This is a genomic window from Microvirga aerophila, assembly GCF_003332305.1.
GTDB lineage: Bacteria > Pseudomonadota > Alphaproteobacteria > Rhizobiales > Beijerinckiaceae > Microvirga > Microvirga aerophila.
Genome location: NZ_QOIO01000051.1, coordinates 1 through 41,322, shown reverse-complemented (window position 1 = coordinate 41,322; position 41,322 = coordinate 1). Strand labels below are relative to the sequence as shown.

General features: G+C 61.4%; 46 protein-coding genes, 1 tRNA gene and 2 pseudogenes. 19 read left to right on the top strand and 30 right to left on the bottom strand.

The features are described from left to right. On the top strand, nucleotides 1–391 hold a 391-nt coding region (locus DRB19_RS22740; RefSeq protein WP_114188313.1), incomplete at its 5' end, for an IS30 family transposase. A gap of 187 nt (nucleotides 392–578) precedes the next feature. Here the strand turns inward: DRB19_RS22740 and DRB19_RS22735 are convergent. From DRB19_RS22735 to DRB19_RS22705, 7 genes and pseudogenes are all read right to left on the bottom strand, one after another. Beyond that, nucleotides 579–1,256: pseudogene (locus tag DRB19_RS22735) on the bottom strand (EAL domain-containing protein); the annotation flags it as partial. 12 nt (nucleotides 1,257–1,268) lie between these two features. Beyond that, nucleotides 1,269–2,822: a diguanylate cyclase domain-containing protein gene (locus DRB19_RS22730; RefSeq protein WP_147021922.1), complete on the bottom strand. Its 1,554-nt coding sequence runs from the start codon at nucleotides 2,820–2,822 to the stop codon at nucleotides 1,269–1,271. A gap of 317 nt (nucleotides 2,823–3,139) precedes the next feature. Then, nucleotides 3,140–3,430, bottom strand: a complete 291-nt coding sequence (locus DRB19_RS22725; RefSeq protein ID WP_114188309.1) for a hypothetical protein — start codon at nucleotides 3,428–3,430, stop codon at nucleotides 3,140–3,142. A gap of 528 nt (nucleotides 3,431–3,958) precedes the next feature. Beyond that, the gene (locus tag DRB19_RS22720; protein ID WP_114188308.1) at nucleotides 3,959–4,249 is read right to left on the bottom strand and encodes a hypothetical protein; all 291 of its coding nucleotides are present in this window, start codon (nucleotides 4,247–4,249) and stop codon (nucleotides 3,959–3,961) included. 417 nt (nucleotides 4,250–4,666) lie between these two features. Further along, nucleotides 4,667–4,752: transfer RNA gene (locus DRB19_RS22715), tRNA-Leu, on the bottom strand. 70 nt (nucleotides 4,753–4,822) lie between these two features. After that, the gene (locus DRB19_RS22710; RefSeq protein ID WP_114188307.1) at nucleotides 4,823–6,010 is read right to left on the bottom strand and encodes an FAD-dependent monooxygenase; all 1,188 of its coding nucleotides are present in this window, start codon (nucleotides 6,008–6,010) and stop codon (nucleotides 4,823–4,825) included. 12 nt (nucleotides 6,011–6,022) lie between these two features. Next, nucleotides 6,023–6,277: a zinc-finger domain-containing protein gene (locus tag DRB19_RS22705; protein ID WP_114188306.1), complete on the bottom strand. Its 255-nt coding sequence runs from the start codon at nucleotides 6,275–6,277 to the stop codon at nucleotides 6,023–6,025. A gap of 248 nt (nucleotides 6,278–6,525) precedes the next feature. Here DRB19_RS22705 and DRB19_RS22700 point away from each other — a divergent pair, with 248 nt between their 5' ends. Both DRB19_RS22700 and DRB19_RS22695 read left to right on the top strand, forming a co-directional pair. Beyond that, on the top strand, nucleotides 6,526–7,290 hold the full coding sequence (locus tag DRB19_RS22700) for an alpha/beta fold hydrolase (protein WP_114188305.1): 765 nt from the start codon (nucleotides 6,526–6,528) through the stop codon (nucleotides 7,288–7,290). Between the two features lie 170 nt (nucleotides 7,291–7,460). Further along, nucleotides 7,461–7,994, top strand: coding sequence for a class I SAM-dependent methyltransferase (locus DRB19_RS22695; protein WP_114188304.1), 534 nt, complete (start codon nucleotides 7,461–7,463; stop codon nucleotides 7,992–7,994). On the opposite strand, the gene DRB19_RS22690 is transcribed toward DRB19_RS22695, so the two are convergent. Then, entirely contained in the window at nucleotides 7,981–8,778 is a 798-nt protein-coding gene (locus DRB19_RS22690; protein ID WP_114188303.1) for an enoyl-CoA hydratase-related protein, read from the bottom strand. The two genes, DRB19_RS22695 and DRB19_RS22690, sit on opposite strands and share 14 nt — an antisense overlap. Before the next feature lie 106 nt (nucleotides 8,779–8,884). On the opposite strand from DRB19_RS22690, the gene cysE reads away from it, so the two are divergent. From cysE to DRB19_RS22675, 3 genes are all read left to right on the top strand, one after another. Beyond that, nucleotides 8,885–9,721 (top strand): serine O-acetyltransferase, encoded by an 837-nt coding sequence (gene cysE / locus DRB19_RS22685; RefSeq protein ID WP_114188302.1) that lies wholly within the window; start codon nucleotides 8,885–8,887, stop codon nucleotides 9,719–9,721. 93 nt (nucleotides 9,722–9,814) lie between these two features. Next, nucleotides 9,815–10,027 (top strand): DUF3126 family protein, encoded by a 213-nt coding sequence (locus tag DRB19_RS22680; protein ID WP_027315475.1) that lies wholly within the window; start codon nucleotides 9,815–9,817, stop codon nucleotides 10,025–10,027. Between the two features lie 85 nt (nucleotides 10,028–10,112). Next, a complete protein-coding gene (locus DRB19_RS22675; RefSeq protein ID WP_114188301.1) occupies nucleotides 10,113–10,643 on the top strand; it encodes a gamma carbonic anhydrase family protein in 531 nt (176 codons plus the stop codon). A 33-nt stretch (nucleotides 10,644–10,676) separates the two neighbouring features. Here the strand turns inward: DRB19_RS22675 and DRB19_RS22670 are convergent, their stop codons facing one another. Further along, the gene (locus DRB19_RS22670; protein WP_114188300.1) at nucleotides 10,677–11,357 is read right to left on the bottom strand and encodes a transglutaminase-like cysteine peptidase; all 681 of its coding nucleotides are present in this window, start codon (nucleotides 11,355–11,357) and stop codon (nucleotides 10,677–10,679) included. A 301-nt stretch (nucleotides 11,358–11,658) separates the two neighbouring features. On the opposite strand from DRB19_RS22670, the gene DRB19_RS22665 reads away from it, so the two are divergent. Both DRB19_RS22665 and DRB19_RS22660 read left to right on the top strand, forming a co-directional pair. Continuing rightward, on the top strand, nucleotides 11,659–12,480 hold the full coding sequence (locus DRB19_RS22665) for a rhomboid family intramembrane serine protease (RefSeq protein WP_114188299.1): 822 nt from the start codon (nucleotides 11,659–11,661) through the stop codon (nucleotides 12,478–12,480). A gap of 135 nt (nucleotides 12,481–12,615) precedes the next feature. Next, nucleotides 12,616–13,047 (top strand): CBS domain-containing protein, encoded by a 432-nt coding sequence (locus tag DRB19_RS22660; protein ID WP_114188298.1) that lies wholly within the window; start codon nucleotides 12,616–12,618, stop codon nucleotides 13,045–13,047. Here DRB19_RS22660 and DRB19_RS22655 read toward each other — a convergent pair whose 3' ends face one another. From DRB19_RS22655 to folE, 4 genes are all read right to left on the bottom strand, one after another. After that, nucleotides 13,048–14,055 carry a patatin-like phospholipase family protein gene (locus DRB19_RS22655; RefSeq protein ID WP_114188297.1) on the bottom strand — a complete coding sequence of 336 codons (1,008 nt, stop codon included), beginning with the start codon at nucleotides 14,053–14,055 and terminating at the stop codon, nucleotides 13,048–13,050. It lies immediately after the preceding gene. A gap of 95 nt (nucleotides 14,056–14,150) precedes the next feature. Then, nucleotides 14,151–15,296, bottom strand: coding sequence for an MFS transporter (locus tag DRB19_RS22650; protein WP_114188296.1), 1,146 nt, complete (start codon nucleotides 15,294–15,296; stop codon nucleotides 14,151–14,153). A 123-nt stretch (nucleotides 15,297–15,419) separates the two neighbouring features. Then, complete coding sequence (gene hisI, locus DRB19_RS22645; RefSeq protein ID WP_114188295.1) at nucleotides 15,420–15,830, bottom strand: phosphoribosyl-AMP cyclohydrolase; 411 nt, start codon at nucleotides 15,828–15,830, stop codon at nucleotides 15,420–15,422. Nucleotides 15,831–15,895: 65 nt separating this feature from the next. Continuing rightward, nucleotides 15,896–16,531 (bottom strand): GTP cyclohydrolase I FolE, encoded by a 636-nt coding sequence (gene folE, locus DRB19_RS22640; RefSeq protein WP_114188294.1) that lies wholly within the window; start codon nucleotides 16,529–16,531, stop codon nucleotides 15,896–15,898. A 147-nt stretch (nucleotides 16,532–16,678) separates the two neighbouring features. Between folE and DRB19_RS22635 the strand changes: the two genes are divergently transcribed. From DRB19_RS22635 to thrS, 3 genes are all read left to right on the top strand, one after another. Then, nucleotides 16,679–17,125 carry an iron-sulfur cluster assembly scaffold protein gene (locus tag DRB19_RS22635; protein WP_114188293.1) on the top strand — a complete coding sequence of 149 codons (447 nt, stop codon included), beginning with the start codon at nucleotides 16,679–16,681 and terminating at the stop codon, nucleotides 17,123–17,125. A 1-nt stretch (nucleotide 17,126) separates the two neighbouring features. After that, nucleotides 17,127–17,468, top strand: a complete 342-nt coding sequence (gene yidD / locus DRB19_RS22630; RefSeq protein WP_114188292.1) for a membrane protein insertion efficiency factor YidD — start codon at nucleotides 17,127–17,129, stop codon at nucleotides 17,466–17,468. Nucleotides 17,469–17,542: 74 nt separating this feature from the next. After that, nucleotides 17,543–19,555 (top strand): threonine--tRNA ligase, encoded by a 2,013-nt coding sequence (thrS, locus tag DRB19_RS22625; RefSeq protein WP_114188291.1) that lies wholly within the window; start codon nucleotides 17,543–17,545, stop codon nucleotides 19,553–19,555. A gap of 387 nt (nucleotides 19,556–19,942) precedes the next feature. On the opposite strand, the gene DRB19_RS31265 is transcribed toward thrS, so the two are convergent. The 3 genes from DRB19_RS31265 to DRB19_RS22605 form a co-directional block, all read right to left on the bottom strand. Next, nucleotides 19,943–21,280, bottom strand: coding sequence for a CBS domain-containing protein (locus DRB19_RS31265; protein ID WP_245439748.1), 1,338 nt, complete (start codon nucleotides 21,278–21,280; stop codon nucleotides 19,943–19,945). Nucleotides 21,281–21,478: 198 nt separating this feature from the next. Then, the gene (locus DRB19_RS22610) at nucleotides 21,479–22,357 is read right to left on the bottom strand and encodes a hypothetical protein (protein WP_114188290.1); all 879 of its coding nucleotides are present in this window, start codon (nucleotides 22,355–22,357) and stop codon (nucleotides 21,479–21,481) included. Nucleotides 22,358–22,367: 10 nt separating this feature from the next. Beyond that, nucleotides 22,368–24,821 (bottom strand): glycosyltransferase family protein, encoded by a 2,454-nt coding sequence (locus DRB19_RS22605; protein ID WP_114188289.1) that lies wholly within the window; start codon nucleotides 24,819–24,821, stop codon nucleotides 22,368–22,370. A 315-nt stretch (nucleotides 24,822–25,136) separates the two neighbouring features. On the opposite strand from DRB19_RS22605, the gene DRB19_RS22595 reads away from it, so the two are divergent. Both DRB19_RS22595 and DRB19_RS22590 read left to right on the top strand, forming a co-directional pair. Then, a complete protein-coding gene (locus tag DRB19_RS22595; RefSeq protein WP_114188287.1) occupies nucleotides 25,137–25,700 on the top strand; it encodes a nitroreductase family protein in 564 nt (187 codons plus the stop codon). A gap of 8 nt (nucleotides 25,701–25,708) precedes the next feature. Further along, nucleotides 25,709–26,317, top strand: a complete 609-nt coding sequence (locus tag DRB19_RS22590; protein WP_114188286.1) for a flavin reductase family protein — start codon at nucleotides 25,709–25,711, stop codon at nucleotides 26,315–26,317. 12 nt (nucleotides 26,318–26,329) lie between these two features. Here DRB19_RS22590 and DRB19_RS22585 read toward each other — a convergent pair whose 3' ends face one another. The 3 genes from DRB19_RS22585 to DRB19_RS22575 are packed head-to-tail and all read right to left on the bottom strand — an operon-like array spanning nucleotide 26,330 to nucleotide 28,494. After that, the gene (locus DRB19_RS22585) at nucleotides 26,330–27,202 is read right to left on the bottom strand and encodes an HpcH/HpaI aldolase/citrate lyase family protein (RefSeq protein WP_114188285.1); all 873 of its coding nucleotides are present in this window, start codon (nucleotides 27,200–27,202) and stop codon (nucleotides 26,330–26,332) included. Further along, on the bottom strand, nucleotides 27,202–27,684 hold the full coding sequence (locus tag DRB19_RS22580) for a MaoC family dehydratase (RefSeq protein WP_114188284.1): 483 nt from the start codon (nucleotides 27,682–27,684) through the stop codon (nucleotides 27,202–27,204). The genes DRB19_RS22585 and DRB19_RS22580 overlap by 1 nt, the downstream gene beginning before the upstream one ends. Before the next feature lie 39 nt (nucleotides 27,685–27,723). Next, nucleotides 27,724–28,494 (bottom strand): NAD kinase, encoded by a 771-nt coding sequence (locus DRB19_RS22575; RefSeq protein ID WP_114188283.1) that lies wholly within the window; start codon nucleotides 28,492–28,494, stop codon nucleotides 27,724–27,726. A 50-nt stretch (nucleotides 28,495–28,544) separates the two neighbouring features. On the opposite strand from DRB19_RS22575, the gene cutA reads away from it, so the two are divergent. Beyond that, the gene (cutA, locus tag DRB19_RS22570; protein ID WP_114188282.1) at nucleotides 28,545–28,868 is read left to right on the top strand and encodes a divalent-cation tolerance protein CutA; all 324 of its coding nucleotides are present in this window, start codon (nucleotides 28,545–28,547) and stop codon (nucleotides 28,866–28,868) included. A 15-nt stretch (nucleotides 28,869–28,883) separates the two neighbouring features. Here the strand turns inward: cutA and DRB19_RS22565 are convergent, their stop codons facing one another. Together DRB19_RS22565 and DRB19_RS22560 are read right to left on the bottom strand one after the other, a co-directional pair. Further along, entirely contained in the window at nucleotides 28,884–29,867 is a 984-nt protein-coding gene (locus DRB19_RS22565) for an MBL fold metallo-hydrolase (protein WP_114188281.1), read from the bottom strand. A 99-nt stretch (nucleotides 29,868–29,966) separates the two neighbouring features. Then, on the bottom strand, nucleotides 29,967–30,773 hold the full coding sequence (locus tag DRB19_RS22560) for a TrmH family RNA methyltransferase (protein ID WP_114188280.1): 807 nt from the start codon (nucleotides 30,771–30,773) through the stop codon (nucleotides 29,967–29,969). 168 nt (nucleotides 30,774–30,941) lie between these two features. On the opposite strand from DRB19_RS22560, the gene DRB19_RS30135 reads away from it, so the two are divergent. Both DRB19_RS30135 and DRB19_RS22555 read left to right on the top strand, forming a co-directional pair. Then, the gene (locus tag DRB19_RS30135) at nucleotides 30,942–31,103 is read left to right on the top strand and encodes a hypothetical protein (protein ID WP_162815807.1); all 162 of its coding nucleotides are present in this window, start codon (nucleotides 30,942–30,944) and stop codon (nucleotides 31,101–31,103) included. A gap of 123 nt (nucleotides 31,104–31,226) precedes the next feature. Continuing rightward, on the top strand, nucleotides 31,227–31,487 hold the full coding sequence (locus DRB19_RS22555; RefSeq protein ID WP_114188279.1) for a hypothetical protein: 261 nt from the start codon (nucleotides 31,227–31,229) through the stop codon (nucleotides 31,485–31,487). A 70-nt stretch (nucleotides 31,488–31,557) separates the two neighbouring features. Here the strand turns inward: DRB19_RS22555 and DRB19_RS22550 are convergent, their stop codons facing one another. After that, complete coding sequence (locus DRB19_RS22550; RefSeq protein ID WP_114188278.1) at nucleotides 31,558–31,968, bottom strand: hypothetical protein; 411 nt, start codon at nucleotides 31,966–31,968, stop codon at nucleotides 31,558–31,560. Nucleotides 31,969–32,243: 275 nt separating this feature from the next. On the opposite strand from DRB19_RS22550, the gene DRB19_RS22545 reads away from it, so the two are divergent. Then, nucleotides 32,244–32,537: a hypothetical protein gene (locus DRB19_RS22545; protein WP_114188277.1), complete on the top strand. Its 294-nt coding sequence runs from the start codon at nucleotides 32,244–32,246 to the stop codon at nucleotides 32,535–32,537. Here the strand turns inward: DRB19_RS22545 and DRB19_RS22540 are convergent. The 3 genes from DRB19_RS22540 to DRB19_RS22530 form a co-directional block, all read right to left on the bottom strand. Then, on the bottom strand, nucleotides 32,534–32,764 hold the full coding sequence (locus tag DRB19_RS22540; RefSeq protein WP_114188276.1) for a hypothetical protein: 231 nt from the start codon (nucleotides 32,762–32,764) through the stop codon (nucleotides 32,534–32,536). The genes DRB19_RS22545 and DRB19_RS22540 overlap by 4 nt on opposite strands. A gap of 168 nt (nucleotides 32,765–32,932) precedes the next feature. Beyond that, nucleotides 32,933–33,694 carry a calcium-binding protein gene (locus tag DRB19_RS31570; RefSeq protein ID WP_114188275.1) on the bottom strand — a complete coding sequence of 254 codons (762 nt, stop codon included), beginning with the start codon at nucleotides 33,692–33,694 and terminating at the stop codon, nucleotides 32,933–32,935. Nucleotides 33,695–33,936: 242 nt separating this feature from the next. After that, nucleotides 33,937–34,239, bottom strand: coding sequence for a hypothetical protein (locus tag DRB19_RS22530; protein WP_114188274.1), 303 nt, complete (start codon nucleotides 34,237–34,239; stop codon nucleotides 33,937–33,939). A 194-nt stretch (nucleotides 34,240–34,433) separates the two neighbouring features. Here DRB19_RS22530 and DRB19_RS22525 point away from each other — a divergent pair, with 194 nt between their 5' ends. Both DRB19_RS22525 and DRB19_RS22520 read left to right on the top strand, forming a co-directional pair. Next, nucleotides 34,434–34,706 carry a DUF4242 domain-containing protein gene (locus DRB19_RS22525; protein ID WP_114188273.1) on the top strand — a complete coding sequence of 91 codons (273 nt, stop codon included), beginning with the start codon at nucleotides 34,434–34,436 and terminating at the stop codon, nucleotides 34,704–34,706. Between the two features lie 350 nt (nucleotides 34,707–35,056). Beyond that, a pseudogene (locus tag DRB19_RS22520) lies at nucleotides 35,057–35,227 on the top strand (tyrosine-type recombinase/integrase); the annotation flags it as partial. Nucleotides 35,228–35,493: 266 nt separating this feature from the next. On the opposite strand, the gene DRB19_RS30130 reads toward DRB19_RS22520, so the two are convergent. From DRB19_RS30130 to DRB19_RS22495, 5 genes are all read right to left on the bottom strand, one after another. Then, nucleotides 35,494–35,883 (bottom strand): hypothetical protein, encoded by a 390-nt coding sequence (locus DRB19_RS30130; protein ID WP_162815806.1) that lies wholly within the window; start codon nucleotides 35,881–35,883, stop codon nucleotides 35,494–35,496. 358 nt (nucleotides 35,884–36,241) lie between these two features. Next, entirely contained in the window at nucleotides 36,242–37,207 is a 966-nt protein-coding gene (locus DRB19_RS22510) for a phospholipase D family protein (RefSeq protein ID WP_114188271.1), read from the bottom strand. A 576-nt stretch (nucleotides 37,208–37,783) separates the two neighbouring features. Next, entirely contained in the window at nucleotides 37,784–38,425 is a 642-nt protein-coding gene (locus DRB19_RS22505; RefSeq protein WP_147021921.1) for a hypothetical protein, read from the bottom strand. Nucleotides 38,426–38,603: 178 nt separating this feature from the next. Next, entirely contained in the window at nucleotides 38,604–39,002 is a 399-nt protein-coding gene (locus DRB19_RS30125) for a hypothetical protein (protein WP_147021920.1), read from the bottom strand. A 116-nt stretch (nucleotides 39,003–39,118) separates the two neighbouring features. Next, on the bottom strand, nucleotides 39,119–40,465 hold the full coding sequence (locus DRB19_RS22495) for a hypothetical protein (RefSeq protein ID WP_114188268.1): 1,347 nt from the start codon (nucleotides 40,463–40,465) through the stop codon (nucleotides 39,119–39,121). Nucleotides 40,466–41,322 lie beyond the last annotated feature (857 nt).

The window sequence follows — 41,322 nt, the reverse complement described above, 5'->3', positions numbered from 1 at the left end:
ATCCCGGTTCGTGCTGCTCGTTCGAGTTGACGGCAAAGACAGCGAGAGCGTGGTGAAGGCTCTTGTGCGGCAGGTTCGACGTCTGCCTCAAGGATTGATGGCATCGCTGACCTGGGATCGTGGGATGGAGCTTGCTTATCACAAGCGCTTCAGCGTCGCGACTGACGTTGAGGTCTACTTCTGCGATCCCCAAAGCCCGTGGCAGCGGGGAAGCAACGAGAACACCAATGGCTTGCTGCGGCAGTACTTCCCGAAGGGTTCAGACCTGTCCGCCTATAGCCAAAGCGACTTGGATGCGGTTGCGCTCCGGCTTAATACCCGGCCAAGAAAAACCCTTGGCTTTCAAACCCCAGGAGCTACCCTGGCCAAAGCTGTTGCGCTCATCACTTGAACCCACCGCTTCTTCTTTTGCAAATAAACTCAAATAGGAATCCAGATTATCTTTCTTCGGCAAGACGTCCCCTCCGTGAAACGCGTGCGTTGAACGAAGGGATGCTTAGATGAAAAGCACACGGAATCTCATTCGTAGGGTTACTACGTCAGTTCCCGAAGCGTCGTGCTTGAGGCCGGCCTGGCGATCAGGAAAACGACGGCCGCTTTCCATTGCTTGTCGCTGGACCGGCCGTCATTCCCGAGCGCCGCTCGTCGGCGAGCAGGGCCGCGATTTTCTCCTCCGGCAAGGCGCGGGCAAACAGGTAGCCCTGTAACTCATCGCAGCCGGTCATCGCCAGGAAGTGCCGCTGGTCCTCCGTCTCCACGCCTTCAGCCACGACCGTCAGGCCGATGGTGCGGCCCAGGGTCGTGATCGCCCTGATAATGGCAGCGGAGTCCGCGTCGGCAGAATGTCCAAGATGCTGGACGAACGACCGGTCGATCTTGATCTTGTCCACCTCGTACTGGCGCAGATAGCTCAGGCTCGAATGCCCGCTTCCGAAATCGTCCAGGGCAATCTTGAAGCCCATGCCCCGCAGGGTCTTCAGGGCGTCGCGCGTAACGGTGTCTCCCAGGAGGACGCTCTCCGTCACCTCCAGTTCGATCTGGCTCGGGTCCGTGCCCGTTTCACGCACGATCTCCATGACCCGTTCTGCGAAGCCGCTCAGCCGGAACTGATTGGCCGACAGGTTGACGGCAATCGACAGGCCGGGCCAGCGTCGCGCGGTCATGCAGGCTTGCCGCAGGACCATCTCGCCGAGTGGACCGATAAGACCCGTCTCCTCGGCGACGGGCAGGAACTGATCCGGCGAAATCATCCCGCGCGAGGGATGGTCTCATCGGATCAGGGCCTCGAGCCCGATGATGGGATGCCCGGATGCCGCGACCTGGGGCTGATAGTACACCTTGAGCCCAGTCCCCGACGCCAGCGCCTCGCGCAACTCCTCCTCGATCGTCGCCCGGCGCTTGACGGTCTCGTCCATCGTCATCTCGAAATAACGGTGACAATCGCGGCCTTCGTGCTTGGCGTGGTAGAGGGCGATGTCCGCCTTGCGCATGAGGTCGACACGGTCGAGCCCCGCCTCGGGAACCATCACGGCGCCGATGCTGACGCCCACGAAGGCTTGGCCGCTGAGTAGATCAAAAGGTTGGTGAACGGCTTCAAGGATGCGCAGGCACAGGCTTTCTGCGTCCATCCGGCCGCTGATGTCCGTTTGCAGGATCGCGAATTCATCGCCGCCCAGCCGCGCAACGGTGTCGGTGGCACGAAGCAACCCCGATAGCCGTCCGCCAAAATCCCTGATCAGCTTGTCGCCTGCATGGTGGCCGAGGGTGTCGTTCACGTTCTTGAACCGGTCGAGATCCAGCGTCAGAACCGCGAGCTTTTCGCCGCGCCTTGTGCGGGCGAGGGCCTGTTCGAACCGGTCATCGAACAGGGCGCGGTTGGGAAGGCCGGTCAGCACATCGTGGAAGGCGAGGTGCTGGGCATGGGCCTCGCTGGCACGAAGTTCGACCACTGTCGCTTCCAGCCTCGACGTCGAAGTGTGGAGGGAGCGGACGAGCCACACCATCACGGCGACCATGAGGGCGGACACCACGGCGGCGCTTGGCCCGATCACGTACAGGATCCTGGTGCCCGGGAGCTCGGGCCGCCACAGAAAATAGCCGATCATGTCGCCGAAATCGGAGCGCAGCGGCACGGATACCTCGCCTTCGCGCGGTTCGTTGGATCGCGCGAAGCGCAATCCTTCGATGAGGTTTCTGTCCGACAGCTGCTTGAGAAAGCTGTCATCGAGGAAACGCACGCTGACGAGAACGTATTCGCTGCCCGGTTCCTGGACCATGTCATCCGTATCCGGCACGATCTGCATAGCGCTGGCGGCCGCCGGCCGGTTGAGCAGGTCGAGCAGGTGAGCTTCGTGAACCGCTCTCCCTGATGTCAGGTACGGGCTCCCGGTCAATTTTGCCTGGGCGTCCGCCTGAGGACGAGAGCCGGTTCGAAGCTCCTTGATCAGGCTATCGAGGCCGGGCCTAATAGCTTCGAAGGTGTCGACCGAAACGTGGTTTCCGTTGATCGTCGCGTCGATCGGTTCGTCGCTGGCGTTCAGGATAAAGACCTGATCCTGGCCGAACGTGCGATAAAGCCAAGGCCCCAGGTTGGCGTCGATCCAGTCCAGGTCGAGCTCCGGCTTTTTGACCTGCTCGACGGCGTCGTTCCAGACCGCCACCATCTCCTGCTGCTGGGCGAGTTCGCCCACGATGGCCCGGATCGTACGGTCGGTGGTCTTGAGCTGACGCTCGACGGAGACATCATTGCTTTCGCGCACAGCCCAAAAAATCGAAAAGGCGGCGAGGCTGAGGGCCGCGAGCGTAACCGCTGCGACAGGCAAGAGGATCCTGGTGGAAAACCTCCAGTTGGAGAAAGCAGTCGAATAGGATTGACGCAGCACCTTAATGCCCCAGGAAAGCGTGATGTTTTGTGCTTTCCTATCCTATTCCGGTTAATAATCAGCAGATTTACTTCTGATAAACGGAACGTATATTTCGATACTATATTTCAGTTCGTTGTTAAAGGCACTTTGATCCCACAGCCAACGGCCTCTAATAAGAGCCTGTGCGGCAATGCCAGGGCGCGACGTGGCGCCCTGGCAGTCGGTCTTTTCGCCGGATCTTATTGGATCTACCGGCCAAGCCGGACAGAACGGCCTCAGGCTACGAGAGACAGGTTGTGCTGGTGCTGCCGCAGCTCTGAGAGCAGGGCCACATAGGGCTCACGCCGTTCATGATGACGAGCCCGGATCTTGCTTTTTATATGTTGCTTGAGCTCGCTGTCGGTAGCGCTGCGATCAAGCCTGTCCAGTTCAGACACATGCTGCAGATCGATGTTGGAAAGCGTCCGTAGAAGTTCCTGCATCATCGACTTGAGATCATCCGCGTACATCCCGTTGAGGATGTTCTTCCCGGTGGTCGCAGATGCATTTTTCTGATGGCTGGGCATTCTTCCTCCACTCACAAATTATGCAGTCGCAGTGGAACTTTCTTGAACGATGCAGCGCCGCTGATCACTTCGTAAGACTACCAAGGGGTGTCCCTACTCCTTTAGAGGGGAAAGCCTGCCGTGTCTGGCTCTGCGAAATGGCGCCGCAGAGTTTGCATCATGGGGCGGAGCATTAGCTCATCTTGGCAATGCGCCGATGATCCGCGCCGAGGGAACGAACACCCTGAATAGCGGTTGCCTAAACATCGAATCCTATGTCCGGAGAGCAACGCCATGAACAACATCATTTGGATCATCGGGGCGATCGTCGTCGTCCTCGCAATCCTTTCCTTCCTCGGATTGCGCTAGTCAGAGATAAGGGTGGGAGCCGGCCTGGCTTCTCGGGCCCACGGGTAGGCTTCTCCCGTCGCGCCGGCTTCCATCCCTCAAATTGCCGACGCGCAGACCTGTTATGATCGTGGATCGTATCAGCCTATGCACGCAGCCAATCGCCGGATTCTCAGATGTGAGAGAAGGAGCGCCAGCCTGTCAGGCCGCCAGAGATTGACGCCGTTGCTGATCCTGAAGCTCCCGGAGGAGCTTCGCATAAGGCTCTCGCCTCGCGCGATGCCTTGAGGCGATCGCATCCCTGATCTGCTGTTTCTGATCGCCTTCGAGACGGCTCTTCTCGAGCCTGAAAAATTCAGCTTCGAATTCGAAATCGATATTGGTCAATGTTCTTGCGACCCACAGAATCTTCAAGTCGATTTCAGATAAGATTCCTGAACTGTCCGCAGTGACGCTTGTGAAACGGGTGGCGTTGTTCGTATTGTTCTGCATATTCCCTCCGAATCTTCTGACCGTCGAGAAAGCATACGTTTGCGCTTCATTAACCCGCAACGCGCGCCACATAAGCATATGGGCTACGCTTTCCGTCACCTTCGTAGTACTCCCAATTGATGAAACGGCGGCCCTGATCGAATCGGACGGGTGAGGCGCTGCTGCTTGATCCGGTTTCGGCCGAAGAAAGGCCGCTTTTGACGCCAGTGACGACATTTTGCCGACAAGGTTTGCCGTAGCCTCGAGTCTCTGGAGCGTAGGAGCCTCGTGATGCGTAGCCTCGGTGTCTCGCTTGCCCTTCTGATGTCAGGGGTCGTTCTTATCCCCTTCTGGATCCTCGTGGCTTATGTAGCCAGCGTCCTGGCCGCGGCTCTGATGGCGCCGTAAGGCGCTGGTCGACCAGTCTGGAAGATCGCTTGGTGCGGACGGCGGGGATCGAACCCGCACGGGCAAGGCCCGAGAGATTTTAAGTCTCTTGCGTCTACCAGTTTCGCCACGTCCGCATTGTTCAAGACGGTTATCGGCACCGGGCGAAGAGCGCAAGCCCAGGCGGTCGCCAAGTCGGCGCGAGGCTCAGGCCAGGAGGCGAAAGTCATAGAGCCAGGCATAGCGCGTGGCCATGCCCTCCGGTCCGAGCCGGCGCATGACCTGATTGCGGGCGAACCCCATGAGCCCGCCCATGTGATAGACGCGCCCGTTCTGCCGCGCCGCCTGCTGCACTTTGCTGACGCGGTCGCGGCGCTGGCTGTCATACGTGGAGAGCGCCGATGGGACGGTTTGTGCGTCTGCGTCCAGCACGGACGCCAAGGCGGCCGCATCCTCAATGGCCATAGCGGCTCCCTGCGCCAGAAATGGCAGGATCGGATGTGCGGCATCGCCGAGCAGGGCAACTCGTCCCTTAGCCAGGGAGGTGACCGGATGATCGAACAACGACCAGCGCAGCCACTGCTCCGGTTCGGCCAGAAGCTTCCGAAGGGCGGCGGCCGCGTTCGCATAGCCAGCCAGCAGGTCCCGCCCTTCGCCCGGTGCGGCCCAGCCATCGACCGGACTGGGGCTTTTCGTAATGGCGACGATGTTGACCAGGCGTCCGCCGGAAATCGGGTAGTGCACCACATGGCCGCGGCGGCCGAGCCATAGGCCTGTTTCATCGCCTGCGAGTTCCGCCGGAGCGCGATTCCGATCGATCGTTGCGCGCCAGGCAATGGAGCCGCGATAACCGGGCTTCCTGCAGTCGCCGAGGCTCTGCCGCACGGTCGACCAAATTCCGTCGGCCCCGATGACGGCGTCGAAGGCGGTGCTTTCCCGGGCGCCGTTGCCGGTCACGAAGGTCAGTTCCGCCCGGTCTGCCCTGTCCTCGACCGTCTCGACCGTTCGTCCCATGACCAGCCTGACGGATGGGGTGGACCGGACCGCATCCAGAAGGATCGTCTGGAGCTCGGCCCGGTGAACGACCCAATAGGGTGCGCCGAAGCGCTCGCGCATGAACGCGCCCAGCGCCACCGCGCCAATCGGCCGGCCTGATCCCAGATCGCGCACGACAACCTGCGGGGGTTCTGTCACGACTCGCCGCAGGGCCGCGCCAAGGCCTAAATCCATCAGGATGCGGCTGGCGTTGGGGGATAGCTGCAAGCCTGCGCCGACTTCCGTGAAGCCGGTGCGGCGCTCGATGATCGTGATCGTATGACCTCGCCGGGCAAGGGCGAGGGCCGCGGTCAGCCCGCCGATGCCGGCGCCCGCGACGGCGATGGAAAGTGCGGCCACCTCAGCGCGCGATCAGGGACCGGACGGGGCGACGTTTTCCCAGAAGCACTCGGCCGGGGCGGCGTCGGTGACCCTGAGGGAGGGATCGTATTTGAACAGGGTCGAGCAATAGGAGCAGATAACCTCCTGATCCGTACCCATGTCGAGAAAGACGTGCGGGTGATCGAGGGGAGGCGTCGCCCCAATGCACATCAGCTCCTTCGTGCCCACCCGAATGACGGGAACGCCCGGATCGTTGTGAAAGTGGGGAGTGCCTTTGTCAGCCATCGTCGTTGCTCGTCGCTCGAGAAATTTGGGCGCACCATAATGTCCCAGTGGCCATGCGCCTAGAGCATTTTCCCGCTAGCGGAGCCGATCCCACGAAGGCCCGCCCCAGGGAGGACCAGAGGGGACCGGGCTTCGGTCCGCCGGGCCTGGCGAGGCATGACCGCCATGTTCTTGGACGATTGCGTCCGGGATGCCCTGTGGCTTAGGGTGCGCGGCACGTTTCCTACCTTCGCAACCCTTCCGGTCCCATGCATTTCTTCAATTCCAACGGCGTCAGCATCGCTTATATCGATGTCGCTCCCGACGAGGGGCATGGCGACCCGATCCTGCTCATCCACGGTTTCGCATCGAGCCATGCGGTGAACTGGGTCAATACACTCTGGGTCAAGTCCCTGACGAAGGCCGGGTACCGGGTCATCGCCTTCGACAATCGCGGCCACGGCCAGAGTGAAAAGCTCTATCGGCCGGAGGACTACGATTCCTACGTCATGGCCGAGGACGCCCGCCGTCTCCTCGACCACCTGGACATCGAACGGGCGGACGTCATGGGATATTCCATGGGAGCCCGGATCACGGCCCACATGGCGCTTGCGGAACCCCATCGGATGCGATCGGCCCTCCTGGGCGGTCTCGGCGTTCATCTCGTGTCCGGAGTGGGACTGCCCCTCGGCATCGCCGATGCCATGGAGGCGCCGTCCTTGGATGATCTGACGGACCCCATGCAGCGGATGTTCCGCGCCTTTGCCGATCAGAATGGCAGCGACCGCAAGGCGCTCGCGGCCTGCATCCGCGGATCGCGGCAATCGCTGACGGAAAACGAAGTGGCGTCCATCACTTTGCCGGTGCTTGTCTCTGTGGGCACAAACGATCCTGTCGCCGGCTCTCCCCACGACCTCGTCAAGCTGATGCCGAATGCGCGGGCCTTGGACATTCCCGGACGGGACCACAACCTCGCTGTCGGTGACCGGGTCCACAAGCAGGGCGTGATCGAGTTCCTGGCAAACCGCCCCTGAGCGCTTGGACGGAAAACTCTAGCCACCGGAAGATTTTGAGCGCAAGCTTTACGGCAGGGCGTCAAGGGAAGCGACTTCCGCGACTGCTCGCGTAGCGCCTCAGGGCTCAAGGGCTAATCCGTTGAACTATCCCGATCTTGTTTCAAGTTCCCTTCTGACAGGTTTGGCACATGACCCGTCTCGATAGTGCCATCCGGCGGCTCACCGCGCAGCGCGACGTCCTTGATTGGGCCAGCCGCGAGATCGCCCCGTCCGGCCTCGTTCTCGAGCTCGGGCTCGGCAACGGAAGAACCTACGATCACCTGAGAACCCGCCTTGCCGGCCGCGAGATCTTCGCGTTCGAGCGGTGCCTCGCGGCTCATCCCGATTGCATTCCGCCGGATGGTCGGCTGATCTTCGGCGATATTTTCGAGACGTTGCCGATCTTCATCGAAAAGCATGGGGAGCATTCGGCGGCGCTGGTCCACGCGGATATAGGCTCGGGCGACGAGGAGCTGAACCGCGCCCTCGCCAGGGATCTGTCGCCCCTGATCGAGCGGGTGTTGCAGCCAGGCGGGCTCCTCATCGCGGACCGCGCATTCGATTTGCCGAGCTGTCGCGATATCTCGGCTCAGACCGGCGTCCTCAAGAACCGCTACTTCGTCCATCGCCGGGAGACGCAGGAGCAACCAGCCGGCTCCCGGATCGCGGCTACCGCCCGGTAAAGACCGGGACGCGCTTCTCCAGAAAGGCCCTGCGCCCCTCGGCCGCATCGGCGCTGTCGAAGCACGCGTCCGCGAGTGCGACCGGGTCCGCGTCCGGCCCTGCGACGCCGGCCGCCGCATCGATGGCTGCCTTGGCGGCCTTGATCGTCAGAGGCGCATTCTGGGCGATATCCTGGGCCAGTGCCAGCACCGTCGCGTCCAGCTCGCTATCGCTCACCATGCGCTGAAGCACGCCGAGACGCTGGGCCTCGCGGGCATCGATCCTCCGGGCGGTGAAGAAGAGATCCTTCGCGGCCGGAACCCCGACGGCAGCCGTCACGATCCGCATGGCTCCCGCCGGATATCCGACCCCGAGCCGGGCGGCCGGGATCCCGAAGACCGCGTTGTCCGCCGCGACACGCAGGTCGCACGAGAGCGCAAGTCGGAAGCCGCCGCCGAGGCAGAAGCTTCGAATCATGGCGATCACAGGTTTCGAGCAGCGCGCCACCGCCCAGAAGGCCGCCTCATTGTGGGCCTCATAGATTCGTCCGCTCGTGGCATCCACCCGCGCGGTCTCGAACTCGGCGATATCGGCACCCGACGTGAACGGATTCGAGCCCGATCCGCGCAGGATGACGACCCGCGCCTGCTCGCACCGGTCCAGCGCCTCCATGATCGGCGGGAGGGCCTTCCACATGTCGAGATCGAACGCGTTGCGTTTGGCAGTGTTGTCGATGGCGATGGTCGCCACGGGCCCGTCGAGGGAAACGGCGAGCTTGGGCGTCGGCGAAAAAAAGATGCTCATGGCACAACAGGATCTAGGGTAAGGAGCGGCGAGTTCTTATTTATGTTACCTTTACCGGCCAAGCACCGGCAGGGTCTAAGGCCTATAGCGCCTGCAGGAGACGATCATGGCACAGTTTCACATGAAGCCCGGGGCAGCGGATCAGGTCGCTGCGACCCTCGATCCTCTCTGGGACCGGCTGAAGCGAGAGGCCGAGGCGATCGTCGTTGAGGAGCCGGCTCTTGCGGGCGTCGTACTGGGTTCTATCCTCCAACAGCCGAGCCTCGAGGCCGTCGTGATACACCGGGTCGCCGGTCGTCTGGCCCACCCGTCCCTTGCGGCCGATTTGATCGAGCAGGCCTTTCAGGAGGCGGTCGAGAGCGATCCCTCCCTGGGGGCGGCGTTCCGGGCGGACATCAATGCCGTCCTCGACCGTGATCCAGCGGCCTCCCGGGTGATCGAGCCGGTGCTGTATTTCAAGGGATTCCACGCCATCCAGACCCATCGACTGGCTCATTGGCTCTGGCGTCGGGATCGGCAGGACTTTGCCCTCTACCTGCAAAGCCGCTCCTCGGAAGTCTTCCAGACCGACATTCATCCTGGGGCCCGAATCGGTCGCGGCATCTTCCTCGACCATGCAACGGGACTGGTGGTCGGCTCGACGGCCGTGATCGAGGACAATGTCTCGATGCTTCAGAACGTGACCCTCGGCGGGACAGGCAAGGAGCGGGGGGACCGCCATCCGAAAATCCGGCACGGGGTGCTGATCGGAGCCGGCGCCAAGATCCTCGGCAACATCGAGGTCGGCCATTGCGCCCGGGTCGCGGCAGGGTCCGTGGTGCTGAAGCCTGTTCCCAACAACGCGACCGTGGCGGGCGTCCCGGCCAAGGTCATCGGCAGCGCCGGTTGCGCCGAGCCTGCAAGATCCATGGACCACTTCCTCTCGGAGATGGAAGGGATCTGACGGTTCCTATCCGATTTCAGGACCTAACGCTGCTTGCCCGCGTTGGCCGGGCATGGCAATGCCTGCACCCGTGAAACGTAGAAAGGGTTTGTAGTGGATAAGACGGAGATGGCGAAAGTCGAGCGGTACCTGCGCCAGACTTTTGCGAACCACTCGATCCGCGTGGTCGGTCGTCCCAAGAAGACCGATTCGGCGGAAGTTTATATCGGCGAAGAGTTCGTCGGCGTTCTGTTCGTGGATGACGAGGACGGCGATCGCTCCTTCAACTTCACCATGGCGATCCTCGACACGGACCTCGAGGACTGACCGGGCCATTCGCAGCAGAATTCTCGAACGAGGATCCTGCTGCAGCCCCCCGCGCCTGCGGCCACTCCAACATTCCGAAAACCAGATGCCGGTCTACAGCCTAGATGAGATCACCCCGGTCCTTCCCGAGCAGGGCCGCTACTGGATCGCTCCCGATGCCCATGTGATCGGCAGGGTCCGGCTCGGACTCGATGTCGGGATCTGGTTCGGGGCCGTTCTTCGGGGCGACAACGAGCTGATCGATATCGGGGACGCCACCAATATTCAGGAGGGCGCGCTGCTCCACACGGATGAGGGCGCTCCGCTCAGCGTCGGCGCAGGGTGCACCATCGGCCATCACGCGATCCTGCATGGATGCACGATCGGCGAGAATTCGCTGATTGGGATGGGAGCCACGATCCTCAACCATGCGCGCATCGGCCGGAATTGCCTCGTGGGCGCCAGCGCGCTCGTCACGGAAGGCAAGGAATTCCCGGACAATTCATTGATTGTCGGGACGCCGGCCAAAGCCATCAGGGTGCTGGACGACGATGCCATCGAGCGGCTGCGATGGTCCACCCGGCACTATGTGGAAAACTGGAAGCGCTTCGCAAAAGCAATGAAGCGGATCGATTGATCCGCTTCCTGTCGTGGTCTCGGGATTTCGCCGTCAGCGGTTCGCCGTCGTGGTCGGCGAGGACGTGATGCCGCCGAGCGACACCCAGCCAACCGTCTCCTGACTTTCCCGCTTGACGAAAACGTAGCCGGTGCGGTGCCAAGGCAGGACCGACGAGGTCTTGTTGTCCAGGACGTAGTCGCCCTGGCTGGTGCGAATCACCAGAACCGCGTGTCCTTCGCCCAGTTCGTCGATCACGACCGTCATGCGCATGGCCCGGCGCGACAGGCCACTCTCCGACAGGATCCGGCGCTTGAGGAGCTGGTAGTCCTCGCAATCGCCCTTGCCAGTATCGGGAAAGCCCCACACGTCGACGACACCCCATTGATCCGCGTCCGTGATGGCCTTGATGGAAGAGTTCACCCGCTGGTTCACGGAAACGATTGACTTCCAGATCTGGGGCGTCAGCTCGACGACCTCCGGTTCCGCGCGGTTCACGGAGCACTCGGACGGGAACTTCTCGCAGAACTTGACCCAGCCCTGAATCGGCTTGGCCGTACCCTTATTAACGATTGGGTTGCTGGCGCTCGGGAGAGCGGCGAGGGTTTGCGCCTGTGCCGGCGTGCTCAAAAATGCCACGGAAAGGCTGAAAACAGCCGTTTTAACGAACTTGGCCGTGAGCGCCTTCGCCCTTAGGCCACAAAGATCGAACCGCTTGAAAAAACCTTGCCGCATGCCCCACCAGCTAAGTTAATGTTCTTTTAACTAAGCTGACACGGTTGAATTGCGGGCTCAAGAGGAAAGTAAAGGGTGGGTTAACGCGTCGCGCTCGGCGTTGGTTCCATTAAGGTTAATAAAAATTCTTTTGGGTTAGGTGGCCATTCCTGCCGTAGCGTCAACTGCTTCGAGTCAGTGCATCCGGCTTAAAGAACAGGCATGATTCGGCGAATCGCGGGAATCGGCCTTAGACCGTCGTCCTATCGTCCTTAAAGTGTCCGATTGCGGTGCGATGCGCAATCGGACATGAAAAGATCCCATGAGATCCAGCACGACCCGTCCGGCCCGCGAACCCATCCTCAACCTTCCGGCCGCCGTCGCTTTCGGCGTGCTCGCCCTCGTGGCTATTCACGCCGGGCGCCTGCTTCTGTCGGAGGACACGGATTTCCAGCTGATCATCGATTGGGCGGTCATTCCTGCCCGGTGGTCGGTGGCCTTCGGAGGCGTTCAAGCCGAAGAGGTGATAAACTCCCTTAAGGGAAGCGTTCCTGACGAGGCCTTGTCTCCGCTTTCGATGCTGGCTCAGTACGTTCTCAACGAGGGGGAGGGCCGTCCCTGGACCGGCCTCACCTACGCTTTTCTGCACGGCTCCTGGGCGCACGTGCTGATCAACTGCGTCTGGCTTGCGGCCTTCGGAACGCCGATCGCCAGACGATGTGGGGCCTGGCGCTTCTTCAGCCTAGCGGCGGCATCCGCTTTGGGGGGCGCGATCCTGTATACGATCGTCAACCCTTTGCAGGTCCTGCCGATGATCGGCGCATCGGCGGCCGTATCCGGCATGATGGCGGCGGCATCCTGGTTCATGTTCGCGCCGGCGGACTGGCTCGTCGAGGAAGGTCGAATGACGCAGCCGCACGAGCGCCTCAGGGAAGGTTTGGCCGATATCGTGCGCAACCGGCAGGTGCTGATCTTCCTGGGCGTTTGGTTCGTGGCCAATTACGTCTTTGCGTTCGTGCAGCCCGTCGGCGTCACCGATGCCAGCATCGCCTGGGAGGCTCATATCGGCGGTTTTCTCGTAGGGTTGGCGCTTTTCCCGCTTCTCGACCCTCTCCCGACCCGTCCCGGCCGCATCTCGGCTTGAAACCAGCGCCTTTTCGCCGGATCATAACCGGACGACGCAGGGTCATGTCCCGGCCGTCACGGGAGGTGAAACGCGTTCTCGGCATTGCCGATGCGGAGGATGAAAGCCTCTGCTGTGCGCTTGAGGGAGGCGAACATGATCGTGAACCGAATCCTTTCGATCAAAGGAAACAACGTGGTCAGCATCGAGCCGGATCGTACGCTCGGCGAAGCGGCCAAGCTCCTGTCGGATCGAAAGATCGGCGCGCTTCTGGTTTGCGACGACCGGCAGCCTGTCTCGGGGATTGTCTCGGAGCGGGACATCGTCCGAGCCATCTCGGATCACGGCGCCCAGGCGCTCTCGGAGCCGGTATCGCGCTTCATGACCGAGAGGGTCGTCACTTGCACCACGAAGACCCAGATCAACGACATTATGGAAATCATGACCCGGGAAAAATTCCGTCACGTTCCCGTTGTCGAGAACGGGTCCCTCATGGGCATCGTGTCCATCGGCGACGTGGTGAAGCTTCGCCTGGAGGAGATCGAGGCGGAGGCTCAGGCGATCAAGGAATACATCGCTACCGCGTGATCACACGGCCTGCGCTTCCTGCAGGATTTCCATGATGTCCGGCAGGGCGCGCTCGGTCGCCTGGCGTCCAAGCGCGATGCATTCCTCCGCCCGGTGGAATTCGAACAGACCCATCTTGGCCAGCTTCGGAGCGATCATGACGTCCGGCGGGTCGCCCGCCAGGCGCGAGCGCGCGATCCTGTCCTGGGTGATGTTGAAGGCATCGACCATCACGCTTGCGAATCCCGGGGCGTTAGGCCTGCGGGGCTTTTCGGCCCGGGCCGCCGGGAAGATGCCCCATCGGCGGGGAGCCTCGATAGCCTCGTCGATCTCCTGCTCGATGGCCGTTTCCGCATCGTAGGACTGGATGACCGTTCCGCGGACGCGGACTTCCCCGTTGAGGTTGACGCAGATCACGATCTCCGCCCCGAGCGCGCGGGCGGCCGTGATGGGAATCGGGTTGACCAGCGCGCCGTCCATAAGCCAGCGCCCGCCGATCATGACCGGGTTGAAGATGCCCGGCAGCGCATAGGATGCGCGCATGGCCTGGACGAGGGGGCCGCGGGTCAGCCAGATCTCGTGGCCGCTGGAAAGCTCCGTGGCGATGGTGCAGAACTTGACGGGAAGGGACTCGACCCGCTGGTCCGTGAGATCCTGCTCGAGAAGCCGTTGCAGGCGTCCGCCCGCGATGAGCCCGGAGCCGGCGATGTGGAAGTCGAGCAGACCCATGACCCGGCGCTTCGTCAGGGAAAGGGCGAAGGTCTCGAGTTCGTCGAGCTTTCCGGCAGCGTAGCAGCCTCCCACGACGGCTCCGATGGACGAGCCCGCGATCACATCCGGTGCGATCCCGGCCTCTGCGAGCACCCGCATGACGCCGATATGGGACCAGCCCCGCGCGGCGCCGCCGCCGAGCGCCAGTCCAATCTTGAGCCTCGTCCTGGGGTCGCGCTCGACCGGCGCATGCATTTCGGTTGTTCCCCCACCGCCACCTGACCCGGCGCTGCGCCGGGCAATACCGTCCCACAACATGACTGCACACTCCAAGGCCCTTCGATCTTCGGGCCTCAACCGTGAAGACCTGATGAACGATGCCTCAAAGTTTCATTTAGGGCGTCCGGCCGAAACTAAACAGTGGCCGGACGCAGGGTGCGTTGGGACAAGAGGATGATCGTGACGGCGCAAATGATGAGCAGGCTCAGGGCCGGGCGCAGGCCGATGGCGTCACCGCCGAAGCCGATGAGAGGAGGGCCCAGCAACAGGCCCGCATAGCCGAGCGTTGCCACCATGGCGACGCCGATGCTGGGAGCAACGCCCTTGGTCTCGCCGGCGGTGCTGAACAGCACCGGAACGGTGTTCGCGAGGCCCAGCCCCACCAAGGCAAAGCCGATCGTGGCCGGGAAGGGCTGCGGCACGCCCATGGCGAGTGCGATGCCGAGCGCCGCCAGAAGGCCACCTAGTTGGACGGTGCGGATGCGGCCCAGACGGCGCACAACGAAGTCGCCCATGAACCGGCAGATCGTCATGGTGAGGGAAAAGCCCACGAAGCCTGCCACCGCAGTCTCCAGGGACGCCCCAGTGACGGTCTGGAGGTAGATCGCCGTCCAATCGGCCATGGCCCCCTCCACCAGGAGGCACAGCATGGTCACGAAGGCGAGGCCCACGATTGCTCCGCGCGGCCAGGCAAAACCATGCCCATCGGTGGCCTTCTCGGCCTCGTTTAGGGTCCAGAACGACACTGCCAGAAAGAGCGCTCCCATGCCGAGGCAGGCCAGCAGCAGGGTCGGGAGGATGTCGAGACCGACGGAAATCAGAAGGCCCGAGCTGGCCGCTCCCGCGAGACCCCCGAGGCTGAAGAAGGCATGGAACGACGACATGATTGGCTGGCTCCAGGCGCGCTCCACCACGGTGGCGTTGGTGTTCATGGAGACGTCCATGGCCCCGTTGCAGGCTCCGGCCAGCAGCGAGGCGGCCACGAAAAAGGGAAGGCTAGTGGCAAGACCTGGAAGAACGAGAGCGGCCGCGAAGGCGAAGGCCGCCACGAGCGTGGTTGTTCGGCTGCCCACATGGGCCGTCACCCACCCGACGATCGGCATGAGCACGATCGCCCCAAGCGCAAAGGCCAGGAGCGCAAGGCTGAGCTGGCCATCCGACAGGCCGAGCGCGGCCTTGAACCGAGGCAGCTGGGCCGCCCAGGTGCCGATGCCGAACCCGTTGCCGAAGAAGATCGCGCTCGCGGCGACGCGCGCCAGGGGAAGGTCTTTGTGTCTCATCCAGAGGTTCTTAAACCCCAGGCGCGGGATTTCCACCCCTCCAAGCTTCGAGGGGAGACGGTCACACGCGAGCGAGTCCGACGCCTCCCGCGGTCCAAAGGGACCGGAAGGGCAACGGAGCGCCTACGCGACGACGAGCCTCGTCTCTCCGTGCGTAACTTCGATCTTTCGGTAGAAGCAGGATTGCCGACCCGTATGGCAGCAGCCGCCGTCGCCGGCGACCTTCACCTTGAGCCAGATGGCATCCTGGTCGCAGTCGACCAGCATCTCGACAACCGTCTGAACCTGTCCGCTTGTTGCGCCCTTGTGCCACAGCTCTTGCCGGGAGCGCGACCAATACCACGCCTCGCCGGTTTGAACGGTTCTCGCGAGCGCCTCGGCGTTCATGTGCGCGACCATGAGCAGTTCGCCGGTTGTGGCTTCCGTCGTCACGCAGGTGATCAATCCGTCAGCTCCGAATCGTGGAGAGAGGACGGTTCCCTCCTCAAGGTCGGCCTTGGGGCCCGGAGCGGGAAAAGTGTTGATCGCGCACATGAGTGATCTCGGGGGAAGCCGTATCGGCCCATCGATGGTTTGACGTTGGTATCAGCCGGGAAGCCTCAGACCTTGCCGTGCCGGACGAGCGTAAGGAAGCGCACCTGCTCTGCCGGATCGTTCTTGAACGCGCCGGTGAACTGGGTGGTCAGCGTCATGGCGCCGGCCTTCTGCACGCCCCGCATGGACATGCACATATGCTCCGCCTCGATCATCACGGCGACGCCGCGCGGCTCGAGCGCTTCCTCCATGGCTGCGGCGATTTGCGCCGTCATGGATTCCTGCGTCTGCAGCCGCCTGGCATAGACTTCCACCAGGCGAGCAAGCTTGGACAAGCCCACGACGCCTTTGGTCGGATAATAGGCGATGTGCGTCATGCCATAGAACGGCACCAGGTGGTGCTCGCAATGCGAATAGAACGGTATGTCGCGGACCAGAACGATATCGTCGTAGCCCTCGACCTCGGCGAAGATCTTGTTCAGGACTTCCTTCGGATCGTCCTGATAGCCGGAGTAGAATTCCCGGAAGGCTTTCGTGACCCGTTTGGGCGTATCGTGCAGGCCCTCTCGCTGCGGGTCGTCACCCGCCCAGCGGATCAGGGTGCGGACAGCCGCTTCGGCTTCCTCCCTGGTGGGACGTTCGGCGGTCTTGTCGGCGGCTGCGGGCAGACGCGGGGACAAGGACTTAACCACATCGTTCATGTGGAGCCTTTCTACAACTCTACTGGGCCGCGCGGCCCTGGACGTTTCCACTACACCGCGTAAGGCACTTGACTTGGCCGAGTCGCAGCAATCGATTTGTATGCCTATATTGGGTAGGTAGCCCTGTCTTGTCACCCCGTCAGGCCGATGCTGAACGATCTGTACAACCGCCGCATCCTCGAACTCGCCGCCAGCATCCCGCATCTTGGGCGGCTGGAGCAGGCTGATGCCACGGCGACCGCACGTTCCAAGTTATGCGGATCTACCGTAACGGTCGATCTCAAGCTTGACGGAAATGTTGTGACCGACTTTGCGCATGACGTAAAGGCCTGCGCCCTCGGCCAAGCTTCATCTTCCATCATGGGTCGGAACGTCTTGGGATCGACCGCCGAAGAGCTGCGCCAGATCCGCGAAGCGGCAACCCGGATGCTGAAGGAAAACGGGGAGCCCCCGACCGGCAAATGGGCCGACCTTCAGGTGCTCGAGCCCGTGCGGGACTTCAAGGCCCGCCACGCTTCCATTCTGCTGACCTTCGATGCGGTGGTGGATGCACTGAACCAGATCGAGGCGCGCCGGGCGGCGGGCGGCGAGTGACGTGCCGAACTCCTCGCCCAGCCCCGTCCAGCAGGCGGCCCATTGGGCGATCCGCGGATACCAGCTGACCTTGTCCGGCCTCATAGGCCGCCAGTGCCGGCACTTGCCGTCGTGCTCGGAATATACCGACGAGGCGATCCAACGGCACGGCTTCTGGGCAGGAGGCTGGATGGGCGCAGCTCGGATCTGCCGCTGCGGGCCGTTCGGTACCTCGGGGCTCGACATCGTTCCTGAAACATTGCCCGAAACGGCGGCCTGGTATAAGCCCTGGGCCTATGGTCGCTGGCGGGGCGTCAATGCTCCCCCGATCACCTGCGAGGCGGTCGAACCTGACGGCGGCTGATCTCGCTTTTCCGAACAAACCGTCGGCCCCGCTTACCTGCTCCGTTGGCAGGAGTGAGCCAGGAGAAAGCTCATATGATCACCCTGACATTCCCTGATGGCGCCCAGCGTCAATATTCCCCTGGCATCACCGGGCGCGAGATCGTCGAAGGCATCGCCAAGTCGCTGGCCAAGCGCACGGTCGCCATGGCGCTCGACGGCACCGTCGCCGATTTGGCCGATCCGATCACGCAGGATGCGAAGATCGAGTTCCTCAACCGGGAGGACCCGCGCTCGTTGGAGCTGATCCGGCACGACGCCGCGCACGTTCTGGCGGAGGCCGTGCAGGCGCTCTATCCGGGAACGCAGGTGACCATCGGGCCCGTCATCGAGAACGGGTTCTATTACGATTTCGCCCGTCCCGAGCCGTTCACGCCGGAGGATTTCGCCGCCATCGAGGCGAAGATGCGCGAGATCATCGCCAAGGACAAACCCTTCACCAAGGAGACTTGGAGCCGCGAGAAGGCCAAGCAGGTTTTCGCCGAGAAGGGCGAGACCTACAAGATCGAGCTCATCGACGCGATTCCGGAAGGCCAGGATCTCAAGATCTACTTCCAGGGAGACTGGTTCGATCTCTGCCGCGGCCCGCACATGACTTCGACCGGCAAGATCGGCAACGCCTTCAAGCTCATGAAGGTGGCGGGAGCGTATTGGCGCGGCGATTCCAACAACCCGATGCTGACCCGCATCTACGCCACCGCCTGGGCCTCCCAGGAAGACCTCGACAACTACATCAGGCAGCTCGAGGAAGCCGAGAAGCGCGATCACCGGCGGCTCGGCCGGGAAATGGACCTGTTCCATTTCCAGGAGGAGGGACCAGGCGTCGTGTTCTGGCACCCGAAGGGCTGGACGGTGTTCCAGGAGCTCATTTCCTACATGCGCCGCCGCCTCAAGGGCGACTATCAGGAGGTCAACGCGCCGCAGATCCTCGACAAGGCTCTGTGGGAGACCTCGGGTCACTGGGGCTGGTACCGGGAGAACATGTTCGTCACCAAGACGGAGGACGATCGCGTCTTCGCCATCAAGCCGATGAATTGCCCGGGCCACGTGCAGATCTTCAAGCATGGCTTGAAGTCCTACCGCGACCTGCCGCTGCGCCTTGCCGAGTTCGGCTCCGTCTCCCGCTACGAGCCTTCGGGAGCGCTGCACGGCCTCATGCGCGTTCGCGCCTTCACGCAGGACGACGCGCATGTGTTCTGCACCGAAGATCAGCTTGCGGCCGAATGCCTGAAGATCAACGACCTGATCCTCTCGACCTACGGCGATTTCGGCTTCGAGGAGATCGTCGTGAAGCTCTCCACCCGGCCGGAAAAGCGCGTCGGCACGGACGAGATGTGGGATCATGCCGAGGAGGTGATGACTCGCGTGCTCAAGCAGATCGAGGACCAGTCCGGCGGGCGCATCAAGACGGCGATCAATCCCGGCGAGGGGGCTTTCTACGGTCCCAAGTTCGAATACGTGCTGCGCGACGCCATCGGCCGTGACTGGCAGTGCGGCACCACGCAGGTGGACTTCAACCTGCCGGAGCGCTTCGGCGCGTTCTATGTCGACCAAGACGGCCAGAAGAAGACGCCCGTCATGGTCCACCGTGCCATCTGCGGGTCCATGGAGCGCTTCACGGGCATCCTGATCGAGCACTTCGCAGGACATTTCCCGCTCTGGCTCGCGCCGGTTCAGGTGGTGGTCGCGACCATCACGTCGGAAGGCGACGAATACGCCATGGAGGTGGTCAGGACTCTCGAGGATGCAGGCCTGCGCGTCGAGGCGGATCTGCGCAACGAGAAGATCAACTACAAGGTTCGCGAGCACTCCCTCGTCAAGGTGCCGGTGCTGCTCGTGGTCGGTCGTAAGGAAGCGGCCGAGCGGACGGTATCGATCCGCCGCCTCGGAAGTCCCGACCAGAAGACCATGACCCTCGACGGGGCTTTGCAGGCACTGGTCGCGGAAGCGGTCACGCCCGACCGCAAGCGCGCCGCCAGGGCTGTCTCTGAGCCGCAAGGACATGCGACCCTCGACGGGCATCACGTGGTCGAGCGCACGGTGGCGTGACTGCGCGGCCCCCTCTTCATCGAAGGGAGGGCGGAGCGTCTGACGATGCACTACCTAAACTCCCTCCCCCTTGCGGGGAGGGATAAGGGTGGGGGTGGTGAGACGGGTTGAGAGTCCGGCGCTACCACCTCTCCCATGGGGAGAGGTCGGACCGTGAGGGGCGTTGTTATTCGGAGAGGGCGTAACCCCTCACCCTCGCTGCGCTCGACCTCTCCCACACGGGAAAGGTGAGGCTGTAGCAGCCTCACGCCTCGACAACGAAGCTAAGAGCTTTGACGTTACGACCCCCCACCTCCACCTCCTCCCCGCTGTTCAGAATGAACAGACGCAAGGGGGAGGAGAGAAGCGGCGGCGTTCATCGTGTCGGATCTTCAGCCGATTGGGCCGCTACGTCGTCTGCCGCTGACGACCGCCTTTTCCTGCGGTGTGGCCGCCGGAGGGCGATCCGGCTGTAGCGCCTGCCGTGCCGGTTGCGTGTCCGGCCTGCCGCTGGCCGACCCGCAGGTTGTTCTGCACATGGGTCACGCCGGAGACGGCTTCCGCGATGTCCTCGGCCCAGCGCCGCTCATTGCGGTCGCGCACGGTGCCCGAGAGAGTGACCTCCCGGTTCTGAACCGTCACCTCGATTTCCGATGCATCGACGCGGACGTCGTCGGTCAGGCGCTCGTTCACGTCTTCGCGGATGCGGTCGTCTGAGCGCTGATAGTTGCGCGGCCCACGGCCCTGACGCTCACCCCGGCGAACCTCGCCGCGGCTCGCGGTCGCGTCGTTTCCGAACCGGTTATTGCCCGGACCCATGCCGTAGTTGCTGTGGTCCCGCCTTTCGTTGACGAGGCTCCAGGTGCGCTCCCGGTCCTGCATGCGGCGATCCGTTTCGCTGCTGTCGTCGCCGGGCCGGGCGCGCTCGCCAGTGATGGTCGAGGCCCCGTATCTGCGGGGGCGGAAGCCACGGCCGGCGGAGCCCCGTCCGGCATATTCATCGCCATAGCTCTGGTAGCCGTCGCCCCCAAATCCGCCTGGCATGCGGGCGTCGCGACGTCCTTCCTCGCCGGGATGGCCGAAAGGACCGAAGGCTGCCCGCACGTCGTCCTCCTCCCGGAAGCGGAACTGGTCGCCGGAACCGGCCTGTCTTTGGCCAACCCGATGGCCTAGTTCGCGATAATCGTTGGGCCGATGGCGCCGGTCATCATCGTCGCGGTCGTCGCGCATGCGCCGTTCCAACTCGCGGCGCTCGTCGCCTGTCAGGGGAGAGGGCCTGCGGTCCCGCGTCTGGTCGGCGCGAGAGGACGACAGGGTTCCCGTGCGGTCGGGCTCCGACGGGGTGGAAATCCGGTGAAGCGCCTGCGAAGCTTGGCCTTCGCTGTCGGTCGCGAGATCGCCCAGGGCCACGATCCCGACGAGGTGCTTGTCGTGATCGACCACGGGAAGACGGCGGATCTGATGATCGCTCATCAGTTCGACGATGTGGTTGACGTCGTCGTCGTCGAAGCACCACCAGACATTGTCCGACATGACATCGCGCACCCGTGTCGTGTCCGGCGGAAGGCCGGCGGCGGTGGCGCGGACCGTGATGTCCCGGTCGGTGATCATCCCTCTCAGCCGACGGCCGTCGCAGACGGGCAAGACGCCGACATTCATCTCATCCATCATCCTTGCGGCTTCCTGGATGGTGCGATCGGGCCCGACCACGCGGACGTTGCGCGTCATGATTTCTGAGATCTTCATGAAAGTGCTCCCGGTGAGGGCCACGCCATGAAGGCTCGGATTTTCCATGCCCGGCTCGACCAAACGTCAGAGTCCGGGTAATGCGGGCAGAGCGGAAAGGTTCAGGCAAAACGTCAGGTGAGGTGCTTCTGAGACCGGCTGACAGCTCCAACCTTCATCCTGAAGGTTGCGGGCGAATCGCGTAGGACACCACCCGCCTCAGGTCGGCGGGACGACGATTTCGATGTCCCGGTCGAGGCCGCTTTCCACTTTGAAGTCGCGGGTGTGGACCTTGCCCTCGTGGCGGGCGATCAGAACGTAGTCGCCTTCCGCCAAGGTCACGGATGGGAACGCGCCAATCGCCTCGCGAATCACGTCGCCGCCCGGGGTGAGCACGCTGAACGCAGTTCCGGCGAAAGCCTCGCCCCCTGCGCTTCCGACCAGCTTCAACGTGACGGTGGCGGCGCGGTGATTGAGGGTTGCCTCCGTGACCCGGCCCGATTCCACCTTGAGGTCGCTGCGCATGATGGCGTTGGCGTCGCCATAGGTGGACACCACGTGATATGTGCCCTCAGGCAGACGGATGACCTCGTTCGCCTTGGCATTCGCGATCACGAGGCGGCCTTCGGAGTTTTGGGCCATCGGGACATAGATCGCGAACGAGACTTTGTTTGGCTGAATGGGACTCTCTCCAACGGCGCCCTTCAGGCGTAGCGCGCCGGCGCTGATAGTCAGCCGTTCGGTGAGGATCCCTGCCTGGACGCTCAGGCGCTTGGAAGCGCCCGCGAACCCATAGGCGGCATGCATGATGTAGTTGCCCGGAGACAAGTTGAAGGTCGGCGTCGGGCTGCTGGAGCGGCTGACGATGTTCGGCTGGACCGTGTCGCCGCGATCCTCATAGACGCGCCAGACGAGACCGGAGCGGATCGGCTGATTGTTGTCGGCGAACACCGCGCTGGCGCTCACCGTGACCCTGCCGACCGGGATCGGGGGAGGGTTCTGCGTCAACGACGGTACGGCCGGAGTCTGCGCCGTCGCGGTAGACCAGACGAGCAGCGCCATGAGGCCTGCCAAAGTGGGTGTCACGAAGCGCGTCATCGAACGTCCATCAGCGGATCGAGGCGGCGGCTGTCGCCGTCCTCATCAGCTCTTCCTCGCTGTTGACGATATCGGACGCCGCCGCAAGGAGATTCTCGACCGAGAGGGGGCGGAACCGGAACTCGACCCGGTGCCGTCCTGCCGGAACCTCGACCCCTCGGAACAGCAGATTGGTGCGCAGGACGGGCTTGCGCTCGCCGTCGACCGACACCTCCCAACCCGGATAGAAGATGTCGTGGAGCACGAGGACGCCCATTTCGGTGCTGTCGACGTCGATGACGACCGAGTTGCGCCCGTAGCTGACGATGCTCGCCTTGCCCTTGGCTGTGTCGGGGCTGTTGCCCATCTGGCTCGACGCGTACCGGCCCTTGAGCAGACGCATGCTGCTGTCGTCCACCAAAGCTTCCGTGCGACGGTTGAAATCCGGCAGTTCCTCCTGGTCGAGAACCGCCTCCGAATCGACAGGAGTAACCTGGTGAGCCAGGTAGGCGCGTGGGCTCTCCGTGTTCAGGCGGTAGATCCACATCTGGCCTGTCCCATAGACCACCTCCGCCCCGTTGAGGCGCGGGAAGTGGCGCGGCAGCTTTTCGATCGGGCGGTCGAGCACGAGATATTCCAGCCCGAGTAGGCTCGCGAGCCGGCACTTGTAGCCGCGGAACATGGCCGGGAACTGGCGCAGGTTCGGATCCTCCGCGTTCTCGCCGGGGCCGACCGCGCGCTCGTAGTCGGCCAGCCGGAGCGGGTTGTATCCGATGATGTCCTCGAGCTCGAGAACCATGGAGGCGTTCTGCCACGGTCCGTCGAGGCCCAGGATCTCAACCCGGGGATATTCGCCCTGGCCGTGCCGCTCGGCCAGTTCCCGCTTCAGGATCTGCAGGCCCTGGAGCTGCTCAGGAGGAAGCTGTCGAAACACGGCATAGCGCTCAGCCGGCTCGGCATTCATCGGGGAGGCCGCATGCCTTGCGATCAGTTCGCCGCCTGTCAGGGCGATCAACGCGAAGGCTGCGGCTTCACGCCAGCGTTGCTGGCTGCCGAAGCGCACCAGCAACCCCATGGCGAGGGCTGCGGCCGTGAGGCCAAGGCCCACTTCGCGCATGGCGAGCGGCACCTGCTTGCCCTGAACGGCGAACCCCATGGCGCTTGCGATCGCCGCGACCACAAGTGCGAAAGCAATCATGGGCAGGACGATCCTGAGGCGGCTGAGCGCGGCGGTGCTCCAGCTCGGATGCCCTTCTGTCACATAGCGATGGACCAGGTAGCCTGCCGAGAACGCAAGGGCGATGTTGACCAGGAAGGTAGCATCGGCCGGGCGACGATAGAGGTTTACGCCCGGCATGTAGTCGAAGATGACCTCGAAGCCAGGAGTATAGCGCCCCAATGCGTAGAGCAGGGCGGCGATTCCCATGATGAGGAAGAACCGGAATTCGCGGGCGAAAAGTCGTCCGCCCGCAATCCCGTGCCAGACGATGAAGAGCGCCGGGATGGTTCCGATGAAGAGATAGTTAGTGGCCCGGTCCGTCCAGGTGCCCTCGGCCAGGCTATGCCAGTCAGGGCCCCAGTAATCGTAGGTCCAGCGCAGGGACCCGAAGACATTGCCGAACAGGATCGTCGCCAGGCTCTCGGGGGGCAGGGAGCCCATGGCGGCGACGCCGAAACCGAAGGAGGGCCGGGTCGAGGTCGCCAGGAACTGCATGGTCAGAATGACGGGTACGGCCAGCAGCCCGCCGCCGATGACCGCCATGGTGGTCAGGAGCCCGAGACGGGACTTGAAATAAGCCAGGGGCTGCGCGGACGCGACGATCCGATGGACGGCGACGCCGATCAGCGTCAGGGCGCACAGGAACGCCACCTGATCCCGGCCGATGGTCATGACGGCGGCCACGACCGCGAACATCGCGCCGAACCTGTAGGAGCGTCGGTCGAGCGCCTTCTCGAGGAGCCAGAGGGCCAGGGGGAAGAAGCCGTAGCTCAGGATGATGCCGGTATGTTGAAGCCTGGCCGTGGCGGCGCCTCCCAGCATGAACACGATAGCGGCCACCACCGCGCCCGCCGGATGCCATCCGCGGCGGCGGAAGAGGGGCACCATGGCAAGAGCGCCGGGCAGGAAGTGCGCGAGGACCACCAGGTCGAAGAGCTGCATGGACGGCTCTGGGACGAGCCAGCCGAACAGCAGCATGGAAGGGGTGAACAGCAGGGATTGCGGATCAGCCGCTGAGGGGTGCCCGCCGAAATGGTAGGGATTCCAAAGGGGAAGTTCCCCGTGGGCCAGGGCCGCGCTGAGGTACCGGAGCGTGGGGTAGAACTGGTTCTTCGAATCCCACGGAACGACGGAGCCGGTCAGGGGCCAGACGGCCGCAGCGGCGGCCCAGACGGCGAGGATTAGGCCGAAGGCCAGGATGGTTTGCCGCGTGGACCACAGGCCGGGCTCAAGCTGCCCATCTGGTTCGAGATAGGATGTACGCATTGTTTTGAAAGCGACGCTTCGCCAACTTATGGTCGTGACCCAACCCACCGGGCAAGCCGGGCTGCACTGCCGCAAGGGCATCTATGCCGCCGATCGCTCGCCAAAGGCTGGAAACCCGCTTGGCCTCTTGCCGCACTCCCCCTATACATCCGCTGCCGGTTGTTATGCGCAGCGGCCCCAATCTTTGGGACGCTCGCGCTTCAAGCGCATCAAGACGGCGAGAGCATGGCAAGTTTTTCGGCTTTTCATGCACCCGGACGTTCCGTCTGCGTCCATCTCCACTCTTCCACATTATCCAAGCCGGATGAAGAGCCCATGAATGATAGCCTTTCCCGCCTCCAGCAGCGGCGCTCGGTCCCGGCCCGCTGGCTCGGGGAGCCTGGTCCCGGCGAGCAGGACATCGAGACCCTTCTGACCGTTGCGGCCCGGGTGCCGGACCATGGCAAGCTCGTGCCCTGGCGCTTTATCCTCATTCAGGGAGACTCCCGCCACCGGCTCGGCGAGATCCTGGCGACGGCTTTCCAGGCGGACAATCCCGATGCGACCCCCGAGCAGGTTGCAACCGAGCGGGGGCGGTTCGCTCAGGCGCCCCTGGTGGTCGCTGTCGTGTCGCGGGTCGTGCCTCATGTGAAGATCCCGGACTGGGAGCAGGTTCTGTCGGCGGGCGCCGTGTGCATGAACCTGCTGAACGCCGCGACGGCGCTTGGCTTTGGGGCTTCATGGCTGACCGGATGGGCGGCCTTCGACCGGCGGGTGCTGGACGCGCTTGGCCTCTCGGCGGAGGAGCGGATCGCCGGCTTCATCCATATCGGCACGGCCAAGGAGCAGCAGGCCGACCGGCCCCGGCCCAACCTCGCCGACATCGTGACCCGTTTTTAGGCATAGCCATGTTCTACGAGACCGCCGCCAACGATCATGGCCTGCCGCACGATCCCTTCAAGGCGATCGTGACACCCCGGCCCATTGGCTGGATCACCAGCATGAGCGCCAAGGGGGAGATCAATCTTTCGCCGTACTCCTTCTTCAACGCGATCTCGGAGCGCCCGCCCATGGTGGCGTTCTCCTCCGCTGGGCGGAAGGACGCGTTGACCTTCGTAGAGGAGACGGGGGAATTCGTCTGCAACCTGGCCACCTTCGACCTGCGGGACAAGATGAATGCCACGTCGGCGGTTCTGCCCCGGGGTGAGAACGAAATGCTCCATGCGGGGCTCACGCCCGCTCCGTCGCGGCTCGTAAAGCCGCCCCGGGTGGGGGATGCCCTGGCGGCGCTCGAATGCAAGTGGCTCCAGACCGTGCCGCTGACGCCGCTCCAGGGCGGGGAGCCGAGCTATTATCTGGTCATCGGGCAGGTGGTCGGCATCCACATCGACGATCGGTTCATCGTCGATGGCTTGGTGGACACCGCCGCCATGCGTCCCATCGCCCGGTCGGGCTACCGGGACTATTTCGTCGCCACGCCCGAGACGAAGTTTTCCATCACTCGCCCGGGCGGCTAGCGGCTGCGCGTCTCACGGCTTTTGCGCCCGGCTGAGCAGCCTCTCGGCCCGCAGCAGGTGCGGGCGGTCGAGCATCTCGCCGTTCACGCCCACGACGCCGGCTCCCGGATTGGCCTTGAACGCGTCGATGGCCGCTTGCGCCCTCGCAAGGGCCTCTGTCGAGGGGGTGAAGGCCTCGTTGATCACCGGCACCTGGGCCGGATGGATCGCCATCTTGGCCACGAACCCGTCGCGCAGCGCCTGCCGGCATTCGGCCGCCAATCCGTCCATGTCGCGGAAGTTCGTATAGACCGAATCCACTGCGTCGACCGCTGCGGCGGCGGCTCCCAGGAGGGTGAGCGCGCGGGCGATCCGGTAGGGCTCCGTATAGGCCCCGTGGTCGTCCCTGTTGGTCTCTGCTCCGATGTCGGCCGACAGGTCCTCGCCGCCCCAGGCCAGCCCCATGAGCCGATGGCTCGCCCCCGCGAAGGTGCCGAGCGCAAAGACGCCGAGCGCGTTCTCGGTCGCGATGGCCAGGATGCGGGTGCCCCCATCCGCGAGGCCGAATTCCGCCTCGCGGACCGCGAGCTTCGCGCCCAGATGGGATACGTCGGCGCCGCCAACTGTCTTGGGCAACACGATGCCATCGGGCACAGCCCGCATGACCCCGTCGAGATCCGCATCGATCAGGCCGGTCGTCAAACCGTTGACGCGCACATAAAGACGCGGCCTGTCTGTCTGGTCGCGCGTATCCGACAGGAAGGCGGCCGTGACGCGACGCGCCTCTTCCTTGGCCGCGAGATCGACGGAATCCTCCAGGTCGATGATCAGTGCATCGGCGCCCGAGTTGAGGCCCTTTTCGAGCTTTCGCTGGCTATCGCCTGGGACGAACAGGAGGGAGCGCATCACGAGCCTCGCTTGCGCATGAACGCCTGACGGCGGCACTCGGCCACGAGGGCGCCGTCCTGCTTGTAGGCGCGGTGGATGAAGTCGACGATGCCCGCATCCGGCCGGGACCTGGATTCCCGCTTGGCGACGATCTCGGTGGTGACGTTCACGGTGTCGCCTTCGAACAGGGGAGCCGGGAACTTCACGTCGGTCATGCCGAGATTCGCGATCGTGGTGCCCACCGTCGTGTCGTTGACCGAGATGCCGATCATCAGGCCGAGGGTGAACAGGGAGTTCATGAGCGGCTTGCCCCATTCCGTCTCGGTGGCGCAGAAATGCGCGTCGATGTGGAGCGGCTGCGGATTGAGGGTCATGTTCGAGAACAACATGTTGTCCATCTGCGTCACCGTGCGGGTCAGGCGATGCTTGATGGTCGTGCCGATGGTGAAATCCTCGAAGTAGAGACCGCCGCGGGGGTGTCTGCTGCTCTCATCGTGCATGAGATTGTCCTTGTTGGGCGTGAGTGTCGGGAAAGTGCCTCAGCCGAATTGCTCGCGCAGGATGCGTTCATCCAGGCTGTGGCCGGGATCATGGAGCATCACCAGGTCGACGCTCCTGTCCATGGAGACATGGACCCGGGAGACGTGCCGGAACTCGGTGTGGTCGGCCACGGCGCTGACGGGCCGGTTCTCCGCATCCAGCACCTCGACCTGGATTTTCGCGTAGTCCGGAATCAGCGCGCCGCGCCACCGTCGCGGCCGAAAGGCCGAGATCGGCGTGAGGGCCAGGAGAGGGGCGTTGAGCGGGAGGATGGGCCCGTTCACGGAAAGGTTGTAGGCGGTGGATCCGGCGGGCGTTGCCGCGAGGATGCCGTCAGCGATCAGCTCCTTCAGCCGCACCTGTGTGTCGATGCTCACCCGAAGCTTCGCGGCCTGATAGGTCTGCCGCAGCATGGACACTTCATTGATGGCGCGCGCCGTATGGGCCACGCCCTTCACGTCCCAGGCCACCATGAGCAACGGGTGGGCGACGCTCCGCTCGGCGGTCTCGAGGCGCTCGAAAAGGTCGTCTTCCTTGAAATCGTTCATCAGGAAGCCGACCGTGCCCTTGTTCATGCCGTAGATCGGCTTCGATCCGCTCATGAAGCGGTGAAGGGTCTGCAGCATCAGGCCGTCGCCACCCAGCGCCACGATCACGTCGGCATCTTCCGGCTCGACGCTCCTGTAGCGGTTTACCAGAGCTTGTCTGGCGCTCTGCGCGTCCGGTGTGGAACTCGCCACGAATGCGACATTGTTGAAACGACGGGCCATGCCCAGTTACCCTCGCTACGCCCGAAACAGATGCGGACCAAAGGCATAGCATGGAGAGCCCACTTCTCGTCTATACGACCTTTCCCGATGTCGACACCGCTTTGTCGATCGGGGAAGAGCTTGTCCGGGACAAGTTGATCGCGTGCATCAACGTCCTGCCGGGCATGAGATCGATCTATGCCTGGCAGGGGACCATCGAGCGGGCGGAGGAGGCGGTTGCCATCCTCAAGACCCGCAAGGGTCTCGAGGAGAAGGTGCGGCAGGTCCTGAAAGTCCGGCACCCCTACGACACCCCGGTCATCGTCTTCATCGAGCCGGCCGGGGCGGACCAGGGCACCCTGGACTGGATCATGGCGGAGACGGACGGCGGTTAAGCCGCCCGCGCCGACTCAGATCGCCGGATTCCACTGGATCGGCACGAACCGGAAGCCGTTTCCGTCCTTGGCGATGTGGCCGGTCGCCGGGAAGGGGGCGTGGTAGAAGGCCACCTGCGCCCGCTCGGCCGCCGCCATGTCGAGCATCTTACGGCGGGTGGCTCGCGCCTGGTCGGCATCCATGTCGAACACGGCGGACCAATCGGGGTTGCGGACGAACAACGCCGGGTGATTCGTGATGTCCGACATGACCATCAGCTTGCCCGCGCCCGAGGACAGCAGGAAAGCCGTGTGGCCGGGCGTATGGCCGGGAGCGGCGACGCTCGTGAGGCCGGTTATGACCTCCTTCCCGGCATCGTATCGCTTCACATCCTTGGCGATCGGCCCGAAGACCCGGCGCGCACCCTGGAACGCGGCCTTCATGCCCTCCGGGGCTTGGTTCATGCGGGCATCGTCCATCCAGAAATCCCATTCGGCGGCCGGCACCATGACCTCGGCCTTCGAGAAAACCGCCGTCCCGTCCTTCAGACGTAGGCCGTTGATGTGGTCGCCGTGAAAATGGCTGATAACCACCGTGTCCACGCGGGCCGGGTCAAAGCCCGCGGCGCGGAAATTTCTCATCCAGTGGCCGGAGGTGGGCGCGCCCATGTCGCCGTTGCCCGTATCGATCAGGGTCAGGCGTCCGTTGTTCTGAAGAACCAGGGTCGTGAAGGTTATCGGCAGGACGTCGTTGGGGAGAAAGGCCTCCTGAGCGGCCTGCTGGACCTGCGCCAATTCCGCGTTGCGGACAAATCCTTCGAGAGGGCGGCGCGCGAAGCCGTCATGGATGGCCGTGACCTCGATATCGCCAACCTTGTAGCGGTAGAAGCCAGGAGCCTGCTGGGACGATGCGCCCTGAGCGGCGGGTGCGGCGGCGGGGGTTTGAGCCAAGACTTGGCTTCCCGTGGGGGCTGCGGCCAAAGCGGTTCCGGCAAGGATGGCGCGGCGTGTCAAAGTCATTGATGGTCTCCGGTCAAGAATGCCAGGAGGCTAGAACGCCACTGCTTGGAAGCAAGGGCCGGCCGTTTCACAAGTCAGCGATTTGTGCCTAACCTAAGACTAATTTTCCATGCCGGTGCCGGCCAGATGATGCAGGGCGATGCCGCTGGTGGTCGCCACGTTGAGGGAGTCGAAGCCGCCGCTCATGGGAATGGAGACCGTCCTGGTCCGTTCGAGAAGGGCGGGCGGCAGGCCAGGCCCCTCGGCCCCGAGGAGCAGCGCGGCCCTTGGGGAGCGCGGGATTCGGGAAAGGATTTCCCGTCCCGATGGCGTGAGCGCAATCACGTCGAACCCGGCATTTTCGAGGGCGCCGACCATGGCGTCCGGTGAGGGGGCGCGGGTGAATGGGACGACGAGCGCACCGCCGACCGAAACGCGGATGGCCTTGCGGTAGAGCGGGTCGCAGGTCTGCGGGTCGAGGAGCACCGCCTGTGCGCCGAAAGCAGCTGCGTTACGGAAGATGCCACCCACGTTGTCGTGATTGGCAAGGCCCACGAGCCCTACCACAAGGGCCCTTTCAGGCAGTCCCGTAAGTAGCTCCTCCACGGCAGGCAGAGGGGCGCGGCGCGCAATGGCCAGAACGCCGCGATGAATCGGAAAGCCCACGATCGCATCCATCACCTGACGGCTCGCCGCATAAACGGGCACTGCCTCAGACAGGCCGTCCGTCACATCACGCAGGCCCTCGATCCTGCCCTCGGACAGAAGCAGGGACTCCACACTGAAACGGGACTGTCTCAGAAGCACCCGAAGCACGACTTCTCCCTCGGCCACGAACCGCTTCTCCCGGCCGGCAAGGTCCCGCTCGCGCACGGCGCGGTAAGCCTCGATGCGAGGATCGTCAGGATTGGTGATCGGGATCGGCATGTTTCGTTCTTCGGGCCTTCCGGGTGGGCTTGCGGCAGGGCGTGAGGGGTGAGCGGTCCCGTTGCCTTTGACCGCATCCTTAACGGGGAACAACCACTTTGTATGCCGGTTAGGCTTACAGATCAGGTTCGGCGTTGCGCCACGCGCAGCTCTGTGAGGAGAAACAAGATGGACGGCTTATTATGGGCTCTGGTGATTATCGGCGGGCCCGTGCTGCTCGGGCTCGTGATGTTCCTCGTGAGTGGCCGCCGCCGCAGGCTCACATCCGGCGAAAAGGCCGTGTCCGACCAAGTCGCTCGCGAGAACTGGGGCAAGGAAGAAATTCGCTAAAGCTTGCATGGATGCGGATTCCGCATGCCACAGCGTCTCTGTTTATCGCCCCGTCGATATGACATAACACCTTCCGGACTTTAGCCGCATTGGTGCGGTCATTTATTTTTGCTGGGAATCCTGATGTTTTTGCCCTGGATCAAATTGGCTACCGATACGTCTCTCCTGGCCATGGAGTCGCAATCCGTGATCATGACGCGGCTCACGCAGATCGCCATGGGGCAGGGATCCCCCGCGGAAGCCATGCTGATGGTGACCGAGAAAGTCAGCGCGTTTGGCGAAGCTGCTGCGACCATCGCCATGGGCGGATCAGCCCATAAGGTGGTGAGAGGCTACCGCCGGCACGTCAAGGCGAACGTCAGGCGCCTGAAGCGCAAGCCGTAAGGCCGCTACGTCAAACTCATTCGGTATGCAGGCAAGCCGAAATGGGTCCCGCCTGCATCGCCGCGATGCCTTATTCGGCAGGCGTCATCGCCACTGCGGGTGAGATGCGATCAGCCGCTGCCGGACGGAAGACCAGCAGGGTGAAGAGCAACATTCCGGCAAGCAGGACCAGGGACCCGATGGCTGCGGCCGGCTCGGCTCCGGTATTGCCAAGATGAATGGCTGCAACACCCGCCGTCAGCACGACCGTGCCCAGCGTCCAGACGCCGACCTGGATGACCGCCAGCCGGCTCGAGTCCGTATTCGGGTTGAGCTTGTAGTAAATGCCGAACAGAAACAGCGAAACCCAGCCCAGAAGATTCAGATGTGCGTGGGCGGGCATCAGCGAATGATCGTGCGACGCCGCCATTCCAATGCCCATCGCGATCCCTGTAAGGGCCATAACGGTCGCGATTTTAAAACTGAACGAAGATGCTTTCATGTGGTCTCTCCCCCGACGGTCCGGTGATTTCCCCGATCCCGCGGGGATTCTAGCTTCAAAGAGCGGGAGAAGCCAATATGTAATAACCTGGCAAATGTAAACCGGTAGGTGGTGACGAAACCTTAGTGAGAGCCCGGTTATGTTGGGATAGTGGAAAGCAGGTTCCTGTGAATTCTATCCTGATTGCACCCTAACGTTTGGGCAGTGCGTTGCTCGGCATCTTGCCTCTGGGGCGCATCTGAGTTCAGGTGAGAGAATTCTCCTGGAGATTGCCCATGCGCCGCACTGCACTTGCCGCCGTCCTGACTCTTGGCCTCACGTGTCAGGCGATCGGGCAGACGAGCCCCACCCCATCGGGCGACGCTGCTCCTGTCTCACGCTCGGAAATCCGTGAGCTGATTGAGGCGGCGCAGGCGACCGCAAAGGCATCCCGCGAGAATGTTGATTATTCGCGGGTCGTCCCGGATCTCCTGTACCAGATCCTGGCGAAGCTCGACAAAATTGAGGATAAGCTGGACAAGGTCGAAACGACCCTCAAAGCTGGTCAGACCACGTCCAGGAAACGTTAGCCCTCAGACCCGTTCTGCCGCGGAGGCGTCGGGGGAGGCATCCAGTGCGTAGCGTCGTCCACGTCGATGTAATCGGCCAGATAACTGTCGTAATAGACGAAGGCGCCGTCCGGGTAGTCAGGGCTCTTATGCCAGAAAACGTCGATGTAGCGGACCCCGTTCGCCGTCCAGACATCGACCTTTGATCCGTTTCTCGGCGCGGTTTCCAGGGGCTGCCAGTTACTCATATCCCATCCCGGGTTCGTGCGATCCTGACATTTATCCACGCGCTGGATCAACTCAGGGATGACTTTGAAAGACGTGGCAGGGAGCCGATGCTGCGGCAATCTCGGCCGCGCCGACCCAGGCCCGGACGGGCCTGGAACCGCCGATGTTCCTGACAGGCGACACCCGCATCAGAGATAGAAGTAGCCCTTCGCCACGTTGAGGCTGCCCTTCAGGGCAAGGGAGAAGTCGGCGATGCCGTCGCCATCCACGTCGCCCTCCACCCAGGTATAGCCCGAGACCTTCTCGTAGCGCAGTTCGCCGGCCTTGCCGCTGAACTCCTTGGCTCCGACGAACGAGAAGGCTTGGTTGCCGGACCGCGTGGCATCGGCGTCGATCCTGGCCAAGTCGATCCTGTCCTTCTGCTTCGCCGAGAAGCCATAGATGAAATCGCAGCCGTCGCCATCCAGATTCGAATCGCTGATCGACCTGAAGATGAATCTGTCGGCTCCGGAGCCACCATAGAGAGAGTCGCCGCCAAGGCCGCCCGTGATCCTGTCGTTGCCCGCAAAGCCCTCAAGCCTGTCGTCGCCGCTGCCGCCGGTGATGACGTCGTTTCCCGACAGGGCCGACCGAAACAGCGCATAATCGTCCGAGACCGAATAGGTCCTGGCAGCCTTGACCAGGGACTGGACGGGGATGGACACCCCATCGACGGTTCCGAGTTTCGCGCCACCCTGGAAGTTGGCGTAGCTTGTCACCACCCCACCGGTGGGTGTTCCATCGAGAGCAAAGGTGAAGCCGCGGCCGCGAAACTCGTCGCGATCGCCCGAGCCATAATCAACGGCGTACAGGGACGACGTCGCCGTATAGTCCACGCCGTAATAAAGATGTCCGACGTCCAAAAGCTTGATGTTGAACCCGAACGGGCCCCGCCAGACCAGCTTAGCCATGATATTGCCCCCGAAAATTATTCGTCGAGCTAAAGCATGACCCAACGTAAGGCGCAACTGATCACGCTGCGGGCAACTTGTTCTCTTCTCGTTCGGTTAATCCCAGACCTATGAAGGTCCCCCCATCGCAGACCTTTCAGGCAAAACAGCTGGCCAATCGTCGAAATTGCCAGACAAATGCTTCACCCTGCTTCGTATGGTCGCGCTTGATGGTGGAAGCGCGGGCGACCGAGGGATCTGATCTACTTGATGGCGTCGAAGAGCTGGCCAGAGAACCAGTACAGCAACGTCAGAACGATGATGCCGATGAGCCAAAGCGGGCTGCCGGACGTTTGAGGCGCGGTCGGCGGCGGCGGGACGGCCCTTTGCAGGACAGGTCGCGGCGTCGCGGGCAGCCGCTCCACCAGTTCGACCGCTGCCGCCGCGATGATGTCCCGGGATCCGATCAGGCGAATATGGGCTGGAATGCCTGCCCGAAAGGTCACCTCGCCGGGTTGGATGTCGGTTTCGTAGCTAATCCACCAATATTCGACGCGATCGCTCAAGCGCAATTTCCTCAATGTTCGCCATGGACGAACTGTTGATCAGTCTTTCGAGGCGCAACCCGGGTATCGTAATTCAAAAGCCCTGAGAATACCCGTTTAGAGGCATTGCCAGATTGGCCTCATGAGCAGAGCTTGATCCGGCGAAGCGCTCTGGCTTCATCGATGGAGGCGTCGGCGGTGCCGACGGGACGATCATGCCGCAGTTTGTGATAGAGCGAAATATGCCGGGCGTCGGCAATGCTTCTGTAGACGACCTGAAGGCGGCGTCTCAAACGTCGTGTGGGGTCCTGCGTGACCTCGGGACCGACATCCAGTGGGTTCATAGCTACGTTACGGATGACAAGCTCTACTGCGTCTACCGCGCCAGCAACGAGGAGCTCATTCGCGAGCACGCCAAGCGGGGAGGGTTCCCGGCCGATAGCATCTCGCGCGTCAGGACGATGATCGACCCCACGACTGCCGAGTAACCGCCGCCTCAGGGGTCAGCTCACATAGCCTCAAGCCGCCACGCAGCCCTCATGCTGAGGAGCGAAGAGGGCGTCTCCAGCGAACACTGGATCCTCTTTCGAGACGCAGCCTGAGGCTGCTCCTGAGGATGAGGCTTGAGCTTTAGGGAACCTCTTGGCAGATGGATAAGCGCTTCAATCCCGCCACCCGAAGCGGGAACGAGCTTCCATGTCATGCGGAAGGGGAGTGGTGCCGGTGGAGAGGATCGAATACTCCACTTTGAAGCTAGAAGCCTTACGAAACAAGCATTTACGCTGCGTCTTGATGCTTCATGTGTGAGAGTTATGTGTAGCAAAGTCAAGGCTACGCAAGGTTCCATGACCTACGGCATGAAGCTGCAGCCCGGTTCTTTGAATACGGTCTAACCGTCCCTGAGGTAGCTCTAATCAGCGGACACCGTGATCCACGGATGTTGAGCCGGTATACTCACCTAAGACCGGAAAAGGTCGCTGAGAAGCTGGCTAAAGCAGCTTACGGTTAAGCTTGGAGTAAGGCTTCCTCTCTACGACGGATACTAGAGCGCGAGGCTCCCCCTGGAGCTGATCGCTTTGCCCCCAATTAAACTGCTGTCCTACAGCGTGCCCCGTCCCCGGCGGGGTTTTTCTTTTGCCCAAATAAGTACGCCCAGGCCAAGTAAGTCGGGCGGACTCCCAGCGAGGGCGTCTGTGGTCGTGCGAACCATCTTGCTTCAGTAGTAGCTTCCGGTGACAACACTACTATGCTCCTCACTAGGCTAGGGAACACGGTCTAATGTTTCTCTGGGGAAGCTGTCGGTTGAAGGATGAACCGATTGGTCAGGAAGCCGACGATGCTCACAATCTCTTCCTTTGGTAGCGTGAGTCCAACCGGCCCAAACTTCGGATGATAGAACCCAAAAAGGACTCCTTCGGGTGGAGATGCCCGGATGGTGCACTTGGTGTTGGCAGCAACGCTGATCGGCGGTTCATCGCGCTCGAACGGTGGGATCGGATGCCCCTTGACCATTTGGCTTCTTGCGTTCCCAAGCCTGTCCACGAATTGATCAAGTTCAGCGAGCGTAAGATCGACCGGATGTCCCGGTTGCCCAAGAGGTTTGATCTCTATCGTCGCGGTTTTGCGGTCGTCAGCAACTCGGATTTTAACTCGTGCCCTAGGCATGACCGAGCCTCATATCTAGCTGTCTTAGCTCTAACTTGAGCGCATGGCTTTTTCACGTCCATGCTGCAGGAGGCTGTGACTGTTCTACATGGTCAGGATCAGTGATTGGGCTGTGCGGCTGCCAACCTTTGGCATTCTTGAGTATTGCTCTCCTGGTCGTGTTCTTGCAGCGTCAGACATGCAGCCTTACAAGCAAGGACCCTTGCCTGGGTGAATGCTCCTTCCAGCCCACAAAAGAAAAGAGCCTGAGGGCGGATCACCGTCAGGCTCTAGTTCATCCAGAGGGAACCATGGAGGTCATAAGGCTAACGGCTAAGCCTCAGGCTAGTTCCCTCATTAGTCAGTGGTGTACTTCACCTTAAATGATACCCAATGGCTTCATCGCCTCTCCGAGTGATACGAGACATCCCTCCTCCTCACCCTTGGCCGCCCTACAGATTGTCATTGCACGGTCTGTGATCAGCTGAATGTCTGTCTTGGATAGCTTAAAGATGCTGTCTTCGATTTCGATATAAGGGCGCTTGAACATTAGCTGGGCATTGTCCCCGCTCTTTAGCTTCAGGCGTGGCGGCTTGTCGAAGGTGCGTTCAATCCCGTGAACCCTAGTCTTTCTGACAATTGTGACGTCGATGAACCATGATTCCGGCGGGAAGGGGTCCCAACCTACATATTCTGAGTACTTCTCGGATTTGGCTTCCTTGCCAGCTTTGCCGGCCTCTACTTGGGCCTTGATTTCCTTACGCTGCTCCTTCGGAACATAGGCGCGAGAGATTGCGAAATAGATTGTCTGGTTAACGAAAAAGTTTGGGTTCTTACGCGCTGCCTCAAGCAAGCTATCGCTTGGAGGTGGGACTCCCCGCGCCTGCTTGCGCTTCCAGATAGGGCGGTAGGATTCAACTACGTTCTCGTCAACTGGATCAGCCTCGTCCCAAAGTTCGCCAAACCGCTCGTCCAGTTGGTTCAGCGTCTTCCTATCATCGACAGCTAAGTTGATCTCTCGCCAACCTTCGGTTTCGCCCTCCACCGCTAGGCCATTGAGGGAGGCATTTGACGATCCGACGGCGATCTCAGGGGTCTTGTATAATTTCCCGTGAAGTTTGCCGTGAGTGCGGACCTCGAAATTCTTAATAAGCTTTAGAACCTCGTCAGGATTTGTGCATCCGCTCTGCAGGTTGCAGATGATTTCGCCACCAGCAGTATCCAGCAGTCCGAGGCGTTTTACCGCCCCCTTTCCCCAGAAAGCGACTGCTAAACGGACAGGCATCTCAGAGCTATTTGTGCGCACGAACTTGGCAAGTTCTTTTTCAGAGAGAACCTTGATCAAAGATTGAATCCTCCACCCTCGTATACGAATAGCATAGCTTGGGGTGGAGGAGCCTGACATCAATTCTTTGGAATGCTCTGATTAGAACTTAAGGTTTTGTGGATACTATGGATTAGGCCACCTGCCCGTCCGCTTGAGAGCAGCTTAAAGGCTGTGCCTACTTAAACGGGCTGAGCCCCACGTCTCTCAAGCCCATCCGCCCCTTCATCTCCTCAATTGCAGCTTTCTTACTCCTCTCCATCACACCTGACTCTTCCATGACCAGCCGAAAGAAGGCTTGTTTACGAGCTTGTGTCAGCAGGTGTTGAACAGCCTCGGCTTTTGCACCGGGGTTAGACGGAGTGCCTATGGTCAGACGAAGGTTCGGGTTCGTGCACAGTTGTGTTATTTCGATTATTGAGAGGAGGAGAGTTGCGCCCTCCTACCTCATGTTGAACGGCCCTTAGCTGAGTTCACTCTGGTTTATCGGCATGGGATAACCTTAGTGTTTGGTCCTGTTGTTTGCGCTTGTGATTGGCAGGTTAGAGCATTAGTCACGAGCCTTAGACCAGTTGACCTTCATGCTTTTTGTCGCCGTCACGCCCCGGTAATGGTCTGCCACGGCTTCCAGAACGCCGATGCACTCAGGTAGTTAGTGTCGGAGTTCACGGCAGTAGCTTCGACTTGCGCCCCAGCCCCTGTCGCAAGGTGAGCTAACATGGAGACTACTCTCCCCGAAATGGTATGGATTTCATCAATGAATGGTTCTCGTTTACCTGGATCAGGATCAGAGCGGTGAGCGATGGACTTATTCCGATACTGCTTTATCAAGCCTCGCCTTGGATCGAGGTCCGTTGCAGTCCAGGCTTGCAAGGCAAGCTCTAGGCTTCGTGGGTTACCGACCCTAGCGACGTCATGATAAACAGCTGGATCACCAAGCAGAAACAGTGCGACCCGCGCGTTCCTATCATCAGTTCTTTTCATGAGCCCCAGGGCACTCTCAGAGATGATCAGCGTTCGATCAATCAAGGATATGAGAACTTGACGGGCTGCTCTCGCGGTCAGGGGATCATGGAAGTAAGAGTGAGGGTAGGTGTAAATCAAAGCTCGGCACGCAGACAGGTCAACAGCATCCTTGTAACTCCGCAAGGCAATCTCACGAACAAGTCGCATTCGTTCAGCATGGGGAAAGTCTGTGAAGGCTTCATAAACCCGTCTTTCGGATTTATCAGGAGTCATCACAGCTTCTGTGCCCTCACGATTTGTTAGCCTGTCCACCTGCTCAAATCAGGAATGAGATGATATGCGGCTCTGAACCTATAGATAGGACAAGTCGTTAAAATACCCTACCAAGCACAAGGCGTAGTTCCCTCCCCGTTGCGTTATTCAGCTTCCGAGAGGGACAAGGTTTAGAGCGTTAGTAAGTCCGATTGCCACGGAGGTGAGGTGCAAACAGAGCAGACTGCTTGGGGGCTTTAGCAGGCATGGGCACCTCAAACACATTGTCGACCTTCTGCATTTCATGCCTCACCCTCTGACGAGGCATTTCAGGTGACATAGGACGATAGCGTTTCAGTTTCGGTCCTTCCTCGTCAGTTTCAAGGACGATCCTGCCTGCGGCTTCACCCACGGTAGACCGGATGGCGACGATGGATGAGCCTTCGTGCATCATGGTGATCGGAGTGTCATCGGGTACGCCTTCAGCTTGGAAGACGCGAGCAGAGGTGAAGAACGGTGTTGTGCTCCTGCAAAGCGCTCGTTGACCTACAGACGCAGCAAAGCGTCCTCGGCCCAAGGGTTGAAGGGTGATGTTCATGGATGTTCTCGATTGATTGAGTCTGAAAAAGGAAAAACCGGGATCGACGAGGATCACCGGCTCATGAAAGGTGCTTGTAGTGGGTGAGGCAAAGGGACAGGGTAGCGTTCAGCGGATCAGAGGTAGGCTGGTTCCGCTGGGTGATCGAAGGGCGTCACAGAAAGCCTCTTGATCGTCTTTTCTTTGACGTTGATCCGCTGACCTGTAACCGCATGATAGTGCTTTAGCATCAGGTCACGAGTGAGCAGCTTCTTAGACTCAGGAACCATGATCCCGTCATGCATGGGTATGAACCCAATACCTCGCTCAATCAGGTCCAGCAGTACTGCTATCAGGATGTTGCTCTCCGTTCTCATGAGCCTCAGTCCAAGCGCGGTGTAGGCGTACTGCTTAAACAGCGGAACATGGGTGAAGATAACCTGCTCCATGTCTCGCCATGATAGTGGCGGTCTTGAGCCGTGCTCCTGAGCGATATTCTCAGGATAGTTCTTCATCCGATGATCAGCGTTGAGAATGGCGTAAGCGCATTGCTTGATCACGTCTCTCTGTCGTTCATAGCCTTCGATCAGAAATGGGTCAGGAGCATCAGGGTCAAACTTTGCCCCGTCGTAAACGTGCAGAAGGGCGACGAAGCATGAGCCAAAGTCTAGGTCAGCCAACGGCTCACCATCAATGCTAAGAAGGTGTCTTTCGCTCTTGGACAGGTTCATGGGCCAGTAGCCGTAGAGCCTCCCTCCCTGTTGCCAGTCAGCGTTGTTGAAGATGCGGATGACGTGGTCCTTCAGCAGGTTGACCTGATTTGTCCCTGCATAGGAAGAAGGATGTTCCTTCAAATGTTGATTGATTCGCCTGATCTCTGCACGAAAGGTGCTGATCATGGGCGTATCATCGTATGGCACTTGTTCGCTTGACGTGGCTTTACCATTGTCCTGCTTCCTAGCCCTCAGGTGTATGACCTCTATATCCTTCCGCCATTGAACAAAGTCATGTGCAGGAGAGGTCAACACCGGGCGAAGGCGTTTAAGCAAGTTGTTGGTTGGCCTAACCCTTGTAGCCTCCCTGACGCACCTGTAATCAGTGTGATCGTCACAGGTGACTTTGAACTGACCTGAACCTGTCTCCTGGACGATCAGACCTGATGAGGATGCAGCATCCAACACCTTCGTAACGCTGTCGTATGTCGCCTGTGAGGCTCGATAGCGAGACTTCGGCGGTAAGAATCGCTTGTTCCTCGACACGATCAGCACAGGCCCACCAACCTGCATTGCGGTAACAAAGTTGGTGATGAGCGAGCGGAACACATACTCCGGCCCATGGGGCTTCTTCCGGCTCTCAGGCAGGTGAGCCATGACCAATGGCCACAAGTCGTCACAGAGGCTTTCCAAGTCGCCAGCAGGGTTAAGATCGGCGTTGAAGAACGGGTAGTTGGGTAATGTAATGGTAAACGGGCTCGTTTCCGCCATGTGCGGATTGATCCTTCTCGATTGTGTTGATGGGAGGCCCAGCCGGTGCAGCAGGGCATAAAGCGACATTGCCTGACGAGAACAGCGTATCTCGTGGCCTGTAAAGGGTGAACAAGTTATGTAGAGGTTAGTGAGCGGTCTTGAATAAAGAACCTATTGGAGAAGACGTCGTAGAACATAGGTTACACACTTGTATGATTACGCTCAGATATCATGGATATTTCACTCTCATCATGACATCCGTATTATCACACACTAATTATCGATCTCGTATTTACCCTGTTTCTTAGTCAGTCAATACTCAATCTGCTTGAACAGATTAGCTTCACCGACGGGCTGGTTCGGTTAAAGCCGTTTTTATAACCAGGCCGTAAATGATGGTAGTCAGCAGCCGAGAGCAGTTCAGCATAGATACTTTCTAGTAGTGTCAGTTTTGCTTATAGCTAAGAGTAGAGATGAGCTTATGTATCAATATATGAGCTAAGGTTCAGGAGCATTCTTTCTAGTGGGATCACAAATTGGCCTGCCTCAGCAGAGTGTCGAGCTGGGAAATGCCTAAGCTCAACATTTGGTGAGCCGTTGGCTTGATGTTTGCGCTTCCGCTCAGACACCGACGGCAAGGCATCAGGTGAGGCGATAGCGCCGTCTGTCCAGACCATTGCTCGCGCTGCTTATTCTTTGTGAGTGGTTGCACAATCTCAAAATAGCACCTGGTCTAACAACGATTGAGGATTCAGGCCAACACTGTCTCTGCGAGAATGGTAGGAACTTTGGTTCCCGCAGAACAGGAGGCGGCTATGGGGAGTTGACCTGCCAGACCTGCCTCGTTTGCCTTGATGCTCTTCACCAAGCCGACC

Bases quoted from the DNA above. Each gene is read 5' to 3' on its own strand.
- DRB19_RS22565 (WP_114188281.1), bottom strand. From the start codon at position 29,867: ATGACTTTGACACGCCGCGCCATCCTTGCCGGAACCGCTTTGGCCGCA.
- DRB19_RS22635 (WP_114188293.1), top strand. From the start codon at position 16,679: ATGCTGAACGATCTGTACAACCGCCGCATCCTCGAACTCGCCGCCAGC.
- DRB19_RS30125 (WP_147021920.1), bottom strand. From the start codon at position 39,002: ATGAACATCACCCTTCAACCCTTGGGCCGAGGACGCTTTGCTGCGTCT.
- DRB19_RS22545 (WP_114188277.1), top strand. From the start codon at position 32,244: ATGCGCCGCACTGCACTTGCCGCCGTCCTGACTCTTGGCCTCACGTGT.
- DRB19_RS22590 (WP_114188286.1), top strand. From the start codon at position 25,709: ATGTTCTACGAGACCGCCGCCAACGATCATGGCCTGCCGCACGATCCC.
- DRB19_RS22725 (WP_114188309.1), bottom strand. From the start codon at position 3,430: ATGCCCAGCCATCAGAAAAATGCATCTGCGACCACCGGGAAGAACATC.
- DRB19_RS22540 (WP_114188276.1), bottom strand. From the start codon at position 32,764: ATGAGTAACTGGCAGCCCCTGGAAACCGCGCCGAGAAACGGATCAAAG.
- DRB19_RS22675 (WP_114188301.1), top strand. From the start codon at position 10,113: ATGCCGGTCTACAGCCTAGATGAGATCACCCCGGTCCTTCCCGAGCAG.
- DRB19_RS22505 (WP_147021921.1), bottom strand. From the start codon at position 38,425: ATGACTCCTGATAAATCCGAAAGACGGGTTTATGAAGCCTTCACAGAC.
- DRB19_RS22595 (WP_114188287.1), top strand. From the start codon at position 25,137: ATGAATGATAGCCTTTCCCGCCTCCAGCAGCGGCGCTCGGTCCCGGCC.
- DRB19_RS31570 (WP_114188275.1), bottom strand. From the start codon at position 33,694: ATGGCTAAGCTGGTCTGGCGGGGCCCGTTCGGGTTCAACATCAAGCTT.
- folE (WP_114188294.1), bottom strand. From the start codon at position 16,531: ATGAACGATGTGGTTAAGTCCTTGTCCCCGCGTCTGCCCGCAGCCGCC.
- DRB19_RS22560 (WP_114188280.1), bottom strand. From the start codon at position 30,773: ATGCCGATCCCGATCACCAATCCTGACGATCCTCGCATCGAGGCTTAC.
- DRB19_RS22525 (WP_114188273.1), top strand. From the start codon at position 34,434: ATGCCGCAGTTTGTGATAGAGCGAAATATGCCGGGCGTCGGCAATGCT.
- cutA (WP_114188282.1), top strand. From the start codon at position 28,545: ATGGAGAGCCCACTTCTCGTCTATACGACCTTTCCCGATGTCGACACC.
- DRB19_RS22670 (WP_114188300.1), bottom strand. From the start codon at position 11,357: ATGCGGCAAGGTTTTTTCAAGCGGTTCGATCTTTGTGGCCTAAGGGCG.
- DRB19_RS22580 (WP_114188284.1), bottom strand. From the start codon at position 27,684: ATGCACGATGAGAGCAGCAGACACCCCCGCGGCGGTCTCTACTTCGAG.
- DRB19_RS30135 (WP_162815807.1), top strand. From the start codon at position 30,942: ATGGACGGCTTATTATGGGCTCTGGTGATTATCGGCGGGCCCGTGCTG.
- thrS (WP_114188291.1), top strand. From the start codon at position 17,543: ATGATCACCCTGACATTCCCTGATGGCGCCCAGCGTCAATATTCCCCT.
- DRB19_RS22605 (WP_114188289.1), bottom strand. From the start codon at position 24,821: ATGCGTACATCCTATCTCGAACCAGATGGGCAGCTTGAGCCCGGCCTG.
- DRB19_RS22610 (WP_114188290.1), bottom strand. From the start codon at position 22,357: ATGACGCGCTTCGTGACACCCACTTTGGCAGGCCTCATGGCGCTGCTC.
- cysE (WP_114188302.1), top strand. From the start codon at position 8,885: ATGGCACAGTTTCACATGAAGCCCGGGGCAGCGGATCAGGTCGCTGCG.
- DRB19_RS22550 (WP_114188278.1), bottom strand. From the start codon at position 31,968: ATGAAAGCATCTTCGTTCAGTTTTAAAATCGCGACCGTTATGGCCCTT.
- DRB19_RS22555 (WP_114188279.1), top strand. From the start codon at position 31,227: ATGTTTTTGCCCTGGATCAAATTGGCTACCGATACGTCTCTCCTGGCC.
- DRB19_RS22665 (WP_114188299.1), top strand. From the start codon at position 11,659: ATGAGATCCAGCACGACCCGTCCGGCCCGCGAACCCATCCTCAACCTT.
- DRB19_RS31265 (WP_245439748.1), bottom strand. From the start codon at position 21,280: ATGAAGATCTCAGAAATCATGACGCGCAACGTCCGCGTGGTCGGGCCC.
- DRB19_RS22585 (WP_114188285.1), bottom strand. From the start codon at position 27,202: ATGCGCTCCCTCCTGTTCGTCCCAGGCGATAGCCAGCGAAAGCTCGAA.
- DRB19_RS22650 (WP_114188296.1), bottom strand. From the start codon at position 15,296: ATGAGACACAAAGACCTTCCCCTGGCGCGCGTCGCCGCGAGCGCGATC.
- DRB19_RS22695 (WP_114188304.1), top strand. From the start codon at position 7,461: ATGACCCGTCTCGATAGTGCCATCCGGCGGCTCACCGCGCAGCGCGAC.
- DRB19_RS22575 (WP_114188283.1), bottom strand. From the start codon at position 28,494: ATGGCCCGTCGTTTCAACAATGTCGCATTCGTGGCGAGTTCCACACCG.
- DRB19_RS22660 (WP_114188298.1), top strand. From the start codon at position 12,616: ATGATCGTGAACCGAATCCTTTCGATCAAAGGAAACAACGTGGTCAGC.
- DRB19_RS22720 (WP_114188308.1), bottom strand. From the start codon at position 4,249: ATGCAGAACAATACGAACAACGCCACCCGTTTCACAAGCGTCACTGCG.
- DRB19_RS22690 (WP_114188303.1), bottom strand. From the start codon at position 8,778: ATGAGCATCTTTTTTTCGCCGACGCCCAAGCTCGCCGTTTCCCTCGAC.
- DRB19_RS30130 (WP_162815806.1), bottom strand. From the start codon at position 35,883: ATGCCTAGGGCACGAGTTAAAATCCGAGTTGCTGACGACCGCAAAACC.
- DRB19_RS22495 (WP_114188268.1), bottom strand. From the start codon at position 40,465: ATGGCGGAAACGAGCCCGTTTACCATTACATTACCCAACTACCCGTTC.
- DRB19_RS22705 (WP_114188306.1), bottom strand. From the start codon at position 6,277: ATGGCTGACAAAGGCACTCCCCACTTTCACAACGATCCGGGCGTTCCC.
- hisI (WP_114188295.1), bottom strand. From the start codon at position 15,830: ATGTGCGCGATCAACACTTTTCCCGCTCCGGGCCCCAAGGCCGACCTT.
- DRB19_RS22700 (WP_114188305.1), top strand. From the start codon at position 6,526: ATGCATTTCTTCAATTCCAACGGCGTCAGCATCGCTTATATCGATGTC.
- DRB19_RS22655 (WP_114188297.1), bottom strand. From the start codon at position 14,055: ATGTTGTGGGACGGTATTGCCCGGCGCAGCGCCGGGTCAGGTGGCGGT.